The organism is uncultured Ramlibacter sp. (genome assembly GCF_936925435.1).
Lineage (GTDB): Bacteria > Pseudomonadota > Gammaproteobacteria > Burkholderiales > Burkholderiaceae_C > Ramlibacter.
Genome location: NZ_CAKZHQ010000005.1, coordinates 1 through 54,956, shown reverse-complemented (window position 1 = coordinate 54,956; position 54,956 = coordinate 1). Strand labels below are relative to the sequence as shown.

Genomic DNA, 54,956 nt, shown 5'->3' with positions numbered 1-54,956 from the left:
AGACAAAAGCGGCTTCTGGAAAGCCGTGCAGGAACAGCAGCACCGGCCGGCCCGGTTCGCCGCTGGCGCGGCAGCTCAGAGTGATGCCGTGGGGCAGGTTCTGCTGGAAGGTCTGGATCATGCGTCTGTGGCGAGGGCGTCCGGATGCGCCCACTTCCACATCAGCTGGGCGACGTCCTCGACCCCCTTTTTCTTCAGGGCCGAGAATAGTTTGACCTCGCCGCCGCCGGCATTGAGTCGCGCAATCGACAGCGCCTTCGTGCCTTCTTCGCGATTGAGCTTGTCGGATTTGGTCAGCAGGACCAGGAATTTCAGGCCGTCCTCCACCCGCGGCCGGATCACTTCCAGCAGGATTTCGTCCAGTTCGGTCAGGCCGTGGCGCGGATCGCACAGCAGGACGACCCCGGTCAGGCTCTCGCGCGTGACAAGGTAGTTAGCCATCACTTGCTGCCAGCGCAGCTTGTCCTGTTTGGGCACGGCGGCGTAGCCGTAGCCGGGCAGGTCGGCTAGCACGGCGTCTGTCACGCCCTGTTTGCCCAGGGAAAACAGGTTGATGCTCTGGGTGCGGCCTGGCGTCTTGGAGGCGAAAGCCAGGCGCTTTTGCTGCGTCAAGGTGTTGATGCAGGTCGATTTGCCGGCGTTGGAGCGGCCGACGAAGGCGATTTCCGGCACATCCAGGGTCGGCAAAAACTCCAGCGTCGGGGCGGTGGTGAGGAATTTGGCGGTGTGCATCCAGCCCATGGCGATGGCGGCTGGGGATTTGGCGGCGGCGGGGGATGCCGGCGTATGGGTCATTGCGTGCTGTCCAGTTGCGGGGTGACCCGGATGGGGCATTGTAGAATCTCAGGGTTTTGCGCCCCACGGTCCTTGCGCCCATTACCCGAATTCCAGATATGAAGTTGCTTGCTTCCCTGCTGACGGCAGCCATCCTGGCTCTGCCCGCCACCCTCTCGTTTGCCCAGCACGCTGCGCCGGCGTCCGCGCCCGCAGCTCCAGCAGCAGCCGCGCCCGCCGCAGCCAAGCCGGACCTGGTGCAGGGCGAGGCCAAGTTCACCGCGGTCTGCGCGGCCTGCCACGGCGCTGACGGCAACTCCGGCATCCCGGCCAACCCCAAGCTGGCGCAGCAGCACCCCGAATACCTGGTCAAGCAGCTGCAGGAGTTCAAGGCCGGCAAGCGCACCAACCCCATCATGCAGCCCTTCGCCGCCCAGCTGAGCGACGCCGACATGAAGAACATCGCGGCCTGGGTCACTTCCAAGAAGGCCAAGGCCGGCTTCGCCAAGGACAAGGAACTGGTCGCCCTGGGCGAGCGCATCTACCGCGGCGGCCTTGCCGACCGCCAGATCGCCGCCTGCGCCGGCTGCCACAGCCCCAACGGTGCCGGCCTGCCCTCGCAGTACCCGCGCCTGTCCGGCCAGCACGCCGACTACACGGCCGCCCAGCTGACCGCCTTCCGCGACGGCGGCCGCAAGAACAGCATGCAGATGGCCCAGGTGGCGACCAAGCTCAATGACCGCGAGATCAAGGCCGTGGCGGACTACATCGCCGGCCTGCGCTGAGACGGCCACTGAACCAACCGCCAACAAACAGACTCAACAAAAGGCGGGGCCTCGCAAGAGGGCCCGCCTTTTTTCCTTCAAGCAGATGACCGCCACCACCCAGGACCCACGCGCCAGGACCGGCTCGCACGCGCTGCGTTCGGCGGTGGAACTGCTGTCGTCGATGCGCTTCTCGATCTCGCTGCTCAGCGTGATCTGCATCGCCTCGGTGATCGGCACCGTGCTCAAGCAGGGCGAACCGGCGGTCAACTACGTCAACCAGTTCGGGCCGTTCTGGGCCCAGCTGTTCCTGGCGCTCAAGCTCAATGCGGTCTACAGCGCCTGGTGGTTCCTGCTGATCCTGGCCTTCCTGGTGACCAGCACCTCGCTGTGCATCGCCCGCAACACGCCCAAGATCGCCGCCGACCTCAAGGCCTACAAGGAAAACATCCGCGAGCAAAGCCTCAAGGCCTTCCACCACAAGGCGCACAACACGCTGGCTGAAACCCCCGAGGCGGCGGCGCAGCGCATCGGCAAGACGCTGGCCGGCGGCGGCTGGAAAGTGCGCCTGCAGCAGCGCGAGACGCCGGCCGGCAGCGGCTGGATGGTGGCGGCCAAGGCCGGCGCGGCCAACAAGATCGGCTACATCGCGGCCCACAGCGCCATCGTGCTGGTCTGCGTCGGCGGCCTGCTCGACGGCGACCTGATCGTGCGGGCGCAGATGCTGTTCAACGGCAAGACGCCCTACACCGGTGGCGGCATGATCGCCGACGTCAAGCCCGAGCACCGGCTGTCGGCCACCAACCCCACCTTCCGCGGCAACCTGCTGGTGGCCGAGGGCACGCAGTCGGGCACGGCCATCCTGAACCAGTCGGACGGCATCCTGCTGCAGGAGCTGCCGTTCTCGATCGAGCTCAAGAAGTTCATCGTCGAGTACTACTCCACCGGCATGCCCAAGCTGTTCGCCAGCGAGATCGTGATCCACGACCATGACAGCGGCGAGAAGATCCCGGCGCGGGTCGAGGTGAACCACCCGGCGCGGCATCGCGGCATCGAGATCTACCAGAGCAGCTTCGACGACGGCGGCTCCTCGGTGCGCCTGAAGGCCGTGCCCATGAACGGCAGCTCCAAGCCCTTCGAGATCGCCGGTGTCATCGGCAGCTCCTCGCAATTGAGCAAGGGCCAGGGCGACGGCGCCGAGAAGCTGACGCTGGAGTACACCGGCCTGCGCGTGATCAACGTCGAGAATTTCGGCGGCGGCCAGAGCGGCGACCAGGGCTCGGGCACCGACGTGCGCAAGGTCGACCTGCGCGAGTCGATCGACGCGCGCATGGGCGCTGCCAACAAGACCAGCAGCAAGAAAGAGCTGCGCAACGTCGGCCCCAGCATCACCTACAAGCTGCGCGACGGCGCGGGCCAGGCGCGCGAATTCCACAACTACATGCTGCCGGTGGACATGGGCGACGGCGCGCCGGTCTTCCTGATGGGCATCCGCGACACGCCGGCCGAGCAGTTCCGCTACCTGCGCGTGCCGGCCGACGACACGGGCAGCCTGGACGGGTTCCTGCGCCTGCACGCAGGCTTGCTCGATGCCGGCATGCGCGAGCAGGCGGTGCGCCGCTACGCGGCGCAGGCGACCGACCCGGCCCGGCCGGAGCTGGGCGCGCAGCTGGCCGCCTCGGCCGGCCGCGCGCTGGGCCTGTTTGCCGGCGCCGAGAACGGCGTGCCCGGCGTCAAGGCGGCTGGCGGCCTGCAGGCGATCTCCGAATTCATGGAAGCCAATGTGCCCGAGGCCGAGCGCGCGCGCGCCGGCGAGGTGCTGGTGCGCATCCTCAACGGCACGCTGTTCGAGCTGGCCCAACTGGTGCGGGCCAAGGCCGGCCAGGCGCCGCTGGCGCCCAGCGAGAGCACCCAGGGCTTCATGAACCAGGCCGTGCTGGCCCTGAGCGACCTGCACATCTACCCGGCGCCCATGGCTTTCCAGCTGCAGGACTTCACCCAGGTCCAGGCCAGCGTGTTCCAGGTGGCGCGCGCGCCCGGGCGCAACATTGTCTACCTGGGCTGCGCCTTGCTGATCCTGGGCGTTTTTGCCATGCTCTATGTGCGCGAGCGCCGGGTCTGGGTCTGGCTGGCTCCCGCCGGCGCGGGAAGCGAAGCCACGATGGCCCTGTCATGCAACCGACGCACCCTGGACGTTGACCGCGAGTTCGCGCTGCTGGAAGACAAACTCCTCGGAGCCACAAGCCAATGAATACCGCTACCACCACCCTGGACCTGCACGAGGGCTTCTTCGCCCGCCGCGGCTGGTTCGACTGGCTGTTCGCCCTGGCGGTCGTCGCCGGCGGCCTGTTTGCCTTCTCGCGCTACAGCGCCTACATGGACGTGTACGAAAAGGGCATCTTGCTGGGCGCAGTGCCGGCCGCCATCTGGATCGGCTGGTTCTGGAAGCCGCTGCGGGTGCTGATGCTGGTGGTGGCGGCGGTCTCGCTGCTGGCCGTCGCCTCCTACCAGGGCAGCCTGGAGCGGGCCGACCAGGTGTTCTGGCTCAAATACTTTCTGTCCAGCCAGTCGGCGATCCTGTGGATGAGCGTGTTGTTCTTCATGAGCACCGCCTTCTACTGGATCGGCATGTTCTCGCGCGGCCAGGCCTCGGCCATGGAAATGATCGGCTCGCGTCTGGCCTGGGTGGCTGTTGGCATGGCCTTGATCGGCACCATGGTGCGCTGGTACGAGAGCTACCTGATCGGTGCCGACGTCGGCCACATCCCGGTGAGCAATCTGTACGAGGTCTTCGTGCTGTTTTGCTGGCTCACGGCCAGCTTCTATCTGTACTTCGAAGACCGCTATGAAACGCGGGCGCTGGGCGCCTTCGTGATGCTGGTGGTCAGCGCCGCTGTCGGCTTCCTGCTCTGGTACACCGTGGTGCGCGAAGCCCATGAGATCCAGCCCCTGGTGCCGGCCCTCAAGAGCTGGTGGATGAAGCTGCATGTGCCGGCCAACTTCATCGGCTATGGCACCTTCGCCCTGTCGGCCATGGTGGCCTTCGCCTACCTGATCAAGCAGCAGGCGGGCGAGACGCGCTGGGTCAAGCTGGCGCCGCTGTGGCTGCTGGGCATCGTGCTGTGCTTCGAGCCAGTGGTGTTCCGCCAGGGTGTGTCGGGCGCCAGCAGCTACTGGGCCGTGTACTTCGGCATCTCGGCCCTGATCGTGGCGGGCATCCTGCTGGCACGCAAGCGCATCGCGCAGCGCCTGCCGTCCCTCGAGATCCTGGACGACGTGATGTACAAGTCCATCGCCGTGGGCTTCGCCTTCTTCACCATCGCCACCGTGCTGGGCGCGCTGTGGGCGGCCGAGGCCTGGGGCGGCTACTGGAGTTGGGACCCCAAGGAGACCTGGGCCCTGATCGTCTGGCTCAATTACGCGGCCTGGCTGCACATGCGGCTGATGAAGGGCCTGCGCGGCACGGTCTCGGCCTGGTGGGCCCTGGTCGGCCTGGCCGTGACCACCTTTGCCTTCCTGGGCGTGAACATGTTCCTGTCCGGGCTGCACAGTTACGGAACGTTGTAGCGCGGCTTGAATCCTTGTAAGGGTTGTCCGCGTAAACAGACCTAGGCCAGAACACAAGGAAAACAGCCATGCTGATCCAGACCCGCAACGACGGCTTCATCCACCCGGTCTCCAGCGAGATCACACTGCAGGCGGCCTACCAGGACCGCCGCGCCATGATCAAGCTGATGGCTGCCGGCGCTGCCGGCGCGGCCCTGGCCTCCTGGGCTGGCCGCCAAGCCCTGGCCCAGGCGGCCCGGCCCGGCAAGCTGGCAGCCCTGCCGGGCGCCAAGTCGGCGGTGTCCGGCACGATGACCATGGAGAAGGTCACAGAGTACAAGGATGCCAGCACGTACAACAACTTCTACGAGTTCGGCACCGACAAGGCCGACCCGGCCAAGAACGCCCACACCCTGAAGACCACACCGTGGACGGTGGAGGTCAGTGGCCTGGTCAAGAAGCCCGCCAAGTACCAGCTGGAAGACCTGCTCAAACTCAGCGCCCAGGAAGAGCGCATCTACCGCCTGCGCTGCGTCGAGGGCTGGTCCATGGTCATCCCCTGGGTGGGCTATTCCATGAGCAAGCTGATCGAGAAGGTCGAGCCGCTGGGCAACGCGAAGTACGTGGAGTTCATCACCCAGGCCGATCCCAAGACCATGCCTTTCGTCGGCTCGCGCGTGCTGGACTGGCCGTATGTGGAAGCCCTGCGCCTGGACGAGGCCATGCACCCGCTGACCCTGCTGAGCTTCGGCATGTACGGCGAGGTGCTGCCCAACCAGAACGGTGCGCCTGTGCGCCTGGTCGTGCCCTGGAAGTATGGTTTCAAGAGCGGCAAGTCCATCGTCGCCATCCGTTTCACCGACAAGGAACCCAAGACGGCCTGGAACAAGGCGGCCGCCAACGAATACGGCTTCTACAGCAACGTGAACCCGGAGGTCGACCACCCGCGCTGGTCGCAGGCCAGCGAGCGGCGCATCGGCGAGGATGGCCTGTTCGCCAAGAAGCGCAAGACCCTGATGTTCAACGGCTACGAGGCCCAGGTCGGCCAGCTCTACGCCGGCATGGATCTCAAGAAGAACTTCTGATGTCTTCGGCCAAGGGCTTGCTGCTGCACCCGGCGGCCAAGCCATTGGTGTTCATCGCCTGCCTGCTGCCCTTCGCATGGCTGGCCTATGGCGTGGCCGCCGCCGTGCTGTGGAACGCCGACACCCTGGGCGCCAACCCGGCCGAGCACCTGATCCGCGCCACAGGCGACTGGACGCTGCGCATGCTGTGCATCACATTGGCCATCACGCCCGTGCGCGTCGTCACTGGCACACCGGCGCTGGCGCGTTTTCGCCGCATGCTGGGCCTGTTCGTCTACTTCTATGTGCTGCTGCATCTTCTGAGCTACAGCTGGTTCGACATGGGTTTCGATCTGGCCGACATCGCCAAAGACATCGCCAAGCGGCCCTTCATCCTGGTTGGCTTCAGCGCCTTCGTGCTGCTGACGCCGCTGGCCGCGACCTCGTTCAATCGCGCTGTCAGGGCCCTGGGCGCCCGGCGCTGGCAGGCCCTGCACAAGCTGGTCTACCTGGTGGCCGGCCTGGCCCTGCTGCATTTCTTCTGGATGCGCTCGGGCAAGAACGACTTCAACGAGGTCTTCGTCTACGTCGCCATCCTGGCCGTTCTGCTGGGCTGGCGCCTGGCCCAGCGTTTGAAGAAGAAGCGCCGCTGGCCCCCGGTTGATGGACCTGATGCGCTATGAAATCCATAGCGCACGGGTGTTACTGCGGCAGCAGCTTCTCGCCGCGCATCTGGTCGGCCGCCGTTTCGCGCTCGCGGATCAGGTGGGCCTGCGCGCCATCGACCAGCACTTCGGCGGCGCGGCCACGGGTGTTGTAGTTGCTGGCCATGCTCATGCAGTAGGCCCCGGCCGACAACACGGCCAGCCGGTCGCCGGCCTGCACGCCCAGGGCGCGGTCGCGGCCGATCCAGTCACCGCTTTCGCACACCGGCCCGACCACGTCGTAGGTCTCGGCGGCGCTGTCCTTGCGCTGCAGCGGCACGATGGCGTGGTAGGCCTGGTACATGGCGGGCCGCGGCAGGTCGTTCATGGCGGCGTCGATGATGCAGAAGTTCTTCTGCTCGCCCGGCTTGAGGTAGAGCACCTCGGTCAGGCAGGCGCCGGCGTTGCCCACCAGGGAGCGGCCCGGCTCGATCATGAACTGGCGGTCGCCAAAACCGCGCGCGTCGAGCTTGGCAAACAGCTGGGCCCACAGCGCATCGGCCGCCGGCGGCTGGTCGCCGTTGTAGTTGATGCCCAGGCCGCCGCCGAAGTCGATGTGCTGCAGCGCGATGCCTGCGCCCTCGATCGCCTCGACCAGGTCGAGGATGCGGTCCATCGCGTCCAGATAGGGGGCGGTGTCGGTGATCTGCGAGCCGATATGGCAGTCGATGCCCACCACCTTCAGGCCCGGCAGGGCGGCGGCGCGCTGGTAGGTCGCGAGCGTGCGCTCATGGGCCACGCCGAACTTGTTGCCCTTCAGGCCGGTGGAGATGTAGGGATGGGTCTTGGGGTCGACGTTCGGATTGACGCGGATGCTGACGGCAGCGGTCTTGCCGGCGGCCGAGGCGACGGCGCTGAGCACCTCCAGCTCGGCTTCGCTCTCGACGTTGAAGCAGCCGATGCCCACCGCCAGTGCGCGCTGCATCTCGGCGCGGGTCTTGCCCACACCCGAGAAGATGATGTCCTGCGGCTGGGCGCCGGCGGTCAGCACCCGCTCGAGTTCGCCGCCCGAGACGATGTCGAAACCGCAGCCGGCACGCGCAAACACCTGCAGCACGCCCAGCGAGGAGTTGGCCTTCATGGCGTAGCAGATCTTCACCTTGCGGCCGGCGAAGCCGCGCTGGTAGGCCGCCAGAGCCTCCAGCATCGAAGCCTTGGAATAGACGAACAGCGGCGTTCCGTACTGCTGGGCCAGCGCGTCCAGGCGCACCTGTTCGGCGTGGAGGGCGTCGCCATGCCAGGCGAAATGGGGATGTCCGGGAAGCTGGTTCATGGGGTCCGCACCGGCGATGCGGTGCCCGTGGTGGAGGGCGCGGACGCCGGGGAGGCCGGTGCCGTGGCACCGGGCCGGACGGTTTCCGTCAGGGTGGCGCGGTCGGCGGCGGCAGGGGCGGTGGGCAGGAACAGCGGGCCCTTTTGCCCGCAAGCGCTGAGCGCAGCGAGCAGGGCTGCACCAAGTGCAAGGCGCCAGTGGGCGGCGCCTGGAATTCGCGAAACATTCAACATGGCGAAATTGTACTGAGGGCTCTTGCGCGCAGCGGATGTGCCAGGGCCATGCGGTATAACTGCCGCCAATGACCGATTCTGAATTCCTGGACCAGGCCGAGGCTCTGCTGCGCGCGATCGAGTCCTGTTGCGACCGCATCAACGATGAGACCGACGCCGATGTGGACAACCAGCGCGTGGGCGGCATGGTGACACTGAGCTTTGCCAATGGCAGCCAGATCATCGTCAACCTTCAAAAGCCCCTGCACGAGGTCTGGATGGCCGCCAAGGCCGGCGGTTTCCACTACAAGTTCGATGGCGCCGCCTGGCAGGACACCAAGGGCAACGGCGAGTTCTTCGCCAACCTCACGCGTTACGCCAGCGAGCAGGCCAGCCAGTCCCTGCAGTTCGCAGCCACCTGATCGCTGCGTCGGGCGTGGGGCCCTATTCAGTTCCTGAACAGGTCGAGGATGCTCTTGCGCTCCTCGGCCGGCGCCGCCGGCGCCCGGTTGGGCGGCAGGCCATCGGAATTTTGCAGGCTCTTGTCTTCCGGCACGCCCGGCGCGCTGGGCTCGCCGGGCGTCGTGCCCAGGCTGCCGACGCCGCCGCCGCGGGCGTATTCCTCGTAGAACCATTCACCGCCGACGTTGACCACGCCTTCGGGCGCGGAGGGCTCGCTCAGCGGCACGCCCTTGAGCGCGGTTTCCATGAAGTTGATCCACACCGGCAGTGACAGGCCGCCGCCGGTCTCGCGGTCGCCCAGCGACCGCGGTGCGTCATAGCCCATCCAGACGATGGCCACCAGGTTGGGCTGGAAGCCGTTGAACCAGGTGTCGATGGAGTCGTTGGTGGTGCCGGTCTTGCCGTACAGGTCGGTGCGCTTGAGGTCGCGCTGGGCGCGGGCCGCCGTGCCCGAGCGCGCCACCTCGTTGAGCAGGCGCTCCATGATGAAGGCGTTGCGCGCGTCGATCGCCCGCACCGACTCGTTGGGCAGCGGGGGCTGGCTTTCCACCAGCACCTTGCCCTTCTGGTCGGTGATCTTGGTGATCAGCCAGGGATTGACGCGGTAGCCGCCGTTGGCGAAGACCGCGTAGCCGGTGGCCATCTGCATGGGCGTGACCGAGCCGGCGCCCAGGGCCATGGTCAGGTAGGGCGGGTGCTTCTCGGCGTCGAAGCCGAAGCGGGCGATCCAGTCTTGCGCGTTCTGGGTGCCCACGGCCTGCAGCACGCGGATGGACACCATGTTCTTGGACTTGGCCAGCGCGTTGTGCAGCGGCATCGGGCCCTCGAACTTGCCGTCGTAGTTCTTCGGCTCCCAGGGCTGGCCGCCGGTGACGCCAGCATCGAAAAACAGCGGCGCGTCGTTGACGATGGTCGCGGGGGTGAAACCCTTTTCCAGCGCCGCCGAATAGATGAAGGGCTTGAAGCCCGACCCAGGCTGGCGCCAGGCCTGGGTCACATGGTTGAACTTGTTCTTGTTGAAGTCGAAGCCGCCGACCATGGCGGTGATGGCGCCGTCACGCGGGTCCAGAGCGACGAAAGCGCCCTCGACCTCGGGCAGCTGGGTGATCTCCCAGGTGTTCTTCGGTGTCCTGGCCACCCGGATCACCGCGCCGCGGCGGATCTTGATCTTGGGCGGGGCCTTGTCGGACAGGCCGGATTGCGCGGGCCGCAGGCCCTCGCCGGTGATTTCGAGCTGTTCGCTGTTCAGGCGCACGGCCAGGATGCGCTTGGGATTGGCTTCGAGCACCACGGCCGACATGACGTCGCCGTTGTCCGGGTGCTCCGCCAGGGCGTCGTCCACGGCCTCCTCGGCCTCCTTGGCGCCGGCCGGCAACTCGATGAACTCCTCCGGCCCGCGGTAGATCTGGCGGCGCTCATAGTCCATGATGCCCTTGCGCAGCGCCTTGTAGCCCGCGTCCTGCTGCACCGACTTGACGGTGGTGAAGACGTTCAGTCCGCGGGTGTAGGCCTCGTCACCGTACTGGGCGTAGACCAGCTGGCGCACGGTCTCGGCAACATACTCGGCGTGGATGCGGCTGGTGTTGGGCCCGGAACGCACATGCAGTTCCTCTTTTTTGGCGGTCTCGGCCTGGGCGGCGGTGATAAAGCCGTTGTCCTCCATGCGCTCGATGATGTAGAGCTGGCGCGTGCGGGCCCGGGTCGGGTTGATGATGGGGTTGAAGGCCGAGGGCGCCTTGGGCAGGCCGGCCAGCATGGCCGCCTCGGCGATGCTCAGGTCCTTCATGGGTTTGCCGAAGTAGGCCTCGGACGCGGCGGCAAAGCCGTAGGCGCGGTTGCCCAGGAAGATCTGGTTCATGTAGATCTCCAGGATCTGGTCCTTGGACAGCAGGTGTTCCAGCTTGAAGGTCAGCAGCACCTCATAGAGCTTGCGGGTGAAGGTCTTCTCGGACGACAGGTAGACATTGCGCGCCACCTGCATGGTGATGGTCGAGGCGCCCTGGCTCTTGACCCGTCCCAGGTTGGCCAGGGCCGCGCGCAGCATGCCGCGGTAGTCCACGCCGTTGTGCGAATAGAAGCGGGCGTCCTCGATGGCCAGCACCGCGTCCTTCATGACCTGGGGGATCTGGGCGATCGGGGTCAGGTTGCGCCGCTCCTCGCCGAATTCGCCGATCAGCACGCCGTCTGCAGAAAACACCCGCATCGGCAGCTTGGGCCGGTAATCGGACAGGTCGGAGATGTCGGGAAGATTGGGATAGGCCACGGCCAGGCCCACGCCCACAATGGTCAGGACAGCCAGCACTCCGGCCAGAGCCAGCCCGCCAGTCCACAACATGGCGCGCAGCAGGAAGCGCTGCCAGCCGGGGCGGCTTCCCCGCGCGGGGGTCTTGGACGTCTTGCCAGCATCGCCGGAGGAGGAATCAGTGGCCATATCAATCCGTGTAACGTCCTGAGGCCATTATAAAAATGGCATTCCGCCGCAAACGGCCGTTGCCGAAAAGAAACAAGCGTCCCGTGTGGAAGAGGTTGAAGCGACGGGCGGTGGCCTGGGCAGTATGGCAGGTCAGCGCGTCAGTTTTTGACAACGCTTGAGGGTCTCGAATTCGGAAAAATCCTTTGCTGACAAGGGTGTTACTGCTAGCATTGAAGTGAAACCTTAAGTTTGTTACGCCTTGAAATGTGGCGTTTCAGGAGACCGATTTGATCTCTTTGGGATCGTTGTTAAGCCGTCAACCGGCACCCCTGCTGGGGCTGGACATCAGTTCGTCCAGCGTCAAGCTGGTCGAACTGGGCCGTGACAAAGACGGCAACCTGGTCCTCGAACGCTGTGCGATCGAGCCGCTCGAGCGCGGCTGGATCACCGACGGCAACGTCGAAAAATTCGAGGAAGTGGCCGAGGCCATGCGGCGTGTCGTCAAGAAGAGCGGCACGCGCACCAAGAATGTGGCCATGGCGTTGCCGCCATCGGCGGTCATCACCAAGAAAATCATCCTGCCCGGGGGCATGACCGAGCAGGAGCTGGAGATCCAGGTCGAAACCGAGGCCAACCAGTACATCCCCTTTTCGCTGGACGAAGTGAGTCTGGACTTCTGCGTCATCGGTCCCAGCCCAACCTCGGCCGGCGATGTCGAAGTGCTGATCGCCGCGTCGCGCAAGGAAAAAGTGCAGGACCGCCAGGGCCTGGCCGAGGCCGCGGGGCTCAGGCCAGTCATCATCGACGTGGAATCCTATTCGTCGCGGCTGGCTGCCGGCCGGCTGATCCAGGCCCTGCCCAACCAGGGGCTGGACACCATGGTGGCGCTGTTCGAGGTGGGCGCGGTCACCACCAGCATGCAGGTCATCCGCAACGATGAAGTGCTGTACGACCGGGACCAGGCGTTCGGCGGCGCCCAGCTGACCCAGCTCATCGTGCGCCAGTACGGCTTTTCCGCCGAGGAGGCGGAGTCCAAGAAGCGCAGCGGCGACCTGCCAGAAGACTACGAGTCGGGCGTGCTCAAGCCCTTTGTGGAGAGCATGGCGCAGGAAGTGGCGCGTGCCCTGCAGTTTTTCTTCACCAGCACCCCACACAACCGGGTTGACCACATCCTGCTGGCGGGCGGCTCGGCCGCGCTGCCCGGCCTGAATGAGGCCGTAACGGCGCAGACCTCCTTTCCCTGCAGCCTGGCGGATCCTTTTGAGGGCATGCGCATCGGCGAGTCGGTCCGCGAGAAGAAGATGCGGCGCGAAGCCCCGTCCTACCTCACGTCCTGCGGCCTGGCGATGCGGAGGTTCCTGCAGTGATCCTGATCAACCTGCTGCCGCACCGTGAGGCGACGCGCAAGCGCAAGCGTGAGGCGTTTTACGCGACGCTGGGCTTTTCCGCCCTGATGGGCGGCGTGGTCGCCGGCGCCATTTTCCTGTGGTACACGGCCCAGATCGCCGACCAGCAAGGCAAGAACACCATACTGCAGACGGAGATCAAGCGGCTGGAAGGGCAGATCAAGGACATCGCGACGCTGCAGAGTGAAATCGCCGCTCTGCGGGCGCGCCAGCAGGCGGTGGAGGACCTGCAGGCTGATCGCAACATGCCGGTGCATCTGCTCAATGAGCTGGTGCGCCAGCTGCCCGACGGCGTCTACATCCAGAGCGTCAAGCAGGACAACCAGGTTGTGAGCATCCAGGGCGTGGCCCAGTCCAACGAGCGGGTGTCCGAACTGCTGCGCAACCTGGGCAATAACAGCCCCTGGCTGAGCCGTCCCGAGCTGGTCGAAATCGTTGCCGGGAACGTGACGCTCTCGCAGCGCGACCAGCGCAGGGTGGCGAACTTCCTGATCCGGGTGCGCCTGCTGCGCGCCAGCGAAGCACAGAAAGCGGCCGCGTCGGCCAGTGGCACCGTGCCGGCTGTGCCGGCGCCGGCTGCCTCCACTGCGGCAAAGACCTGACCTATGGCCACGCTGTCACTTCCCAAACTCAATTTCGCGCAGCTGCGCGAAAAAGTCCAGTCCCAGTTCCGGGGGCTCAATCCCAACGACCCGGCATCATGGCCGGTCATACCCAGACTCGCGCTGTGCCTGGCCTTGATGGCCGCCATCGTCGTCGCGCTCTGGTTCGTCTGGCTCAGCGGTTCGGCCGAAGAGCTGGAGGCAGAGCAGGCCAAGGAAGTCACCCTGCGCGAGGACTACAAGAAGAAGCTGGTGCAGGCGATCAACCTGGACGCGCTCAAGAAGCAGCGCGAGCAGGTCCAGCAATATGTGACGCAGCTGGAAAAGCAGTTGCCAAGCAAGGCCGAGATGGATGCCCTGCTGTCCGACATCAACCAGGCTGGCCTGGGCCGCAGCCTGTACTTCGACCTGTTCCGTCCCGGGCAGGTGGTGGTCAAGGAGTATTACGCCGAGCTGCCGATCTCCTTGCGTGTCACCGGCCGCTACCACGATGTCGGCGCTTTTGCTTCCGACATCGCCAACCTGTCGCGCATCGTTACGCTCAACAACCTGCAGGTCATGCCCGGCAAGGATGGGACCCTGGTGCTGGACGCCACGGCCAAGACCTTCCGCTATCTGGACAACGATGAAGTCGCGGCGCAGCGCAAGGCGGCAGCGCCGGGGAAGAAGAAATGACAGCGATCAAGGCCCTGGCCAGCATCGCGGCACTGGGATTCGTCCTGGCCGGTTGCGGCTCGTCCGAACAGGACGAACTCCAGCAGTGGATGGCGGAGGAGCGTGCCCAGACCAAGCCGCGTGTTCAGCCCATCCCCGAGCCCAAGAAATTCACGCCCCAGCCCTACACCGAACAGGCCGTCACGGACCCGTTCAGCAACCAGAAGCTGACGCAGGCGCTCAAGCGTGACTCCACCCAGGCGTCGTCGAACGCGGGGTTGATCGCACCCGAGTTGGCGCGGCGCAAGGAGCCGCTGGAGAGCTTTCCGCTCGATGCCATGGCCATGGTGGGCAGCCTGGCCAGGCAGGGGCAGCCGGTGGCGCTGGTGCGGGTCGACAACCTGCTCTACCAGGTGCGGCCGGGCAATTACCTGGGCCAGAACTACGGAAAGGTCACGAAGGTGGGGGAAACCCAAGTGGAATTGCGCGAAATTGTGCAGGATGCCGCTGGCGAGTGGATCGAACGGATGGCCACGCTGCAGCTGCAAGAGAGGTCAAAATGAACAAGCAAAAAATGATGGGCTGGCGGCGGGTGTTGGCATTCGTGGGTGCCATCGCCGCCTGCGGCCTGGCAATGCAGGCGCAGGCCCAGACGGTGGTGGAATCGGTCAGCAGCTCGATCCAGGGCGGCGCCGAGGTGGTGCGCATCGATTTTTCGCAGCCTCTCACGGCTGTGCCGGCGGGTTTCTCGATCCAGGCGCCAGCCCGGATCGCACTGGACATTCCGGGGGCCTCCAACGGGCTGGGCCGCTCCCAGGTCGAGATCAACCAGGGCAATCTGCGCTCGGTCAACGTGGTGCAGGCTGGTGAGCGTGCGCGTATCGTGCTCAACCTGAAGACCGCCACGGCGTACAAGGCACAGCTGCAAGGCAAATCGCTGCTGGTCCTGCTCGAGCCGGTGCCAGTGGCGGTCGCCCCGACCGCAGGCCAGCAGGCTTTCGCGGAGAACCGCAACCGTGACACCCTGCCGATCCGCGACCTGGATTTCCGGCGCGGCACTGACAGTGCCGGGCGCGTGATCGTCGATCTGCCGAACAACCAGGTGGGCGTGGACATCCGCCAGCAGGGCCAGACCCTGGTGGTCGAATTCCTCAAGTCCACGCTGCCCGAGGGGCTGCGCCGGCGGCTGGACGTGTCCGATTTCGGCACGCCGGTGCAGACGGTCACCACCTTCCAGGCCGGCGACCGCGTGCGCGTGGTCATCGAGCCCAAGGGTCCCTGGGAACACTCGGCCTACCAGAGCGACAACCAGTTCGTGGTCGAGGTGCGCCAACAGAAGGTCGACTCGGCCAAGCTCACGCAGGGGCCGGGATTCGCCGGCGAGAAGCTCTCGCTGAACTTCCAGAACATCGAGGTGCGGGCCCTGTTGCAGGTCATCGCTGACTTCACCAACTTCAACATCGTCACCTCGGATTCGGTGAGTGGCGCGGTGACGCTGCGCCTGAAGGACGTCCCCTGGGACCAGGCGCTGGACATCATCATGCAGGCCAAGGGGCTGGGCGTGCGCAAGACCGGCAATGTGCTGTGGATCGCGCCCAAGGACGAGATCGCCGCCAAGGAAAAGCTGGACCTGGAGTCGCGGGTGGCCATCCAGAGCATCGAACAGGTGCGCACCCAGGCTTTCCAGCTCAATTACGCCAAGGCGGCGGACGTGGCGGCGCAGATCGGCGCGGGCACCGGCCTTGCGCGCCTGATGAGCGCGCGCGGCAGCGCCATTGCCGAGAACCGCACCAACCAGCTGTTCGTGACCGACATCGGCTCCAAGCTGGAGCAGATCCAGGACCTGATCACCAAGCTCGACGTCGCAGTGCGCCAGGTGCTGATCGAAGCGCGCATCGTGGAAGCCTCCGACACCTTCGGCCGCTCGCTGGGTGTGCGACTGGGCGGTAGCGACCTGCGCGGCGTCCGTGGCGGCGATCCCGGCTACTCCGTGGGCAGCAACACCAACCGGCTCGCCTTGGGCGGCAGTTATGACGCTGTGTCAGGCACCACGCTGGAAAGCGACACCCAACTGACGACGACCAACACTTCGTTCATCAACTTGCCGGCGGTCGGCGTGGGCGGCTTCACGCCCTCCAGCTTCGCGATCTCGCTGTTCAGTTCTGCTGCCAACCGCTTCCTGAACCTGGAACTGTCGGCGCTGGAAGCCGACGGCCGCGGCAAGCTGGTGTCCAGCCCGCGCATCGTCACTGCGGACCAGACCAAGGCCTTGATCGAGCAGGGCACGGAGTTCCCCTACCAGCAGGCCACCTCCAGTGGTGCCACTGCGGTGTCGTTCCGCAAGGCAACGCTCAAGCTGGAGGTCACGCCCCAGATCACGCCCGAAGGCAACATCATCCTGGACCTGGATGTCAGCAAGGACAGCCGCGGCGAGACGACGGCGGCCGGCATTGCGATCAACACCAAGCACATCAAGACGCAGGTGCTGGTCGAGAACGGCGGCACCGTCGTGATCGGCGGCATCTTCGAGCTGACGGAAAATGAGAATGAGACCAAGGTGCCGATGCTCGGCGACCTGCCCTACATGGGCAACCTGTTCAAGAACAGGCAGCGTGTTTCCAACAAACAGGAAATGCTGATTTTCATCACGCCCAAGATGATTGCCGACCGCGGCGCGGCGCGTTGATGGACAGGCCATAGAGCCGGTTTGAAGTTGAAACCAGAATGGGAATGGAAACGAGGATGAACATGATTCGATACCTGGGAGCGATCCTCTTGGCGGTGCTGTTGACCGCTTGCGGTGGCGGCGGCGGAAGCCCCGGCGCCACGACGGGTGGCGGGGGCGATTCCTCCACTGGAGGGGGCACGCAGACCACGACAGTGGGTAGCTTGTCGATTGATGTCGTCAGTGGCGCAGGCGTGTCGACCAACTCGATCTCGGCAGTCGAGATCGCGCAGGCACGGGTTCTTCTCAAGGACGGTAAAGGAGCTCCGGTGCCGGGGGTCGTTGTGACCTTTAGTGAGGTTGGCGGTCCTTTGCTGGCATTCGCGCCGTTGTCGGCAACGGCCCTGACAGATAGCGGTGGCGCCGCAACGATCGAAGTACGCGCTGCAAGCACGTCGGGCGTCGGCGCGACAACCGTGGCTGCGTCATCCGCAATCGCGGGCACTACGCTGACCGCGCAAAAGGCTATTGCCATCTCCAGTGCGCCGAGTACCGGCACGCCGGTTGATCCTCAGACGCTGGCCAATGCGCTGAACTTCCTGGACGTCAATCCGGCGGATCGCTCGATTGTCTTGGCGGGTTCCGGTGGCAGCGGGCGATCGGAGTCTGCAACACTGCGTTTCCGGGTGGTCGACACCAACAACACCCCGGTGAAAGGCGTCAGGGTCGCCTTCACGGCAGCGCCCGCGAATGACGTGACTTTGAATATCCCCACTGCCACGAGCGATGCGGAAGGCGTTGTAGTTACCACAGTATCCTCAAAGACAGTCGCCACGGCTGTTGTGATTCGGGCGGCTGTAGCGAAGCCGAACGGAACGACCATCACCTCCCAATCGGATCAGTTGCTGGTGACGACGGGAGTTTCGACGCAGGCGGGTTTCGACCTCTCGGCGACCAAATACAACCTCAACAACCAGATCACGGGGGACAGCAGCGATATTACGGTGCGAATCGTCGATCGCAATGGCAATCCGGTGGCGGACGGCGTGCCGGTTGTTTTCACGAGCGACTACGGGCGCGTGGGATCCTCGTCGCGCGGTGGTTGCACGACAGTGAACGGGCAGTGCCTTGTGACCTTCATGGTGCAGGATCCGCGGCCTGCCGATGGCGTGCCCACGAGCGTGACAGGCTCGACCCGGTTGGCGGATGGCACCGCGATCAGCAGTGTCATCCAGCTCCAGTTGTCCAGCCCCGGCTTGTACGATCTCTTTACGGCATCGACAGGCGGCACGGCCATCACCGCGCTCAACCTGGGCTCGAGTTGCAAGGCAGGGGTATCTTTCTTTGTCGGCACGCCTGCGGGTTCTCCCGCTACGGCTGGAACGACGATTGGGGTGACCGCCATCACTTCGGGCGTGACGGCGAGCGTCAAGACGGGCTCTCCAATTGCAGACCAGCTGAGTAGGCCCGCCCGGCGGACGCTTGCAAGTATTGAAGTGGATGTCTCTGCTATCACCGGAGCGACTGCCTGCGATCCCGCCGGTGCCGGAACTCAAACCGCAACCGTTGAGGTGAAGTTCACGTCGGGAACCATCACCAAAACGCTCCCTCTGAACGTCACGTACAGATCGAGCTGACCGACGCCCGAATGGCAAACCCGTTTCATGATGTGTGCGGACTTGGGTTCCAATGCCAAAGGAGCATGAAGGCGGGCGGGCTGGACTGGTTGCGCTCGTCGGCCTGCCTGGCTCCGGTAAATCCACCGTCGGCCGCCAGCTGGGCCGGCGGCTGGGCTTGCCTTTCAACGATTCAGACCATGTGATCGAGCAGCGTATCGGCTGCTCGATCCGTGACTATTTCGACCGCGAGGGCGAACAGGCTTTCCGTGACGTCGAGGAAGCCGTGGTCCATGACCTGACGGCCGGGCCGGCCGGCGTGCTGGCCACCGGCGGCGGGGCCGTGCTGCGCGAGGCCAACCGCCTGCGATTGCGCGAAGCGGGCCATGTGGTCTACCTGCGCTCCGCACCGGACGAGATTTTCCGCCGCCTGCGCCACGACACGGCGCGGCCGCTGCTGCAGGTGGGCGATCCCCTGGAGCGGCTGCGCGCACTGCACGCGCAGCGTGATCCGCTGTACCGCGAGACTGCGCACTTCGTCATCGAGACCGGCCGCCCCTCTGTGGCCACCCTGGTCAACATGATCACCATGCAACTCGAATTGGCGGGGCTGCTACCGCTGCGCTGAAGCCGCCCGCTTGTGGCCCTTAAACTCGGGGCCATGTCCTTTGCGCCCGCGTCCACCGCCCTGCACCAGGTCCGCATCGACCTGGGTGACCGCAGCTATGCCATTGCCATCGGCAGCGGCCTGCTCGATGCGCCCGCCACCTGGCAGGCCATGCCGGCCGCGCAGACGGCGCTGATCGTCAGCAACACCACCGTCGCCCCCCTGTATGCGCAGCGCCTGGCGCAAGCCCTGGCCAGCCGCTACCGCCAGGTCCATCAGGTGGTCCTGCCCGATGGTGAGGTGCACAAGGAGTGGCAGACCCTGAACCTGGTGTTCGACGCGCTGCTGGCCAAGGGCTGCGACCGCAAGACCGTGCTCTATGCGCTGGGCGGCGGCGTGGTGGGCGACATGACCGGCTTCGCGGCCGCCTGCTACATGCGTGGCGTGCCCTTCGTGCAGGTGCCCACCACCTTGCTGGCCCAGGTCGACTCCTCGGTGGGCGGCAAGACGGCGATCAACCACCCCCTGGGCAAGAACATGGTGGGCGCCTTCTACCAGCCGCAGCTGGTGGTCTGCGACCTGGACACCCTGGCCACGCTGCCGGCACGCGAACTCAGCGCCGGCCTGGCCGAGATCATCAAGTACGGGCCGATCGCCGACCTGGACTTCCTGGACTGGATCGAGGCCAACATCGACGCGCTGCTGGCGCGCAAGGCCGGCGCGCTGGCCCATGCGGTGCGGCGCAGCTGCGAGATCAAGGCCTGGGTGGTGGGCCAGGACGAGCGCGAAGCCGGGCTGCGCGCCATTCTCAACTTCGGCCACACCTTCGGCCACGCCATCGAGTCGGGGCTGGGCTACGGCCAGTGGCTGCACGGCGAGGCGGTGGGCTGCGGCATGGTGATGGCCTTGCAGCTGTCGCAGCGGCTGGGCCTGGTCGATCCGGCCTTCGTGGCGCGCGTCACCGCGCTGATCGCGCGCGCTGGCCTGCCCATTACCGGGCCGAAGCTGGGCGCCGAGCGCTATCTCGAGCTGATGCGAGTGGACAAAAAGGCCGAGGCCGGCGAGATCCGCTTTGTCCTCATCGACGGACGGGGGAAAGCGTCCCTGCGCGCCGCGCCGGATGCGCTGGTGCGCGAAGTGCTCGCCCATTGCTGCCCTTGATTGCTATCGTATTGATAGCTTCTTGAGCGCCACACAACCGGGCCGCAGCCTGATTTGATTGCCAACAATGCGTCTGGCCCCCTACGCCTGTGATCCCGCCGCATCGCGCGGCCGCCGCCACCCCGAACAGTCGGCACCGACCCGCACCGACTACCAGCGCGACCGCGACCGCATCGTCCATTCCACCGCCTTCCGGCGCCTGGTCTACAAGACCCAGGTCTTCCTCAACCACGAAGGCGACCTGTTCCGCACCCGGCTGACCCATTCGCTGGAGGTGGCGCAGCTGGGCCGCTCCATCGCCCGCTCGCTGCGGCTGAGCGAGGACCTGGTCGAAGCCATTGCCCTGGCCCACGACCTGGGCCACACACCTTTCGGCCACGCCGGCCAGGATGCGCTCAACGATTGCATGGCGCAGCACGGTGGTTTCGAGCACAACCTGCAAAGCCTGCGGGTGGTGGACGAGCTGGAGGAGCGCTATCCGGATTTCGACGGCCTGAACCTGACCTTCGAGGCCCGCGAAGGCATTCTCAAACATTGTTCGCGGGCCAATGCGCAGCGCCTGGAAGCCGCCGAGCCGGGCGGGGTGGGGCGGCGCTTCCTGGAGCGCTCCCAGCCCAGCCTGGAAGCCCAGTTGTGCAACCTGGCCGACGAGATCGCCTACAACGCGCACGACATCGATGACGGCGTGCGCTCGGGCCTGATCACGCTGGAGCAGTTGCAGCAGGTCGAGCTCTTCGAGCAGTTCCGGGGCCAGGCCCTGGCCGAGCACCCGCAGTTGCAGGGCCGGCGCGTGCTGTACGAAACCATCCGCCGCATGCTCAGTGCCCAGGTCTACGACGTGATCGAGGCGACGGCCGCGGCCGTCCAGGCCTCCGGTGCGCAAACCGCCGACGCCGCACGCGCCGCCGGCCCGCTGGTGGCCTTCAGCGAGTCCATGCGCGAGCGTTCAACCCACCTCAAAAGCTTTCTGCTGCGCAACCTGTATCGCCATGGCCAGGTCATGCAGACCATGGACCAGGCCAAGCAGATCGTGCGCGAGCTGTTCGATGCCTATCTGGCCGAGCCGGCGCAGATGCAGGTGGGCTTTGCCGCGCGGGCCGAGCGGCCGCGCGCCGTGGCCGACTACATCGCCGGCATGACGGACCGCTTCGCCGCCCGCGAGCACGAGCGGCTGACTGGCCGCCGGCTGCTGGCCTGATGCGCCGCCTGGATCCCTCTTTGCTTGTCATCCTCGGCGGCGTCAGCGCCGCCCTGCACGTGGGCAAGTTGCCCCCGGCCTTGCCGGCCCTGCAGCAGGCGCTGGGCATCAGCCTGCTCGAGGCCGGCTTTCTGCTGTCCATGGTGCAACTGGCGGGGATGCTGCTGGGCCTGGCCGTGGGCCTTGCAGCCGACACCCTGGGCCTGCGCCGCACCATGGTGACGGGCCTGCTGCTGCTGTCGGCCGCCAGCGCGCTGGGCGGCTGGGCCCGTGACGCCAGCAGCCTGTTGGCGCTGCGTGCGGTCGAGGGCTTGGGCTTCCTGCTAGCGTCGATGCCGGCGCCCAGCCTGATCCGCCGGCTGGTCGCGCCCGAGCGCCTGAACGCGAGCCTGGGGCTGTGGGGCGCCTACATGCCCCTGGGCACGGCAGGCGCGCTGCTGGCCGGGCCCAGCCTGATTGCCTGGGCGGGATGGCCGGCCTGGTGGTGGCTGCTGGCCACGCAGTCGCTGGCGATGGCGGTGTGGCTACTGCTGGCCGTCCCGGCCGACGCCGCCGGCAGGCCGTTGGCGGCGCCGGCCGGCTGGCCGCAGCGTCTGCGCCAGACCCTGGCGGCGCGCGGTCCCTGGCTTGTCGCCCTGAGTTTTGCCGTCTATTCCGGCCAGTGGCTGGCCGTCATCGGCTTCCTGCCCTCGATCTATGCGCAGGCCGGACTGGCGGGGGCTGCGGCGGGTGCGGCCACGGCGCTGGCAGCGGCCGTCAACATCGTTGGCAACGTGGCCTCCGGCCGCCTGCTGCAGCGCGGTGTCGCGCCGCAGCACCTGCTGGGAGCGGGCTTCGCGGCGATGGGTCTGGGCGCCTGCCTGGCCTTTGCACCCGCTGGCCACTGGAACTCGTCGGTCGGTATCGCCGCGCAGTACGCTGGCGTGCTGCTGTTTTCCATGCTGGGCGGCATGATTCCCGGCACGTTGTTCTCGCTGGCCGTGCGGCTGGCTCCGGGGCCTCAGACCGTCTCGACCACCGTGGGCTGGATGCAGCAATGGTCGTCCATCGGCCAGTTCGCCGGGCCGCCCCTGGTGGCCTGGGCCGCCATCCTGGCCGGCGGCTGGCAGTGGAGCTGGCTGGTCACGGGCGCCTGCGCCCTGGCAGGTTTGGGACTGGCCGCCATGCTCGGCGCGTTGTTGCGCCGCGCGGAGCAGACCTAGAATCGGACCTGATCCGGAGCCGCAACTTGAGTTTCCTCAACCAGCTGAAATCCCAGGCCAACGCGCTGCAAAGCCGAGAAGGCCAGCAGCGTGCCGACCTCGAACAGCACACCGCCCAGACCGAGCAGGCATGCCGTTCCATCCTGCACTACCTGCAGGACCTGGCCCGCCAGCTCAAAGTGATCGCGCCGGCTGCACCGCACCTGACGCTGGACGGCAAGACTCCCTGGCCGGCGATGAAGCTGGTGGCCTTTCGTGTCGACGCTCGCAAGAAGATGCTCCGGGACAAGGAAGTGTTCGACTACATCGCCATGGGCTGGCAGATCGTGCCGCAGGTGGGGCAGCCGGCGGGCGGCAGCGTCAGCGTCAACTTTCCGCCCGACCTGGAGCGGGTGGAGTCGCGCCTGGCGCTGGGCGGCGTCAAGCACGAGCGCAAGGAACTGCGTCATCCCGAAAAAAACACTTTGCAGGCCCTGCGCTTCGACTACATCACCGAGAGCCGCGGCAATGTGACGGTCAAGCCGGAACACGACGAGGGCCTGCTGGCCTTCCGGTTGGTCAATCTCGAGGGCTTCGGGGTCGTCAACACCAGCTGGCCGGCCAGCCGGATCCACAGCGACACGCTGGACGAACTGGCCAAGCTGGTCGTGTCGCAGCCCAGCCGCTTTGTCTGAATCCATGGATGCCGCACAGTGCCAGCGCGTGATTGACGACACGCGTGGCTGGCTGGAGCGAGCTGTCATCGGCCTGAACCTCTGCCCGTTTGCCAAGGCCGTGCATGCCAAGGGCCAGATCCACTATGCGGTGAGCCAAGCCGGGTCGCCGGCAGAACTGCTCGACGACCTGGCGCTGGAGCTCGACGCGCTGGTCGCTGCCGACAGCGCGCAGCGCGACACCACGCTGCTGATGGCGCCGCAGTGCCTGCAGGATTTCCTGGACTTCAACGACCTGACCGTCCGGGCCGAGCGCCTGCTGGCGCGGCGTGGCCTGGAAGGCGAGGTCCAGCTGGCCAGCTTCCATCCGCACTACCAGTTTGCCGGCACGCCAGCGGACGACATCGGCAACTTCACGAACCGCGCGCCATACCCGACCCTGCATCTGCTGCGCGAAGCCAGCATCGACCGCGCCGTGCAGGCCTTTCCCCAGGCCGAGGCGATCTACGAAACCAACATTGAGACCTTGCGTGCTCTGGGCCCGCAGGGCTGGGCGGCGCTCAAGGTTGGCCCCACATGAAATCCACCGAACCCGACATCCGGCCCGGGCAGTCGACCGAACTGCTCAAGGAACTGCACATCCTGACGCGCGACGGCAAGATGAACCAGGACTCGCGCCGCAAGCTCAAGCAGGTCTACCACCTCTACCAGTTCATCGAGAAGCTGCTGCTGGAGATGCCGGCATCGGCCGATGGCCCGACGCTGGCCGACCATGGGGCGGGCAAGTCCTACCTGGGCTTCATCCTCCACGACCTGTACTTCAAACCACTGGGCAGGGGCCACATCTACGGCATCGAGACCCGGGGCGAATTGGTGCAGCGCTCGCGCGAACTTGCGCAGCGATTGGGCTTCGAGGGGATGTCGTTTCTGAACATCGCGGCCGCTGATGCAGCCGATGCGGAGGCCCTGCCCGAGCGCTTCGACGTGGTGACGGCCCTGCATGCGTGCGACACCGCGACCGATGACGCCATCGCTTTCGGCCTGCGCAAGCAGGCGCGCTGCATGGTGCTGGTTCCCTGTTGCCAGGCAGAAGTCGCCAGCTGCCTGCGCCAGGACAAGGCGCTGTCGCTGGCACGCACGCCGCTGGCGGAGCTGTGGCGCCATCCGCTGCACACGCGCGAAATGGGCAGTCAGCTGACCAATGTGCTGCGCTGCCTCTACCTGGAAGCGCAGGGTTACCAGGTGACGGTGACGGAGTTGGTAGGCTGGGAACACAGCATGAAGAATGAGCTGATCCTCGCCCGCCGCACCGGGCAAGCCAAGCGCAGCGCCGCCGAACGCCTGCGGGCGGTACTGGCCCAGTTTGGTCTGCAAGGCCTGGAGGCCCTGCGGTACCCGGGCCTGCCGGCCTAGTTTTGGGGCGGATCCTTCGCGCGCGTCTTGCTGACGGCGCTGAAGATGCCGATGCCAAGGATCACGAGCCCGCCGATCCCGATATAGAGCTGCGGCACGCCCGCAACCACGGCGGCCCAGACCAGACCGGCCATGAAGATGATGAAGCCAATCATGTAGAGCGCAAATGACATAGCGGACTCCGCTGTGGATGTGCCTGCATTGTTCGCAGCAGCGGCGCTCCGGCCCTGTCGTCCCTGATGACGACTTGGCGTCGGATAACTCCTAATTGGGGTCAGATTCCAATTTATGATGGCCTGGCCATGGCTCGCCTCCCACGTCTGACAGTTCCCGGCTACCCGCACCACATCATCCAGCGCGGCAACAACCGCCAACCGATCTTTGCGTCGACCGCGGATTACGAGATGCTGTTGTCGCTGCTGGACGAGCACGCGCGCGCGCAGAAGGTCGCGCTGCACGCCTATGTGCTGATGAGCAATCACTTCCACCTGCTGGCCACCCCCGAGACTGCGGAAGGCATTCCGCAAATGATGCAGGCGGTCGGTCGGCGCTATGTCCGTTATTTCAACCAGCGGCAGGCGCGCACGGGCACGCTCTGGGAAGGGCGCTACAAGTCGACGCTGCTCCAGGCCGAGCGCTACCTGCTGGCCTGCATGGCCTACATCGATCTCAATCCGGTGCGCGCAGGGATGGTGGCCGATCCGTCCGCTTACCCATGGTCCAGCCATGCCCATTACACCGGGCGTGTCACAGACAAACTGCTGACGCCGCATCCGCTGTACTGGGAGTTGGGCAACACGCCCTTTTCCAGGGACGCAGCCTATGCGGACCTGGTGCGTTCGGGCGTCAGTTCAGACCAGCAGCGCGCGCTCACCGAATCAGCCTTGCGGGGCTGGGCCTTGGGTGAGCCAGATTACGTGGCTGATTTGCAGAAGCGGACGGCGCGGCGCATCGTCAAAACCACGCCGGGACGGCCAGTTAAATCTGTCCCTAATTAATTCCGTATCTTTTTCATCGGGCATTAATTGGAATCTGACCCCATTTAATCTGCTTGGCATTGTTGTTGCAGTGCACTATGCTCCCAGTCCCGCGATTTAGAACAGGAGTGCGCCATGACGACGGCTGCCGAAATTTCCCATTTGCAAGAGCACGGCCTGTATTCGGGCAACAACGAGCATGACGCCTGCGGCGTCGGCTTTGTGGCCCACATCAAGGGCGAGAAAAGCCATGCCATCGTCCAGCAGGGTCTGAAGATCCTGGAAAACCTGGACCACCGCGGCGCGGTGGGCGCGGACAAGCTGATGGGCGACGGCGCTGGCATCCTGATCCAGTTGCCCGATGCCTTGTACCGCGAGGAAATGGCCAAGCAGGGCGTGACCCTGCCGCCGCCCGGCGAATACGGCGTGGGCATGATCTTCCTGCCTAAGGAGCATGCCTCCCGCCTGGCCTGCGAGCAGGAGATGGAGCGCGCCATCAAGGCCGAGGGCCAGGTGCTGCTGGGCTGGCGCGATGTACCGGTCAACCGCGACATGCCGATGTCGCCCACGGTGCGCAAGAAGGAACCCATCCTGCGCCAGATCTTCATCGGCCGCGGCGACGACGTCATCGTGCAGGACGCGCTGGAGCGCAAGCTGTACGTGATCCGCAAGACCGCCAGCGCCGCCATCCAGAACCTCAAGCTCAAGCACAGCAAGGAATACTACGTTCCCAGCATGTCCAGCCGCACCGTGGTCTACAAGGGCCTGCTGCTGGCCGACCAGGTGGGCACCTATTTCCTGGACTTGCAGGATGCGCGCTGCGTCTCGGCCCTGGGCCTGGTGCACCAGCGCTTTTCCACCAACACCTTCCCCGAGTGGCCGCTGGCCCACCCCTACCGCTATGTCGCCCACAACGGCGAGATCAATACGGTCAAGGGCAATTACAACTGGATGAAGGCGCGCGAAGGCGTGATGTCCTCGCCGGTGCTGGGCCCGGACCTGCAGAAGCTCTACCCCATCAGCTTCGCCGGCCAGTCCGACACCGCCACCTTCGACAACTGCCTGGAACTGCTGACGATGGCCGGCTATCCCATCAGCCAGGCCGTGATGATGATGATTCCCGAGCCCTGGGAGCAGCACACCACGATGGACGAGCGCCGCAAGGCCTTCTACGAATACCACGCCGCCATGCTCGAGCCCTGGGACGGCCCGGCCTCCATCGTCTTCACCGACGGCCGCCAGATTGGCGCCACGCTGGACCGCAACGGCCTGCGTCCTTCGCGTTACTGCATCACCGATGACGACCTGGTGATCATGGGTTCCGAGTCCGGTGTGTTGCCGGTGCCGGAGAACAAGATCGTGCGCAAGTGGCGCCTGCAGCCGGGCAAGATGTTCCTGATCGACCTGGAACAGGGCCGCATGATCGACGACGAGGAGCTCAAGTCCAACCTCGCCAACAGCAAGCCCTACAAGCAGTGGATCGAGAACCTGCGCATCAAGCTCGATGACTTGTCCGACACCTCGGGCAAGGCGCCCACCAGCGCGGTGGAACTGCTGGACCGCCAGCAGGCCTTCGGCTACACCCAGGAAGACATCAAGTTCCTGATGTCGCCCATGGCCCAGGCCGGCGAAGAAGGCATTGGCTCCATGGGCAACGACAGCCCGCTGGCCGTGCTCTCGTCCAAGGACAAGCCGCTGTACAACTACTTCAAGCAGTTGTTTGCCCAGGTGACCAACCCGCCGATCGACCCGATCCGCGAGGCCATCGTGATGTCGCTGGTGACCTTTGTCGGTCCCAAGCCCAACCTGCTGGACATCAACCAGGTCAATCCGCCGATGCGGCTGGAAGTGAGCCAGCCCATCCTCGACTTCGCCGACATGGCGAAGCTGCGCGACATCGAGAAGCACACGCAGAACAAGTTCCGCAGCTACACGCTGGACATCACCTACCCCCTGGCCTGGGGCCATGAGGGCGTGGAAGCCAAGCTGGCTTCGCTCAATGCCGAGGCGGTCGATGCCATCAAGAGCGGCAAGAACATCCTGATCATCAGCGACCGCGAAGTCGGCCCCGAGAAGGTCGCCATCCCGGCGCTGCTGGCACTGTCGTCCATCCACCAGCACCTGGTGCGCGAGGGCCTGCGCACCACGGCCGGCCTGGTGGTGGAAACCGGCACGGCACGCGAGGTACACCACTTCGGCGTGCTGGCCGGCTACGGCGCCGAGGCCGTCCATCCCTACCTGGCGATGGAAACCCTGCTGTCCATCCACAAGGACCTGCCGGGCGATCTGTCGGCCGACAAGGCCATCTACAACTACGTCAAGGCGATCGGCAAGGGCCTGTCCAAGATCATGTCCAAGATGGGCGTGAGCACGTACATGTCCTACTGCGGTGCCCAGCTGTTCGAGGCCATCGGCCTGAACACCGACACCATCGACAAGTACTTCACCGGCACCCCCAGCCGCATCGAAGGCATCGGCGTGTTCGAGATCGCCCAGGAAGCCATCCGCATGCACAAGGCGGCCTTCGGTGACGACCCGGTGCTGGAGAACATGCTCGACGCCGGCGGCGAATACGCCTGGCGCGTGCGCGGCGAAGAGCACATGTGGACGCCCGACGCCATTGCCAAGCTGCAGCACAGCACGCGCGCCAACAACTTCAACACCTACAAGGAATACGCGCAACTGATCAACGACCAGAGCCGCCGTCACATGACGTTGCGCGGCCTGTTCGAGTTCAGGGTCGATCCCGCCAAGGCCATTCCCATCGACGAGGTCGAGCCGGCCAAGGAGATCGTCAAGCGCTTCGCCACCGGCGCCATGTCGCTGGGCTCGATCTCCACCGAAGCCCACGCCACGCTGGCCATCGCCATGAACCGCATCGGCGGCAAGAGCAATACCGGCGAAGGCGGCGAGGACCCGGCGCGCTACCGCCAGGAGCTCAAGGGCATCCCGATCAAGCAGGGCCAGACCATGGCCCAGATCATCGGCAGCGATGTGGTCGAGGTCGACATCCCCATGCAGGCGGGCGACTCGCTGCGCTCCAAGATCAAGCAGGTCGCGTCCGGGCGCTTTGGCGTGACGGCGGAGTACCTGTCCTCGGCCGACCAGATCCAGATCAAGATGGCCCAGGGCGCCAAGCCGGGCGAGGGCGGCCAGTTGCCCGGCGGCAAGGTCTCCAAGTACATCGGCAAGCTGCGCTACTCGGTGCCGGGCGTCGGCCTGATCTCGCCGCCGCCGCACCACGACATCTATTCGATCGAGGATCTGGCCCAGCTGATCCACGACCTGAAGAACGTCGCGCCCCATGCTTCGATCAGCACCAAGCTGGTCAGCGAAATCGGCGTGGGCACCATCGCCGCCGGCGTCACCAAGTGCAAGAGCGACCACATCGTGATCGCCGGCCATGACGGCGGCACCGGCGCCTCGCCCTGGTCGTCGATCAAGCATGCCGGCTCGCCCTGGGAAATCGGCCTGGCCGAGACCCAGCAGACCCTGGTGCTCAACCGCCTGCGCGGCCGTGTGCGCGTGCAAGCCGACGGCCAGATGAAGACCGGCCGCGACGTCGCCATCGGCGCGCTGCTGGGGGCCGACGAGTTCGGCTTCGCCACCGCGCCGCTGGTGGTCGAGGGCTGCATCATGATGCGCAAGTGCCACCTGAACACCTGCCCGGTGGGCGTGGCCACGCAGGACCCGGTGCTGCGCAAGAAGTTCACCGGCAAGCCCGAGCACGTCGTCAACTTCTTCTTCTTCATCGCCGAGGAAGTGCGCCAAATCATGGCGCAGCTGGGCATCCGCACCTTCAACGAGCTGATCGGCCGCGCCGACCTGCTGGACATGAAGAAGGGTATCGAGCACTGGAAGGCCCGCGGCCTGGACTTTGGCCGCCTGTTCGCCCAGCCGCAGGTGCCTGCCGACGTGCCGCGCTACCACGTGGAAAACCAGGAGCACGGCCTGGAGAACAACCTGGACACCCGCCTGATCGAGAAGTCGCGCGCGGCCATCGACAAGGGCGAGAAGGTGCAGTTCATCGAGGTGGCGCGCAATGTCAACCGCACCGTCGGCGCCAAGCTGTCGGGCGCGGTGACCAAGGCCCATCCCGAAGGCCTGCCCGACGACAGCATCCGCATCCAGCTCGAAGGCACGGGCGGCCAGTCCTTCGGCGCCTTCCTGGCGCGCGGCATCACGCTGTACCTGATCGGCGACGCCAACGACTACACCGGCAAGGGCCTGTCCGGCGGCCGTATCGTCGTGCGGCCCAGCATCGACTTCCGCGGCGCGGCCACCGAGAACATCATCATCGGCAACACCGCGCTGTACGGCGCGACCACCGGCGAGGCCTTCTTCTCCGGCGTGGCCGGCGAGCGCTTCGCGGTGCGCCTGTCGGGCGCCACCGCAGTGGTCGAGGGCACGGGTGACCACGGCTGCGAGTACATGACGGGCGGCACGGCGGTGGTGCTGGGCAAGACCGGCCGCAACTTCGCCGCCGGCATGTCCGGCGGCATCGCCTACGTCTACGACGAGGACGGCAGCTTCGCCAGCCGCTGCAACACCTCCATGGTGTCGCTGGAGCAGGTCGGCACGGCCGCCGAGCAGAAGGGCGCCAAGACCCGTCTGCACAAGGACACGGCCGATGAGGTGCTGCTCAAGAAGCTGCTGGAGGAGCACAACCGCTGGACCGGCAGCAAGCGCGCGCGCGAACTGCTGGACAACTGGGCCACGGCGCGCGGCAAGTTCGTCAAGGTCTTCCCCAACGAATACAAGCGTGCGCTGGCGGAAATGTACGAGCGCGAGCTGGAGCAGGCCAGCGCCGGCACCAACGCCGAAGTTGCGATGAAGCACGAGCCCGTGGCGGCCAAGTAAGAAGAGGACGGGAAAAAATCATGGGAAAAATCACCGGCTTCATGGAGTACGAGCGCGTCGAGGAGGGCTACAAGCCCGTTCCCGAGCGCCTCAAGCACTACAAGGAATTCGTCATCGGCCTGGACGACGCGCAGGCCAAGGTGCAGGGCGCGCGCTGCATGGACTGCGGCACGCCGTTCTGCAACTCGGGCTGCCCGGTCAACAACATCATCCCGGACTTCAACGACCTGGTGTACCGGCAGGACTGGCAGAACGCGTTCGCGGTACTCGACTCCACCAACAACTTCCCCGAGTTCACCGGCCGCATCTGCCCGGCGCCCTGCGAGGCGGCCTGCACGCTCAACGTCAATGACGATGCGGTGGGCATCAAGTCGCTGGAGCACGCCATCATCGACCGCGCCTGGGAGCACGGCTGGGTCAAGGCCAGGCCGGCCAGGATCCGCACCGGCAAGAAGGTCGCCGTGGTCGGCTCCGGCCCGGCCGGCATGGCCGCCGCCCAGCAACTGGCTCGCGTCGGCCACGATGTGACCCTGTTCGAGAAGAACGACCGCATCGGCGGCCTGCTGCGCTACGGCATTCCCGACTTCAAGATGGAGAAGTCACACATCGACAAGCGCGCCGAGCAGATGAAGGCCGAGGGCGTGACCATCCGCACCGGCGTCATGATCGGCACCCTGCCCAAAGACTCCAAGGTCATCAACTGGGCCAAGGAAAGCATCACGCCCGAGCAGTTGCAAAAGGACTTCGACGCCGTGTTGCTGGCTGGCGGCGCCGAGCAGTCGCGCGACCTGCCTGTGCCCGGCCGCGACCTGGACGGCGTTCACTTCGCCATGGAATTCCTGCCGCAGCAAAACAAGGTCAACGCCGGCGACAAGCTCAAGGGCCAGCTGACGGCCTCCGGCAAGCACGTCATCGTGATCGGCGGCGGCGACACCGGCTCCGACTGCGTGGGCACCAGCAACCGCCACGGCGCCGCCAGCGTCACGCAGTTCGAGCTGATGCCCCAGCCGCCGGAAGAAGAAAACCGGCCCATGACCTGGCCCTACTGGCCGTACAAGCTGCGCACCAGTTCCAGCCATGAAGAAGGCTGTGAGCGCGCGTTCGCCATCGCCACCAAGGAGATCATTGGCGACGGCAAGAAGGTCACAGGCCTCAAGACCGTGCATGTGGAGTTCAAGGACGGCAAGTTCGTCGAGATCGCTGGAACGGAAAAGGAATACAAGGCCGACCTGGTGCTGCTGGCCATGGGCTTTGTCAGTCCGGTGGCATCCATCCTGGAAGGTTTTGGTGTCGACAAGGACGCCCGCGGCAACGCCAAGGCCACGACTGAATTCAGCAACGGCTACGCCACCAACGTGGCCAAGGTGTTCGCCGCCGGCGACATGCGGCGCGGCCAGTCCCTGGTGGTCTGGGCCATCCGCGAAGGCCGTCAGGCCGCGCGCTCGGTCGACGAATTCCTGATGGGATTCAGCGATCTGCCCCGCTGAAGCTTGCATCGCTCCTGATTCGATAGCAATCCAGGTCCATCTGGCGGGGGCTCTCGCCCGATTTTCCGGGTCAAAGGCTCTCCCCGAAGGGGGAGGGCCCGGCGGTGACTATGCCCTTATGATTTGGCCCGCATGATCCATCCCCCATCCAGCACGCTGGTCGAATGCCGCAGCCTGAGCTTCGGCTACGGCCAGCGTCGCATTCTTGACGACATCAGCTTCACCGTGCCGCGCGGCAAGGTCACGGCGTTGATGGGCGCTTCCGGCGGCGGCAAGACCACGGTGCTGCGGCTGATCGGCGGCCAGGTGCGCGCCCAGAGCGGCGAGATCCTGTTCGACGGCCGCGACGTCGGCCAGCTCGACCAGGCCGGCCTGTATGCGGCGCGCCGGCGCATGGGCATGCTGTTCCAGTTCGGCGCTCTGTTCACCGACATGAGCGTGTTCGACAACGTGGCCTTCCCGCTGCGCGAGCACACCGGCCTGGCCGAGGAACTGGTGCGCGACATCGTACTGATGAAGCTCAACGCCGTCGGCCTGCGCGGCGCGCGCGACCTGATGCCCAGCGAGATCTCCGGCGGCATGGCGCGGCGCGTGGCCCTGGCCCGGGCCATCGCACTGGACCCCGAGCTGATCATGTACGACGAGCCCTTTGCCGGCCTGGACCCGATCTCGCTGGGCACGGCGGCGCAGCTGATCCGGCGCCTGAACGACACCCTGGGTATCACCAGCATCGTGGTCTCGCACGACCTGGAAGAGACCTTCCGCATCGCCGACCAGGTGATCATCCTGGCCAATGGCCGCATCGCCGCCCAGGGCACGCCCCAGCAGGTGCAGCAGTCCGCCGATCCGCTGGTCCAGCAGTTCGTCAATGCCCAGGCCGACGGCCCGGTGCATTTCCATTACCCCGGTCCCAGCATCGCCCAGGATTTTGGCGCCGGGCTGGAGAAATGATGGCCCTGGCATGAGCTGGTACAACCCCTCCGACGTCGGCTTGGCCGTGCGCAGCAAGCTGGCCGACCTGGGCTACGGCGCGCGCCTGTTCGCGCGCCTGGTCCTGCTGTTCGGGCCCACGTTCAGGCGTTTCGGCCTGGTGCGCGACCAGGTGCATTTCCTGGGCAACTATTCGTTGGCCATCATCACGGTGTCCGGCCTGTTCGTGGGCTTTGTGCTGGGCCTGCAGGGCTACTACACGCTGCAGCGCTATGGCTCGTCCGAAGCGCTGGGCCTGCTGGTGGCGCTGAGTCTGGTGCGCGAGCTGGGCCCTGTGGTCACGGCCCTGCTGTTCGCCGGCCGTGCCGGTACCTCGCTGACCGCCGAAATCGGCCTGATGAAGGCGGGCGAGCAGCTCAGCGCCATGGAGATGATGGCGGTGGACCCGGTGCGCCGCATCCTGGCGCCGCGCTTCTGGGGCGGCGTCATCGCCATGCCCCTGCTGGCCGCCGTCTTCAGCGCCGTCGGCATCATGGGCGGCTATGTCGTCGGCGTGGTGCTGATCGGGGTCGACCCCGGTGCCTTCTGGAGCCAGATGCAGGGCGGCGTCGACGTCTGGCGCGACGTCGGCAACGGCGTGGTCAAGAGTTTCGTGTTCGGCGTGACGGTGAGCTTCGTTGCCCTGCTGCAGGGCTTCCAGGCCCATCCCACGCCCGAGGGCGTGTCGCGCGCCACCACCCGTACGGTGGTGGTGGCCTCACTGGCGGTGCTGGGTCTGGATTTCATCCTGACAGCCATGATGTTCAGCATTTGAGTAAGCTTGCGGGCCAGGCCTTGCCCTGGCCCTACTGACTGGAAACAAAGCGATGGAACGCAGCAAAAGTGATCTCTGGGTTGGCCTGTTCGTGCTGCTGGGCGCGGCCGCCATCCTGTTTCTGGCGCTGCAGTCGGCCAACCTGCTGGCGCTGAGCTTCCAGCCGACCTACCGCGTGGTGGCCAAGTTCGACAACATCGGCGGCCTCAAGCGCCAGGCCGCCGTCAAGAGCGCCGGCGTCGTGGTCGGCCGCGTGGAATCCATCACGTTCGACGATAAATCCTTCCAGGCGAGGGTCACGATGGCTCTGGAAACCCGCTATCTTTTCCCCAAGGACAGCGGATTGAAGATCCTGACCAGTGGCCTGTTGGGTGAGCAGTACATCGGCGTGGAAGCCGGAGCGGATGAAAAGGTCCTGGCGCAAGGCGATACCATCAGTTCCACCCAGTCCGCCGTTGTCCTCGAAAACCTGATTGGCCAGTTCCTCTACAACAAGGCGGCGGACGGCAGCAATGCCAACGCAGGAACGGCCCCCAAAAAATAATGACGACCCCACGATATTTCCTGTCTGCATCTGGCCGCAGCGGCCTTGTGGCCCTGGGCCTGGCCCTGCTGCTGGCGCTGGGCGGCTGCGCCAGCCGGCCCAACGCCCACCCGCTCGACCCGCTGGAGCCCTTCAACCGCGGCGTGATGCAGTTCAACGACAGCGTCGATGCGGTGTTCTTCAAGCCGGTGGCCACCGTCTACCGGGATGCGGTCCCGCCCCTGGCGCGCACCGGCGTGAGCAATTTCTTTGGCAACCTCAGCGACGGCTGGTCCTTCGTCAACAGCCTGCTGCAGTTCAAGTTCCAGAACGCGGCTGAGAACTGGATGCGCCTGAACGTCAACACCTTCTTTGGCCTGGGCGGCATCCTGGACATCGCCAGCGACCTGAACATCGAGCGCCATCGCGAGGACTTCGGCCAGACGTTGGGCCGCTGGGGCATGGACACCGGGCCCTACCTGGTGCTGCCGTTCTTCGGCCCGTCGACCGTGCGCGATAGCTTCGCGTTGTGGGTGGACATCCAGGCGGACCCGGTCCACTTCTTCACGCCGGTGGCGGCGCGCAATGTGATCTATGGCGTGCGCACGATCGACGCGCGCTCCAACCTGCTGCGCGCTAGCGCGGTGCTGGAAGAGGCGGCCCTGGACAAGTACAGCTTCACCCGCGACGCCTTCCTGCAAAGGCGCAGGGCCCAGATCTTCGATACCCAGGATGGCGAGCGCAATCCCGGTTCGCTGGCACCGGCCGCCCGCTAGGCTTGCAGACTGTTTCAAAGGCCGGCCCCGGGCCGGAACCCGGCGCCAGGCCGGCATTCCAACCGGGACACCGCGGGCTACGCCCGCACGAAAGGACATCGCAGTGAAAAGACGTTTTCTTGGCCAGCTGGCCATGGGCCTGATCGCCGCTTCCACACTGGCCATCGCGCCGCTGGCGCAGGCCGCCGACGAAGCGCCCGACGCCCTGATCAAGCGCTTGTCGGAAGAGACCCTGGGCGCGATCAAGGCCGACAAGACCATCAAGAGCGGCGACACCACCAGAATCATCGCCCTGGTCGACACCAAGGTCATGCCCAACGTCAACTTCCAGCGCATGACGGCATCGGCCGTCGGCCCGGCCTGGCGCCAGGCCACGCCGGAGCAGCAAAAGCGCCTGCAGGAGGAGTTCAAGCTCCTGCTGGTGCGCACCTATGCCGGCGCGCTGGCCCAGGTCGACGACCAGACCATCAACGTCAAGCCGCAACGCAGCGCGCCCGAGGACACCGAGGTGGTGGTGCGCACCGAGATCCGCGGCCGCGGCGACCCGATCCAGCTCGATTACCGTCTGGAGAAGACCCCGGGCCAGGGGGCGGGATGGAAGATCTACAACCTCAACGTGCTGGGCGTGTGGCTGGTCGAGACCTACCGCAACCAGTTCGCGCAGGAAATCAACGCCAAGGGCGTGGACGGCCTGATCGCCACCCTGAGCGCGCGCAACCAGTCCAACGCCAAGAAGAGCTAAACCCGGTTCCACCATGCTGGTTTTGCCCGCTGAACTGACCCATGCCCAGGCCACGGCCTGCAGCCGGATGCTGGCGCAGGCGGTGCGCTCGGAGGCCGGCTCGGCGGCGCTGGCCGATGCCTCGGCGCTGGCGCGTTTCGATTCCTCGGCTCTGGCGGTGCTGCTCGAATGCCGGCGCGAGGCACTGGCCCACGGCAAGAGCTTTGCCGTGGGCCATCTGCCGCCGCGCCTGCGTGAGCTGGCCGGCCTGTACGGCGTGGCCGAACTGTTGCCAGCAGGCGCATAGCCCGCGGCCGGCGCCGTCCTTGGCGACCGCCTAGAATTGCGGGCTCCCATGCCCGCGATTTCGTTCCAGTCTGTCTCCAAAAGCTTTGTTTCCGCACGCGGGCCTCTGCAGGCGCTCGATGGCGTCAGTTTCGACATCCAGCAAGGCGAGTTTTTCGGCCTGTTAGGCCCCAACGGCGCGGGCAAGACCACCCTGATCAGCATCCTGGCCGGCTTGGCACGCGCCAGCGCCGGCCGCGTCAGCGTGCTGGGGCACGACGTGCAGTCCGACTACGCCCAGGCCCGCAGCAAGCTGGGCGTGGTGCCGCAGGAACTGGTGTTCGACCCCTTTTTCAACGTGCGCGAGGCCCTGCGCTTCCAGTCCGGCTATTTCGGCGTGAAGAACAACGGCGACTGGATCGACGAACTGCTGCACAGCCTGGGCCTGGCCGACAAGGCCGGGGCCAACATGCGCCAGCTGTCCGGCGGCATGAAGCGGCGCGTGCTGGTAGCCCAGGCCCTGGTCCACAAGCCGCCGGTCATCGTGCTGGACGAGCCCACAGCCGGCGTCGACGTGGAACTGCGCCAGACCCTGTGGCAGTTCATCGCCCGCCTCAACAAGCAGGGCCACACCGTGCTGCTCACCACCCACTACCTGGAGGAGGCCGAGGCGCTGTGCAGCCGCATCGCCATGCTCAAGGCGGGCAAGGTGGTGGCGCTGGAGCGCACCAGCGAGCTGCTCAAGACGGCGTCGAGCAACGTGCTGCGCTTCAAGATAGACAGCGCCCTGCCTGCGCAGTTCGCCGACAAGGCCAGGGTGACGGGCCGCATCGTGCAGTTGCCGGCCCACGACGCCCACGAGATCGAGCAGTACCTGGCCATCATCCGCGAGGCCGGCCTGCGGGTGGAGGACGTGGAAATCCGCAAGGCCGACCTGGAGGACGTGTTCCTGGACGTGATGTCGGGCAAGAAAGAGGTCGCCGCGTGACGGGTTGGCAGACACTGCTTTACAAGGAAGTCTTGCGCTTCTGGAAGGTAGGCTTCCAGACCGTGGCGGCGCCGGTGCTCACGGCCATGCTCTACCTGCTGATCTTCGGCCACGTGCTGGAGGACCATGTGAAGGTCTACGGCACCGTCAGCTACACCGCCTTCCTGGTGCCCGGCCTGGTGATGATGAGCGTGCTGCAGAACGCCTTCGCCAACAGCTCCTCGTCCCTGGTGCAAAGCAAGATCATGGGCAGCCTGGTCTTCGTGCTGCTCACGCCGCTGTCGCACTGGAGCTGGTTCGTCGCCTATGTCGGCTCGTCCATCGTGCGCGGGCTGGCGGTGGGGGCGGGCGTGCTGGCCGTGACCTCCCTGTTCGTGCTGACGGTGCCGGCCGCGCCGCTGTGGGTGCTGCTGTTCGCCGTGCTGGGCGCCGGCATGCTCGGCGCCCTGGGCCTGATCGCCGGCCTGTGGGCCGAGAAGTTCGACCAGATGGCGGCCTTCCAGAACTTCGTCATCATGCCCATGACCTTCCTGTCGGGCGTGTTCTATTCCATCCATTCCCTGCCGGCGTTCTGGCAGGGCCTGAGCCATCTCAACCCGTTTTTCTACATGATCGACGGCTTCCGTTATGGCTTTTTCGGCGTCAGCGACGTCTCGCCCTGGCTCAGTCTGGCCATTGTCGGCGCTGCCTTCCTGGTGGTCAGCGCGGTGGCGGTCCATCTGCTGCGCATTGGGTACAAAATCCGGGGCTGAAACCCTGTCCGCTCCTATGACCGCTGAAGAACTCCAGTCCCTCATCGCCGCCGGCCTGGCCTGCGACCATCTTGAAGTCGATGGCGACGGCCGCCACTGGTCGGCCGTGATCGTCTCGGCCGAATTCGAGGGCAAGCGCCTGATCCAGCGCCACCAGCGCGTCTACGCCACCCTGGGTGCGAGAATGCAGACCGACGAGGTCCACGCCCTGTCGATGAAGACCCTGACGCCGGCCGAATGGGCGGCGTCCTCCCAATGATGGCCCGCCGCCCGGGCGTCCCAATCCACCAAGACTGAGCCGACAATGGACAAGCTATTGATTCGCGGGGGCCGCCAGCTCCACGGCGAAGTCCGGATTTCCGGCGCCAAGAACGCTGCCCTGCCCGAGCTGTGCGCCACCTTGCTCACGGCCGACGCCGTGACGCTGCAGAACGTGCCGCGCCTGCAGGACGTTGCCACCATGCTCAAGCTGATCCGCAACATGGGCGTGAGCGCCGAGCGCAGCGATGACGGCACGGTGACCATCGATTCGAGCAAGCTCAGCTCGCCCGAAGCGCCCTACGAGCTGGTCAAGACCATGCGCGCCTCGGTGCTGGCCCTGGGCCCCCTGCTGGCGCGCTTTGGCGAGGCCACGGTCTCGCTGCCCGGCGGCTGCGCCATCGGCTCGCGGCCGGTGGACCAGCACATCAAGGGCCTGCAGGCCATGGGCGCCGAGATCGTGGTGGAGCACGGCTACATGATCGCCAAGCTGCCCAAGGGCAGGGAGCGCCTGCGCGGCGCCAGCATCACCACCGACATGGTGACGGTGACGGGCACGGAGAACTTCCTGATGGCCGCCAGCCTGGCCGAGGGCGAGACCGTGCTGGAGAACGCCGCCCAGGAGCCGGAGATCAGCGATCTGGCCGAGATGTTGATCAAGATGGGCGCGAAGATCGAGGGCCACGGCAGCAGCCGCATCCGCATCCAGGGCGTCGAGAAGCTCCATGGCTGCACCCATCGCGTGGTGGCCGACCGCATCGAGGCCGGCACCTTCCTGTGCGCGGTGGCCGCCACCGGCGGCGACGTGGTGCTGCGCCATGGCCGCGCCGACCACCTGGAGGCCGTGATCGACAAGCTGCGCGAAGCCGGCGCCAGCGTGGCCGCGGTGGAGGACGGCATCCACCTGCATTCGCAGGGCCGCCTGATCGCTCAGAGCTTTCGTACCACCGAGTACCCGGGCTTTCCGACCGACATGCAGGCCCAGTTCATGGCCCTGAACGCCATCTCCGAGGGGCCGTCCAAGGTGACGGAGACCATCTTCGAGAATCGCTTCATGCACGTCAATGAACTGGTGCGCCTGGGCGCCAACATCCAGATCGACGGCAAGTTCGCCGTCATCGAAGGCGTGGACAAGCTCTCGGGCGCCGTCGTCATGGCGACCGACCTGCGCGCCTCGGCCAGCCTGGTGATCGCCGGCCTGGTTGCGCAAGGCGAAACCATCGTCGACCGCATCTACCACCTGGACCGCGGCTACGACCAGATGGAAAACAAGCTGCGCGCCATCGGCGCCGACATCGAGCGGATCCAATGATTACTCTTGCCTTGTCCAAGGGACGCATTTACGACGAGACCCTGCCCCTGCTCAAGGCGGCCGGCATCGAGGTGCTGGACGACCCGGAAAAATCGCGCAAGCTGATCCTGGCGACCAACCAGAGCGATGTGCAGGTGGTGATCGTGCGCGCCACCGACGTGCCCACCTATGTGGAATATGGCGGCGCCGACCTGGGCGTGACCGGCAAAGACACCTTGATCGAGCACGGCGGCCAGGCCTTGTACCAGCCTCTGGACCTGGGCATCGCCCGCTGCCGCGTCAGCGTGGCCGTGCGTGCCGACTTCGACTACGCCAGCGCCGTGCGCCAGGGCTCGCGCCTGAAGGTGGCGACCAAGTACGTGGCAATTGCGCGCGAGTTCTTCGCCGCCAAGGGCGTGCACGTGGACATGATCAAGCTGTACGGCAGCATGGAGCTCGCCCCGCTGACCGGCCTGGCCGACGCCATCGTCGACCTGGTGTCCACCGGCGGCACGCTCAAGGCCAACAACCTGGTCGAGGTCGAGCGCATCATGGACATCAGCGCCCGCCTGGTCGTCAACCAGGCCGCCCTCAAGCTCAAACAGGTGCCGATGCGCCGCCTGATCGACGCCTTCGCGGCCGCTACCCGCTAGACCCCATGGAACTGCAAGCCCGTCCCGCCCGCCTGTCCACCGCCGATGCCGGTTTCGAGGCCGCCTTCCAGGCCCGCCTGCACTGGTCGGCCGACACCGATGCGCAGGTCGAGCAGGCCGTCACCGACATCCTGGCCGCCGTGCAGCAGCGCGGCGACGCCGCCGTGCTGGAGTTCACCCAACGCTTCGATGCCCTGGAGGCGCCCTCGGTGGCCGCCCTGGAGCTGACCCAGGCCGAACTCAAGGCCGCTTTCGACGGCCTGCCTGTGGCCCAGCGCGAGGCCTTGCAGGCGGCCACGGCGCGGGTGCGCAGCTACCACGAGGCGCAGAAGAAAGCCAACGGCGAGAGCTGGAGCTACCGCGACGCCGACGGCACCCTGCTGGGCCAGAAGGTCACGCCGCTGGACCGCGTGGGCATCTACGTGCCCGGCGGCAAGGCCACCTATCCCTCGTCCGTGCTGATGAACGCCATCCCGGCCCACGTGGCCGGGGTCGCAGAAATCATCATGGTCGTGCCCACGCCGCGCGGCGAGAAGAACGCCATGGTGCTGGCCGCGGCCTACCTGGGCGGCGTGACCCGTGCTTTCACCATCGGTGGCGCCCAGGCCGTGGCCGCCCTGGCCTATGGCACGCAGACCATTCCCCGCGTCGACAAGATCACCGGCCCGGGCAACGCCTATGTGGCCAGCGCCAAGCGCCGCGTCTTCGGCCTGGTGGGCATCGACATGATTGCCGGGCCCAGTGAGATCCTGGTGCTGGCCGATGGCAGCACGCCGCCCGACTGGGTGGCCATGGACCTGTTTTCCCAGGCCGAGCACGACGAGCTGGCCCAAAGCATCCTGCTGTGCCCGGATGCGGCCTACATCGCCAAGGTGCAGTCCGAGATCGACCGTCTGCTCCCGCAGATGCCGCGCGCCGAGATCATCGCCAAGTCGCTCAATGGCCGCGGCGCCCTGATCCATACCGTCAGCATGGACGAGGCCTGCGCCATCAGCAACCGTATCGCGCCCGAGCACCTGGAGATCGCCAGCAATGAGCCCGAGCGCTGGGAGCCCCTGCTGCGCCACGCCGGCGCCATCTTCCTGGGCGGCTTCACCAGCGAGTCGCTGGGCGACTACTGCGCCGGCCCGAACCACGTCCTGCCCACCAGCAGCACGGCGCGTTTTTCCAGCCCGCTGGGGGTGTACGACTTCCAGAAACGCAGCAGCCTGATCCAGGTCAGCGAGGCCGGTGCCCAGGTGCTGGGCCCCATTGCCGCCACGCTGGCCTACGGTGAAGGCCTGCAAGCCCACGCCCGGGCCGCCGAAATGAGACTGAAGCCATGAGTGATTACTCAGCCCCCCTGGCGCCCCAGCTGGCCCGCCTGATCCGCCAGGACGTGCAAGGCATGCATGCCTATGCCGTGCAGGACTCGCGCGGCATGGTCAAGCTCGACGCCATGGAAAACCCGCACCGGCTCTCGCCGCAGTTGCAGGCCGCGCTGGGCCAGCGCCTGGGCGCTGTGGCCCTGAACCGCTACCCCGGCAGCCAGGTCGACGTGCTGCGCCACGCGCTGGCCGAGCATGCCGGCATGCCCGAGGGCTTCGACATCATGCTGGGCAACGGTTCGGACGAACTGATCTCGCTGGTGGCCATGGCCTGCGACGTGCCGGGCGCCTCCATCCTGGCGCCCCTGCCGGGCTTCGTCATGTACGCCATGAGCGCCGCGCTGCAGGGCCTGAAGTTCATCGGCGTGGACCTGACGCCGGACTTCGAGCTCGATGAGGAGGCCATGCTGGCGGCCATCGAGCAGCACCAGCCATCCATCGTCTACCTGGCCTATCCCAACAATCCCACGGCCAACCTGTGGGACGACGCGGTGATCGACCGCATCATCGCCGCCGCCCCCGGTCTGGTGATCTTCGACGAGGCCTACCAGCCGTTTTCCAGCCGCAGCTACATGGACCGCATCGCCGGCCAGCAGCACGTGCTGCTGATGCGCACCATGAGCAAGTTCGGCCTGGCCGGGGTGCGCATCGGCTACATGGTGGGCCCCAAGGCCCTGGTGGCCCAGATCGACAAGGTGCGCCCGCCCTACAACATCAGCGTGCTCAATTCCGAGGCGGCGCTGTTCGCCCTGGAGCATGCCGAGGTTTTTGCCGCCCAGGCGGCCGACCTGCGGGCCCAGCGCGCCGTGCTGCTGGAGCGGCTGGCCGCCATGGCCGGCGTCAAGGCCTGGCGCAGTGACGCCAACATGGTGCTGGCGCGGGTGCGGGATGCCCAAAAAGCCTTTGACGGCATGAAGGCGCACGGCGTGCTGGTCAAGAACGTTTCTAAAATGCACCCATTGCTGGCCAACTGCCTGCGCCTGACCGTCGGAACGGCCGACGAAAACGCGCAGATGCTGGCCGCCCTCCAAGCTAGCCTATGACCACCGAACGCACAGCAGAAGTCGCCCGCAACACCGCGGAAACCAAGATCACCGTGCGCGTCAATCTGGACGGCACGGGCCAGGCCAAGCTGGCCACCGGCATCGGCTTTTTCGACCACATGCTCGACCAGATTGCCCGCCACGGCCTGATCGACCTGGACATCCATGCCGATGGCGACCTGCACATCGACGGCCACCACACGGTGGAAGACGTGGGCATCACCCTGGGCCAGGCCGTGCACAAGGCGGTGGGTGAGAAGAAGGGCATCCGCCGCTACGGCCATGCTTACGTGCCGCTGGACGAGGCGCTGTCGCGGGTGGTGATCGACTTTTCAGGCCGGCCCGGCCTGGTCATGAACGTGCCCTTCAAGAGCGGCATGATCGGCGGCTTCGACAGCCAGTTGGCCCACGAGTTCTTCCAGGGCTTCGCCAACCACGCCTTCGTCACGCTGCACATCGACAACCTTCGTGGCGAGAATGCCCACCACCAGTGCGAAACCGTCTTCAAGGCCTTTGCCAGGGCGCTGCGCGCGGCACTGGAACTGGACCCGCGCTCGGCCGGCACCATTCCTTCCACCAAGGGCTCGCTCTGAGCCGTTTTGGGAGTGATATTGGCCTCCAGCTCCCGTCTTTTCTGCCTGAGTAGCTATGAAAACTGTAGCGGTTGTTGACTACGGCATGGGCAATCTGCGCTCGGTGGCGCAGGCCGTGCTGCATGTGGCCAGGGACAGTGGTTTCGAGGCGGTCATCACTTCGCGCCCGGAAGATGTGCGCGCTGCTGAGCGCGTGGTGCTGCCGGGGCAGGGTGCCATGCCCGACTGCATGCGCGAGCTGCGCGAGTCGGGCCTGCAGGAGTCGGTGCTTGAGGCGGCCGCTTCCAAGCCGCTGTTCGGCGTCTGCGTGGGCATGCAGATGCTGCTCGATCGCAGCGAGGAGGGGCCAACCCCCGGCCTGGGCCTGATCGGCGGCGAGGTCGTCAAGTTCGAGCTGGCCGGCCGGCTGCAGCCCGATGGCAGCCGCTACAAGGTGCCGCAGATGGGATGGAACCGGGTGCGCCAGGCGCAAGCCCATGCCATGTGGTCCGGCGTGCCGGACGACAGCTGGTTCTACTTCGTCCACAGCTTCTACGCCCGAACGTCAGATGCGCGCCACAGCGTGGGCGAGGCTGACTACGGCGGCCGCTTTACCGCCGCGATTGCACGCGATAATATTTTCGCCACCCAGTTCCACCCGGAAAAAAGTGCGGACCAGGGACTGGCGCTCTACCGAAACTTCCTGCACTGGACGCCCTGACCACCAAGGACACTGCCTCGCGGCACTGAACTGTCTGTCATCGTCCCGCATAGCACCATGCTTCTCATTCCCGCGATCGACCTCAAAGACGGCCACTGCGTGCGTCTCAAGCAAGGCGACATGGACCAGGCCACCACCTTCGGTGAGGATCCGGCCGCGATGGCCAGGTCCTGGCTGGCCAAGGGTGCGCGCCGCCTGCACCTGGTCGACCTCAATGGCGCCTTCGCCGGCAAGCCGCAGAACTTTGCCGCGATCAAATCGATCCTGAAGGCCGTGGGCGACGACATCCCGGTGCAGCTCGGTGGCGGCATCCGCGACCTGGACACCATCGAAAAGTACATCGACGGCGGCCTGCGCTACGTGATCATCGGCACGGCTGCGGTGAAGAACCCGGGCTTTCTCAAGGACGCCTGCACGGCTTTCGGCGGCCACATCATCGTCGGCCTGGATGCCAAGGACGGCAAGGTCGCCACCGACGGCTGGAGCAAGCTCACCGGCCACGAGGTGGTCGACCTGGCCCGCAAGTTCCAGGACTGGGGCGTCGAATCCATCATCTACACCGACATCGGCCGCGACGGCATGCTCTCGGGCATCAACATCGAGGCCACCGTCAAGCTGGCGCAATCGCTCACCATCCCGGTCATCGCCTCGGGCGGACTGTCCAACATGGCCGACATCGAGCAGTTGTGCGCGGTCGAGGGCGAGGGCATTGAAGGCGTGATCTGCGGCCGCGCCATCTATTCGGGTGACCTGGATTTCACCAAGGCCCAGGCCAAGGCCGACGAGCTGGGTGGCTGAGCAGGTCCTGTTCCAGGGCCAGCCGGCGCTGCGCCTGGCGATCGGTCCGCAGGACGCCATCCTGGTGGCGCTGCATGGCGGTCATCTGCTGTCCTGGACGGCGCGTGGCCAGGAGCGGCTCTACCTCAGCCCCAAGGCGATTTTTGACGGCCAGGCTGCCATCCGCGGCGGCGTGCCGGTCTGCTTGCCCCAGTTCAACGAGCGCGGTCCCCTGGGAGCCCGGGCCAAGCATGGCTTCGTGCGCAACCTGGCCTGGGCAACGGTGGCCGGCCCGGCGGGGCAGCTGGTGCTGCAACTGGCGGACTCTGAGGCCACGCGCGCCCTGTGGCCCCATGCCTTCCGTTGCGAGTTGCGCTTCATCCTGGGGGCCGGCTCCTTGCGGATCGAGCTGCTGGCCCACAACACAGGCGAGGCCGCCTTCGCCATGACCGGGGCCCTGCACAGCTACTTCGCCGTCGAGGCCATCGAAACGGCCCGCCTGCGCGGCCTGGACGGCGCGCTCTGCCTGGACACGGTGGCCGGCCATGCTGGCCGGCAAAGCGGCGACGTGCTGTTCGGCACCGAGGTCGACAACGTTTACGACGCCGTGCCCGGCGCCTTGGAGCTGCAGGGCGGAGCCTCGCCCTTGCGGCTCAGCCAGAGCCCCAGCTGGGGCCACACCGTGGTCTGGAACCCCGGCCCGGTCAAGGGTCCGGCCCTGGCCGACCTGCCCGCGGACGGTTGGCGCCGTTTTGTCTGCGTCGAGGCCGCCCAGGTGCTGTCGCCCGTGCAGGTGCCGTCTGGGGCACACTGGCAAGGCTGGCAGCAGTTCGACCTGCTGGCCTGAACGACGCCCCTCCTTCCTCTTATTTGCCATGCTTGCCAAACGCATCATTCCCTGCCTGGACGTCACCGGCGGCCGTGTCGTCAAGGGCGTCAACTTCGTCGAACTGCGCGATGCCGGCGACCCGGTGGAGATCGCCGCCCGCTACAACCTGCAGGGCGCCGACGAACTGACCTTCCTGGACATCACGGCCACCAGCGACGGCCGTGACCTGATCCTGCCCATCATCGAGGCCGTGGCCTCCCAGGTTTTCATCCCGCTGACCGTGGGCGGCGGGGTGCGCACCGTGGAAGACGTGCGCCGCCTGCTCAATGCCGGCGCCGACAAGACCAGTTTCAACTCCGCTGCCATCGCCAACCCGGATGTGATCAACGCCGCATCGGACAAGTACGGCGCCCAGTGCATCGTGGTGGCGATCGATGCCAAGCGCCGCAGCGCCGACGACGCCGCGAGCCGCGGCCCGGGCTGGGACGTCTACAGCCATGGCGGGCGCAAGAACACCGGCCTGGACGCCGTCCAGTGGGCGGCGGAGATGGCCCGCCGCGGCGCCGGCGAGATCCTGCTGACCAGCATGGACCGCGACGGAACCAAGTCCGGTTTCGACCTGGAGCTCACCCGCGCGGTCAGTGACGCGGTGGGCGTGCCGGTCATCGCCTCCGGCGGGGTCGGCAGCCTGGACGACCTGGCCAACGGCATCCAGCAGGGCGGCGCCGACGCGGTGCTGGCGGCCAGCATCTTCCATTACGGCGAGTTCACCGTCGGCCAGGCCAAGGCCCGCATGGCCGAGCGCGGCATTCCGGTGCGCCTGTAGCAGGCGTCGGCGGGAATCGCCGACAATCCAGGCATGGATTGGCTCAATGAAGTGAAGTGGGATGCCGGCGGCCTGGTCCCCGTCATCGCCCAGGAAGTCGGTACGAACGATGTGCTGATGTTCGCCTGGATGAACCGCGAGGCCCTGCAAAAGACCACCGAGCTTGGTCGCGCTGTCTATTTCAGCCGCTCGCGCGGCAAGCTGTGGTTCAAGGGCGAAGAGTCCGGCCATGTGCAGCTGGTCCATGAGGTCCGCATGGACTGCGACAACGACGTGCTGCTGCTGAAGGTGACCCAGCAGGGCCATGAACCCTCGATCGCCTGCCACACCGGCCGCCACAGCTGTTTTTTCAGCCTCTACAAGGATGGCGCCTGGCAGGCCGTGGAGCCGGTCTTGAAAGACCCGGAATCCATCTACAAATGAACGCAATGTCTTCCAACGATTCCCTGGCCCGCCTGGCGGCCATCATCGAAAGCCGCAAGCCGGCCAATGGCGGCGACCCGCAGGCCAGCTACGTGGCCCGCCTGCTGCACAAGGGCCCGGACGCCTTTCTCAAGAAGATCGGCGAGGAGGCGACCGAGACCGTGATGGCGGCCAAGGACGCCGACAATGGCGGTGACCGGCAAAAGCTGGTGGGCGAGGTGGCCGACCTGTGGTTCCACAGCATGATTGCGCTGGCGCATTACGGCCTTTCTCCGGCCGACGTGATCGCCGAGTTGGAACGCCGCGAAGGCACCAGCGGCATCGAGGAGAAGGCCCTGCGCAAGGCCCTGCTGCGCGAAGGGGAGCAGACGTGAGCGAAACCGACTTCGCCGCCTTTGAAGCCAAGACCTCCGGCGACCGCAGCGTCATGCATGTGCTGTACGGACTGCACACGCTGGCCTGGCCCAGCCTGGGTTCGCTGGCGGTGATCGCGCTGATCGTCAACTACATCAAGCGCGGCGACGAAGCCGACCCGCTCTACCTGCGCCACCACAGCTACCTGATCGCCACCTTCTGGTGGACCGTGTTGTGGCTGCTGCTGGCCTCGCCGCTGTACCTGCTGTTCATCCTCCCCGGCCTTGTTGCCCAGGGCATCGTCGGCCTGTGGTACCTGTACCGCTGCCTGCGCGGCTGGCTGCGCTTTGCCGACAACCGCCTGCCCTGACCTGACGCCATGAGCACGACCGACCCCAACTGCCTGTTCTGCAAGATCGTCGAAGGCAAGATCCCTTCGCGCAAGGTTTACGAGGACGAGGAGATCCTGGCCTTCCACGACATCCATCCGTGGGCGCCGGTGCACTTCCTCATGGTGCCCAAGGTTCACCTGCCGTCGCTGGCCCAGGCCGGTCCCGAGCACGCACCGCTGCTGGGCAGGATGATGGCGCTGGCCCCCAGGCTGGCCCTGGAGCAGGGCTGCCGGCCCTATCCCGAGGGCGGCCACCGGGTGGTGGTCAACACCGGTGCCGAGGGCGGCCAGGAGGTGCATCACCTGCACATCCACGTCATGGGCGGGCCGCGCCCCTGGCTCAAGGGCTGAGTCAAAGGCCTCAAAGGCCGGACCGTTGCCGGGGTCAGCCCGGGCGGGCCTCGTCCGCCGACTAGAATCCTCTCAAGTTCGTTAGGAGTAAACCATGGGTTCATTTTCCATCTGGCACTGGCTGATCGTGCTGCTGATCATCGTGCTGGTGTTCGGCACCAAGAAGCTCAAGAACATCGGGTCCGACCTGGGTGGCGCCGTCAAGGGCTTCAAGGACGGCGTGCGCGACGGCTCCACACCCGAAACACCGGTCCCGCCGGCTTCGGTGACTGCAGCCCAGCAGCCGGCCGACAAGACCACGATCGACGTGGAAGCGCGCAACAAGTCGTGATCCAGTGATCGATCTCGGCATTTCCAAGATGGCGCTGATCGGCGCCGTGGCGTTGATCGTCATCGGCCCCGAGAAGCTGCCGCGCGTGGCGCGCACGGTGGGCACCTTGCTGGGCAAGGCGCAGCGCTATGTGGCCGACGTCAAGGCCGAGGTCAACCGCTCGATGGAGCTGGACGAGCTCAAGAAGATGAAAGAGACGGTGGAAGGCGCGGCGCGCGACGTCGAGAGCACCATCCACAGCGGAGCGGCCGATTTCGAGAAGAGCTGGAGCGATGCCACGACGACGGCGCTGGCCGAGCCTCCTGGTGTTCCGGAGTACAAGCATCCCAAGAAAAAGTGGCGCATCAAGCAGGGCGCCACACCCAACTGGTACAAGGCCCGCAACGGCATTCGCACCAAGGCCTTGTCGGGCGCCGCGCGCGTGGCCCGCTATCGGCCGCAGAAATTCAACTGATGTCGGATCCCACCAAAGAAGACGAGCTCGCGGGCACGGAGCAGCCTTTCGTTGCCCACCTGGTGGAGCTGCGCGACCGGCTGATCAAGGCCACCATCGCCATCGCCATCGCCGCCGCCGTCCTGTTCCTCTATCCGGGCCCGGGCGCGCTGTACGACATCCTGGCCGCGCCGCTGATCGCCACCCTGCCCAAGGGCGCGACCCTGATCGCCACCTCGGTGATCTCGCCCTTCCTGGTGCCGCTGAAGATCCTGCTGATGGCGGCCTTCCTGATCGCGCTGCCGGTGGTGCTCTACCAGGCCTGGGCCTTCGTCGCACCGGGCCTGTATTCGCACGAGAAGAAGCTGGTGCTGCCGCTGGTGTTCTCCAGCACCGTGCTGTTCTTCGTCGGTGTGGGCTTTTGCTACTTTTTCGTCTTCGGCCAGGTGTTCGCCTTCATCCAGGGCTTCGCGCCCAAGAGCATCACCGCCGCGCCTGACATCGAGGCCTACCTGAGCTTCGTGCTCACCATGTTCATCGCCTTCGGCCTGGCCTTTGAAGTGCCCATCGTGGTGATCGTGCTGGCGCGCATGGGCATCGTCAGTATCGAGAAGCTCAAGGCCTTCCGCGCCTACTTCATCGTGCTGGCCTTCATCATCGCCGCCGTCATCACGCCGCCCGATGTGGTCTCGCAGCTGGCCCTGGCCATTCCCATGTGCATCCTCTACGAGGTCGGCATCTGGGCGGCGCAAATCTTCATCAAGCACACCAAGGCGCCTGAGGAGGGCGCGGCAGCGGCCGACTAGGGAATGCCGGCGCTGCAGCCGCCGGCTGGGGCGGCTCAGCGCGCCGGGGCCTGGCGCGCCACAGCCCTGGGCTTGGGCCGCACGCCCGGCGTCACGCTCAATTCCATCGCGTCGTCGCGGCGCAGCACCTGGAATTTCGCCGGCTCGGCCGGCTTCAAGGCGGCCACGCCGGCCAGCAGTTCGGACACGCTGGCCACCTGCTTGCCGGCGACCTGCAACACCACGTCGCCGGGCCGGATGCCGGCCTGCGCCGCCGGGCCGTTCTGCAGCACGCCGGTGATGAGCACGCCTTTCTTGGCCTTGACGCCGAAGGTTTCCATCAGCTCGGGCGAGAGCTCGGCCGGCTCGACGCCGATCCAGCCGCGGCGCACCACGCCGTCCTTGACGATGCCCTCGAGCACCATCTTGGCGGTGGACACGGGGATGGCGAAACCGATGCCCATGCTGCCACCCGAACGCGAGTAGATGGCGGTGTTGATGCCCATCAGCTGGCCGTTGACGTCCACCAGCGCGCCGCCGGAGTTGCCGGGGTTGATGGCGGCGTCGGTCTGGATGAAGTTCTCGAAGGTGTTGATGCCCAGCTGGTTGCGCCCCAGGGCGCTGACGATGCCGCTGGTGACCGTCTGGCCGACGCCGAAGGGGTTGCCGATGGCCAGCACCTGGTCGCCCACCTGCAGCGCGTCCGCATTGCCCAGAGTGATCACCGGCAGCCGCTCCAGCGCGATCTTCAGGATGGCCAGGTCGCTCTCGGGATCGGTCCCGATGACCTTGGCGCGGGCGCGCCGGCTGTCGTTGAGGACGACCTCGATCTCGTCGGCGCCCTCGACCACGTGGTTGTTGGTCAGGATGTAGCCGTCGGCGCTGATGATGACGCCGCTGCCCAGCCCGGCCTGCGGCTGGCCATTGCCCTGCTCGCCGAAAAAGAAGCGGAACCAGGGGTCGTTGGCGTGGGGGTGGCGTTCCGGCACGGTGCTGGTGTTGATGCTGACCACGGCGGCCGAGGCCCGCTGGGCCGCCAGGCGCAGGCTGCCGGCCGGTGTGGCCGTGGGGGCCGGCGCGGGCGACTCGATCAGGGGAACGCCGGTGCTCAGGCTCACGCTGGCCGGACGACGCACCCAGTCAGGTTTGAGGGTGGTGACCACGAACCAGGCCGCCAGCAAGACGGTGACGGCCTGGGAAAAGAACAGCCAGTAGCGACGCATGAACTCAGCCTCAAGGGAATTGCGCAAGTTTAGTCCGCTGGCCCCGATCACGGGGTGCCTGTGCCCGTGCAATCAGCGGCGCGCCGCCATCGGCCGGGTGGGCGGCAGGGACTGGAGCGCTGTTGCCCCATGCCGGTGCCGGCGCGGCCCGAGGTTGGCGTGCTCCACAGCCACCACCTCGCCGGTCGCCGGGTCCAGCATGGCAGCGCGTGAGCGCATGCTGCGTGCCGCCTGGGCCATCCTCTGCGCGTCGTGCAGGATGTCTTCGACCGGCGCCTGGCTGCGCTCCAGGTGCACCACGCCCACGCCGATGTCGGCGCGCACCTCGATGCGCTGGCCGTCCTGGGTGCTGATCTCGATCGGCCGGCGCAGGCTGCTGGCCACCCGCAGCCCCAACGTGCGCAGCCACGCCGGGGAATGGATGGTTTCGACCAGGGACACGAAGCAGCGGTCGTAGTAGCGGCCCACGGGGTTGACCACGCCGACCTGGCGCTGCATGCGGCTGGCGATGCAGATGAACAGCTCATTGACGCCGACCGTGCCGGCCTGCGCGGCAATGATGTCGATGTCGAAGACCAGCACCGCGATCACCGCGCCGTCACGCCGGGTGCGGCGCCGTCGGCGCTGCGCCTTGATCAGCTTGCGCACCAGGCTGATGCCGCTGTGCAGACGCGTGACCGGATCGAACTGGGAGGGTGGGGCGTCCTCGCGCCGTGTGCGCCACTCGTGGGCATCGCGGTGCCACAGGGCATAGCCGATCAGGCCATTGCCCAGCGCCGAACAGGCGGCGATGGCGGCATTGAGGCCGGAGCCGATGGCGGGCAGGCCCATGGCAATCGCATACAGGCCGCCGATGGCGCCCAGCACCAGGAGGCGGCCGGCCGCCATGGCCGGTGCCAGCGGATCGCCCATCAGCCAGGCCCTGACCGTCAGCCACAGGGCCAGGCAGGCGCCGAACAGGGACATGGCCGCCGCGGCGGGCAGTTGCTGGTCGCGCGGCAGGACCAGGCATGCCACGCCGAGCACGGGAAGCAGGACCGAATTGGCGCGCAGCAGGCTGGACATCAGGCGGTCGCGCTGGGAGGCACTGAGCCAGCTGCGGACCCAGTAGCTCGACAGGCCGGCGCTGAGTGGGCCGGCCAGCACCTGCAGGGCGCGCAGCCAGCCCGGACTGATGTCCGGCCACAGCGCCCGCAGCACGCCGCTGAGCACCAGCACGAAGAGGAAGATCACGACGTGGTAGATCACGCCTTGCCATTGCGAAGGGCTGGGACGCAGCGCCAGGCCCGCCAGCCGCACCAGGGCCAGGGCCGCGATGGACCCCAGAACCATGCTCCAGATCACCAGATCAAGCGCAGCCATCAGCTCCTCCCCGAAGCGATTTCATTATTGCAAGCCCAGCTGTGGCGTGCACACGGGCCCGGCCGGGGTTTGGCTGACAATCAGGGCTTTTTCCACGCTTTCCCGCCATGGTCCGCCAGCAAGAGCTTCTCCAGGCCTTTGACCGCCTGCTCCAGCCGGAGCGATTCAAGGACTATGGTCCCAATGGATTGCAGGTCGAGGGCAAACCGCAACTGCGCCGCATTGTGTCCGGCGTCACCGCGAGCAAGGCGCTGATCGAGGCGGCCATCGCCGTACAAGCCGATGCCATCTTTGTCCACCACGGCCTGTTCTGGCGCGGCCAGGACGGGCGCGTGACCGGCTGGATGAAGCAGCGGCTGGCGCTGCTGCTGGCGCATGACATCAATCTTTTTGCCTACCACCTGCCCCTGGATGCCCATCCCGAACTGGGCAATAACGCGCAGCTGGGCCTGCAGTTGGGGCTGGAAACGCTCTCGCGCTTTGGTGACCAGGACTTGGCCTGCCTGGGCCAGCGCAGCGATGGCGCGGCTTTCGCCGACGGGCAGGCCCTCCAGTCTCACCTTGAAAAAGTGCTGAACCGGCCTGTGGTCCCCGTCCATGGGTCCTCTAGTGCTATCAAAAAAATAGCATGGTGCACTGGCGGCGCGCAAGGCTATTTCGAGGACGCGATTGCCGCGGGCGCCCAGGCTTTCATCACCGGCGAGATCTCCGAGCCGCAGGCCCATTACGCGCGCGAATGCGGCGTGAGCTTTTTTGCTTGCGGCCACCATGCCACGGAGCGCTATGGCGCCCCAGCGGTGGCCGGGCACATCGCCGCCGGCCTGGGGCTGGAGCACCGCTTTATCGACATCGACAACCCGGCATGAGCGCAATTCCACCCTTGCTGGCGATCACGCTGGGCGACCCTGCCGGCATCGGCGGCGAAATCATCGTCAAGGCCTTCCGTGATGCACCGCAAGCCATGGGGGGCTGTTTCGTCGCCGGTGACCTGGCGCACCTGCGGCGCGCTGCCCAGGCCGTGGCCGGCGTACGAGGCCTGGCCTTGCCCATCGCACTGATCGAAAGCCCGGCGCAGGCCCGACAAGCACCGCCGCGCTGTGTGCCGCTGCTCCAGGTCGGCCCCGGCATGCCGTTGGTGCCCTGGGGCCAGATCAGCGCTGCTGCCGGCCGGATGGCGGCCGATGCGGTCCTGTGGGCAGCCCGTTCGGCGCTGCGTGGCGACATTGCCGGTCTGGTGACGGGGCCGTTGCACAAGGAGGCGCTGGCGGCCGCGGGAGTGGCCTTCCCCGGGCATACCGAGCTGCTGCAGGCCGAGGCAGCAGCGTTTGCCGGCAAGGCCGTGAAGGACGTTCCGGTGCGCATGATGCTGGCCAGCGACGAGTTGCGCACCGTGCTGGTCAGCATCCATCTCTCCTTACGCGACGCCATCGAGGCGGTGAGCCGCGACAGCGTGTTGGAGACCCTGCGCATCACCCATCGGGCCCTTGCCGCGACCCTGGGGCGGCCCCCGCGCATGGCGGTGGCAGGGCTCAATCCCCATGCCGGGGAGGGCGGATTGTTCGGCCGCGAAGAGATCGATGCCATCTTGCCGGCGGTGCAGGCGGCACTCGGCGAGGGCCTGGATGCGAGCGGTCCCTTCGCGCCCGACACAGTGTTCATGCGGGCGCGCACCGGCGAGTTCGACGTGGTGGTGGCGATGTACCACGACCAGGGGCTGATCCCGGTCAAGTACATGGGGGTGGACAAGGGCGTGAATGTCACGCTTGGCCTGCCCCTGGTGCGCACCAGTCCCGACCATGGCACGGCGTTTGATATCGCCGGCACCGGTCGGGCTGATCCGGCCAGCCTGATCGAGGCGGTCCGCGCCGCGCGCCGCCTCGCGCCGGCGGCTTAATCCGGCTTGCGCAGGCTGTCGCGGATTTCGCGCAGCAGGACAATGTCCTCAGGGGGAGCCGCCGGCGCCGCGGCAGGCCCCTCGGCTTGGCCGCGTTTGAGCTTGTTGATCTGGCGCACCATCAGGAAAATGATGAAGGCCAGGATGACGAAATTCAGCGCCACGGTGATGAAACTGCCCCAGGCGAAGACCGGCACGCCGGCCTTGGTCAATTCGGCCAGGGTCCGAGGCACCCCCGGCGGGATGGCCCCGAGCACCACGAACTTGTTGGAAAAGTCGAGCTCGCCGACGGCCAGGCTGACCAGCGGCATGATGATGTCCTTGACCAGCGAATCGACGATCTTGCTGAACGCCGCGCCGATGATCACCCCGACGGCCAGGTCGATCACGTTGCCCTTGACCGCGAATTCGCGAAACTCCTTCAGCATGCCCATGCTGGCCCTCCTTAGGTTGCAATGGCCCGCAGTATCGGCCGAAACCCGGGCGCCGGTCCCGGGAGGGCGTTGAACCGGCTCTGAGCGCTCCGCTACAATCGCGGGTTGACCCCAATTCCCCAAGCGACCCCCTTCGAGGACCCCCATGAGTGACACCCCAGTGGACGCCAGCAAACGGACGTGGCTGATCGCGTCTGGATGTGCTGGCGCAGTTGCGGCGCCCTTTGTCGCCACTCCTTTTGTCAGCAGCTTCCTGCCATCGGAACGCGCCAAGGCCGCGGGTGCCGCGGTGGAAGTCGACATTTCCGCCCTCAAGCCGGGCGAAAAGGTCACCGTCGAATGGCGCGGCAAGCCCGTCTGGATCGTGCGCCGCACTCCGGAGCAGCTGGCCGCGCTCAAGAAGGGCGAAAGCCAGCTGGCAGACCCCAATTCCGACCGCAAGGCCTTCCCCACGCCTGACTACGCCAAGAACGAGTTCCGCTCGATCAAGCCCGAAGTGTTCGTGGCGGTGGGCATCTGCTCGCACCTGGGCTGCTCGCCCTCGGACAAGTTCCAGCCCGGCGCCCAGCCCTCGCTGCCGGACGACTGGCAAGGCGGCTTCCTGTGCCCCTGCCACGGCTCGACCTTCGACATGGCCGGCCGCGTCTTCAAGAACAAGCCCGCGCCCGACAACCTCGAGGTGCCGCAGCACATGTATCTGTCGGATACGCGGCTGTTGATCGGCGAAGACAAGAAGGCTTGAGACCATGGCTGAATTCAAGGACATCTCCCCTAACGCCTCGGTGCTCGAAAAGACCACCAACTGGCTCGAGAACCGCTTCCCCTTCGCGTTCACGTTCTACAAGGACCACATGTCCGAGTACTACGCACCGAAGAACTTCAACTTCTGGTACTTCTTCGGCTCGCTGGCGATCCTGGTGCTGGTGATCCAGATCGTCACCGGCATCTTCCTGGTGATGCACTACAAGCCCGACGCGGCGCTGGCCTTCGCCTCGGTCGAGTACATCATGCGCGACGTGCCCTGGGGCTGGCTGATCCGCTACATGCACTCCACCGGCGCCAGCGCCTTCTTCATCGTGGTCTACCTGCACATGTTCCGCGGGCTGATGTATGGCAGCTACCGCAAGCCGCGTGAA

Annotated in this window: 58 protein-coding genes and 2 pseudogenes (1 of these 60 running past the window's edge); 51 read left to right on the top strand and 9 right to left on the bottom strand. The window is 66.3% G+C overall.

Annotated elements, in window-relative coordinates; all coding sequences use genetic code 11:
- Positions 1–121, bottom strand: partial view of an alpha/beta hydrolase gene (locus tag Q0632_RS05630; protein WP_298925504.1) — the beginning only. 782 nt of this gene lie to the left of the window's left edge; the window shows 121 of its 903 coding nt (coding positions 1–121); the start codon lies at positions 119–121; its stop codon lies off the left edge, out of view.
- Positions 118–795, bottom strand: coding sequence for a ribosome biogenesis GTP-binding protein YihA/YsxC (gene yihA / locus Q0632_RS05625; protein WP_298925502.1), 678 nt, complete (start codon positions 793–795; stop codon positions 118–120). Before yihA ends, Q0632_RS05630 begins: the two co-directional genes overlap by 4 nt.
- Positions 796–893: 98 nt before the next feature.
- Here yihA and Q0632_RS05620 point away from each other — a divergent pair, with 98 nt between their 5' ends.
- From Q0632_RS05620 to Q0632_RS05600, 5 genes are all read left to right on the top strand, one after another.
- Entirely contained in the window at positions 894–1,559 is a 666-nt protein-coding gene (locus tag Q0632_RS05620; RefSeq protein ID WP_298925500.1) for a c-type cytochrome, read from the top strand.
- An 85-nt stretch (positions 1,560–1,644) separates the two neighbouring features.
- Positions 1,645–3,789, top strand: a complete 2,145-nt coding sequence (locus Q0632_RS05615) for a cytochrome c biogenesis protein ResB (protein ID WP_298925498.1) — start codon at positions 1,645–1,647, stop codon at positions 3,787–3,789.
- Positions 3,786–5,105: a c-type cytochrome biogenesis protein CcsB gene (gene ccsB / locus Q0632_RS05610; RefSeq protein WP_298925496.1), complete on the top strand. Its 1,320-nt coding sequence runs from the start codon at positions 3,786–3,788 to the stop codon at positions 5,103–5,105. The genes Q0632_RS05615 and ccsB overlap by 4 nt, the downstream gene beginning before the upstream one ends.
- Positions 5,106–5,173: 68 nt before the next feature.
- Positions 5,174–6,169, top strand: a complete 996-nt coding sequence (gene msrP, locus Q0632_RS05605) for a protein-methionine-sulfoxide reductase catalytic subunit MsrP (RefSeq protein WP_298925492.1) — start codon at positions 5,174–5,176, stop codon at positions 6,167–6,169.
- Positions 6,169–6,831, top strand: a complete 663-nt coding sequence (locus tag Q0632_RS05600) for a sulfite oxidase heme-binding subunit YedZ (protein ID WP_298925488.1) — start codon at positions 6,169–6,171, stop codon at positions 6,829–6,831. Before msrP ends, Q0632_RS05600 begins: the two co-directional genes overlap by 1 nt.
- Before the next feature lie 19 nt (positions 6,832–6,850).
- Here Q0632_RS05600 and lysA read toward each other — a convergent pair whose 3' ends face one another.
- Both lysA and Q0632_RS05590 read right to left on the bottom strand, forming a co-directional pair.
- Entirely contained in the window at positions 6,851–8,125 is a 1,275-nt protein-coding gene (gene lysA, locus Q0632_RS05595) for a diaminopimelate decarboxylase (RefSeq protein ID WP_298925485.1), read from the bottom strand.
- Positions 8,122–8,358, bottom strand: a complete 237-nt coding sequence (locus tag Q0632_RS05590) for a lipoprotein (protein WP_298925482.1) — start codon at positions 8,356–8,358, stop codon at positions 8,122–8,124. Before Q0632_RS05590 ends, lysA begins: the two co-directional genes overlap by 4 nt.
- 68 nt (positions 8,359–8,426) lie before the next feature.
- Here Q0632_RS05590 and cyaY point away from each other — a divergent pair, with 68 nt between their 5' ends.
- The gene (gene cyaY / locus Q0632_RS05585) at positions 8,427–8,759 is read left to right on the top strand and encodes an iron donor protein CyaY (RefSeq protein ID WP_298925479.1); all 333 of its coding nucleotides are present in this window, start codon (positions 8,427–8,429) and stop codon (positions 8,757–8,759) included.
- Between the two features lie 26 nt (positions 8,760–8,785).
- On the opposite strand, the gene Q0632_RS05580 is transcribed toward cyaY, so the two are convergent.
- Positions 8,786–11,230 (bottom strand): penicillin-binding protein 1A, encoded by a 2,445-nt coding sequence (locus tag Q0632_RS05580; RefSeq protein ID WP_298925476.1) that lies wholly within the window; start codon positions 11,228–11,230, stop codon positions 8,786–8,788.
- 269 nt (positions 11,231–11,499) lie between these two features.
- Here Q0632_RS05580 and Q0632_RS05575 point away from each other — a divergent pair, with 269 nt between their 5' ends.
- The 13 genes from Q0632_RS05575 to Q0632_RS05515 all read left to right on the top strand — a co-directional run bounded on the left by Q0632_RS05575 (position 11,500) and on the right by Q0632_RS05515 (position 24,389).
- A complete protein-coding gene (locus Q0632_RS05575) occupies positions 11,500–12,579 on the top strand; it encodes a pilus assembly protein PilM (protein WP_298925473.1) in 1,080 nt (359 codons plus the stop codon).
- On the top strand, positions 12,576–13,220 hold the full coding sequence (locus Q0632_RS05570; RefSeq protein ID WP_298925470.1) for a PilN domain-containing protein: 645 nt from the start codon (positions 12,576–12,578) through the stop codon (positions 13,218–13,220). Before Q0632_RS05575 ends, Q0632_RS05570 begins: the two co-directional genes overlap by 4 nt.
- A 3-nt stretch (positions 13,221–13,223) precedes the next feature.
- Positions 13,224–13,895 (top strand): type 4a pilus biogenesis protein PilO, encoded by a 672-nt coding sequence (locus tag Q0632_RS05565; RefSeq protein ID WP_298925464.1) that lies wholly within the window; start codon positions 13,224–13,226, stop codon positions 13,893–13,895.
- The gene (locus Q0632_RS05560; RefSeq protein WP_298925461.1) at positions 13,892–14,437 is read left to right on the top strand and encodes a pilus assembly protein PilP; all 546 of its coding nucleotides are present in this window, start codon (positions 13,892–13,894) and stop codon (positions 14,435–14,437) included. The genes Q0632_RS05565 and Q0632_RS05560 overlap by 4 nt, the downstream gene beginning before the upstream one ends.
- Positions 14,434–16,560 (top strand): type IV pilus secretin PilQ, encoded by a 2,127-nt coding sequence (gene pilQ, locus Q0632_RS05555; RefSeq protein ID WP_298925458.1) that lies wholly within the window; start codon positions 14,434–14,436, stop codon positions 16,558–16,560. The genes Q0632_RS05560 and pilQ overlap by 4 nt, the downstream gene beginning before the upstream one ends.
- A 56-nt stretch (positions 16,561–16,616) precedes the next feature.
- The gene (locus tag Q0632_RS05550; RefSeq protein ID WP_298925456.1) at positions 16,617–18,176 is read left to right on the top strand and encodes a hypothetical protein; all 1,560 of its coding nucleotides are present in this window, start codon (positions 16,617–16,619) and stop codon (positions 18,174–18,176) included.
- A gap of 52 nt (positions 18,177–18,228) precedes the next feature.
- Positions 18,229–18,783, top strand: coding sequence for a shikimate kinase (locus tag Q0632_RS05545; RefSeq protein ID WP_298925454.1), 555 nt, complete (start codon positions 18,229–18,231; stop codon positions 18,781–18,783).
- Positions 18,784–18,816: 33 nt separating this feature from the next.
- Positions 18,817–19,923, top strand: coding sequence for a 3-dehydroquinate synthase (gene aroB, locus Q0632_RS05540; RefSeq protein ID WP_298925451.1), 1,107 nt, complete (start codon positions 18,817–18,819; stop codon positions 19,921–19,923).
- Between the two features lie 67 nt (positions 19,924–19,990).
- Positions 19,991–21,121 carry a deoxyguanosinetriphosphate triphosphohydrolase gene (locus Q0632_RS05535; RefSeq protein ID WP_298925449.1) on the top strand — a complete coding sequence of 377 codons (1,131 nt, stop codon included), beginning with the start codon at positions 19,991–19,993 and terminating at the stop codon, positions 21,119–21,121.
- Positions 21,121–22,323, top strand: coding sequence for a CynX/NimT family MFS transporter (locus tag Q0632_RS05530; protein WP_298925396.1), 1,203 nt, complete (start codon positions 21,121–21,123; stop codon positions 22,321–22,323). Before Q0632_RS05535 ends, Q0632_RS05530 begins: the two co-directional genes overlap by 1 nt.
- A 26-nt stretch (positions 22,324–22,349) precedes the next feature.
- Positions 22,350–22,997, top strand: coding sequence for a hypothetical protein (locus Q0632_RS05525; protein ID WP_298925393.1), 648 nt, complete (start codon positions 22,350–22,352; stop codon positions 22,995–22,997).
- 4 nt (positions 22,998–23,001) lie between these two features.
- A complete protein-coding gene (locus Q0632_RS05520; RefSeq protein ID WP_298925390.1) occupies positions 23,002–23,556 on the top strand; it encodes a DUF1415 domain-containing protein in 555 nt (184 codons plus the stop codon).
- Positions 23,553–24,389 (top strand): SAM-dependent methyltransferase, encoded by an 837-nt coding sequence (locus Q0632_RS05515; RefSeq protein ID WP_298925387.1) that lies wholly within the window; start codon positions 23,553–23,555, stop codon positions 24,387–24,389. The genes Q0632_RS05520 and Q0632_RS05515 overlap by 4 nt, the downstream gene beginning before the upstream one ends.
- On the opposite strand, the gene Q0632_RS05510 is transcribed toward Q0632_RS05515, so the two are convergent.
- A complete protein-coding gene (locus Q0632_RS05510) occupies positions 24,386–24,562 on the bottom strand; it encodes a hypothetical protein (protein WP_298925384.1) in 177 nt (58 codons plus the stop codon). The genes Q0632_RS05515 and Q0632_RS05510 overlap by 4 nt on opposite strands.
- Positions 24,563–24,691: 129 nt before the next feature.
- Here Q0632_RS05510 and Q0632_RS05505 point away from each other — a divergent pair, with 129 nt between their 5' ends.
- From Q0632_RS05505 to tatC, 28 genes and pseudogenes are all read left to right on the top strand, one after another.
- Positions 24,692–25,387 carry a transposase gene (locus Q0632_RS05505; RefSeq protein ID WP_298925381.1) on the top strand — a complete coding sequence of 232 codons (696 nt, stop codon included), beginning with the start codon at positions 24,692–24,694 and terminating at the stop codon, positions 25,385–25,387.
- 114 nt (positions 25,388–25,501) lie between these two features.
- Complete coding sequence (locus Q0632_RS05500; protein ID WP_298925378.1) at positions 25,502–30,226, top strand: glutamate synthase-related protein; 4,725 nt, start codon at positions 25,502–25,504, stop codon at positions 30,224–30,226.
- Positions 30,227–30,246: 20 nt separating this feature from the next.
- A complete protein-coding gene (locus tag Q0632_RS05495) occupies positions 30,247–31,713 on the top strand; it encodes a glutamate synthase subunit beta (RefSeq protein WP_298925375.1) in 1,467 nt (488 codons plus the stop codon).
- Between the two features lie 132 nt (positions 31,714–31,845).
- Positions 31,846–32,664, top strand: a complete 819-nt coding sequence (locus Q0632_RS05490; protein WP_298925373.1) for an ABC transporter ATP-binding protein — start codon at positions 31,846–31,848, stop codon at positions 32,662–32,664.
- Between the two features lie 10 nt (positions 32,665–32,674).
- Complete coding sequence (gene mlaE, locus Q0632_RS05485; protein WP_298925368.1) at positions 32,675–33,457, top strand: lipid asymmetry maintenance ABC transporter permease subunit MlaE; 783 nt, start codon at positions 32,675–32,677, stop codon at positions 33,455–33,457.
- A 52-nt stretch (positions 33,458–33,509) separates the two neighbouring features.
- Positions 33,510–34,001 (top strand): outer membrane lipid asymmetry maintenance protein MlaD, encoded by a 492-nt coding sequence (gene mlaD / locus Q0632_RS05480; RefSeq protein ID WP_298925365.1) that lies wholly within the window; start codon positions 33,510–33,512, stop codon positions 33,999–34,001.
- Positions 34,001–34,756 carry a VacJ family lipoprotein gene (locus Q0632_RS05475; RefSeq protein ID WP_298925364.1) on the top strand — a complete coding sequence of 252 codons (756 nt, stop codon included), beginning with the start codon at positions 34,001–34,003 and terminating at the stop codon, positions 34,754–34,756. Before mlaD ends, Q0632_RS05475 begins: the two co-directional genes overlap by 1 nt.
- A 133-nt stretch (positions 34,757–34,889) precedes the next feature.
- Complete coding sequence (locus Q0632_RS05470) at positions 34,890–35,498, top strand: phospholipid-binding protein MlaC (RefSeq protein WP_298926032.1); 609 nt, start codon at positions 34,890–34,892, stop codon at positions 35,496–35,498.
- Positions 35,499–35,508: 10 nt separating this feature from the next.
- A pseudogene (locus tag Q0632_RS05465) lies at positions 35,509–35,784 on the top strand (lipid asymmetry maintenance protein MlaB); the annotation flags it as partial.
- A gap of 48 nt (positions 35,785–35,832) precedes the next feature.
- Positions 35,833–36,750, top strand: a complete 918-nt coding sequence (locus Q0632_RS05460; RefSeq protein WP_298925360.1) for an ABC transporter ATP-binding protein — start codon at positions 35,833–35,835, stop codon at positions 36,748–36,750.
- Positions 36,747–37,502 (top strand): ABC transporter permease, encoded by a 756-nt coding sequence (locus Q0632_RS05455; RefSeq protein WP_298925358.1) that lies wholly within the window; start codon positions 36,747–36,749, stop codon positions 37,500–37,502. Before Q0632_RS05460 ends, Q0632_RS05455 begins: the two co-directional genes overlap by 4 nt.
- A 16-nt stretch (positions 37,503–37,518) precedes the next feature.
- On the top strand, positions 37,519–37,761 hold the full coding sequence (locus Q0632_RS05450; protein WP_298925356.1) for a BolA family protein: 243 nt from the start codon (positions 37,519–37,521) through the stop codon (positions 37,759–37,761).
- Positions 37,762–37,806: 45 nt separating this feature from the next.
- Positions 37,807–39,072, top strand: a complete 1,266-nt coding sequence (gene murA / locus Q0632_RS05445) for a UDP-N-acetylglucosamine 1-carboxyvinyltransferase (RefSeq protein ID WP_298925354.1) — start codon at positions 37,807–37,809, stop codon at positions 39,070–39,072.
- A complete protein-coding gene (gene hisG / locus Q0632_RS05440) occupies positions 39,069–39,704 on the top strand; it encodes an ATP phosphoribosyltransferase (RefSeq protein ID WP_298925352.1) in 636 nt (211 codons plus the stop codon). Before murA ends, hisG begins: the two co-directional genes overlap by 4 nt.
- A gap of 5 nt (positions 39,705–39,709) precedes the next feature.
- Entirely contained in the window at positions 39,710–41,029 is a 1,320-nt protein-coding gene (gene hisD / locus Q0632_RS05435) for a histidinol dehydrogenase (RefSeq protein ID WP_298925350.1), read from the top strand.
- Positions 41,026–42,114: a histidinol-phosphate transaminase gene (hisC, locus tag Q0632_RS05430; RefSeq protein WP_298925348.1), complete on the top strand. Its 1,089-nt coding sequence runs from the start codon at positions 41,026–41,028 to the stop codon at positions 42,112–42,114. The genes hisD and hisC overlap by 4 nt, the downstream gene beginning before the upstream one ends.
- A complete protein-coding gene (hisB, locus tag Q0632_RS05425) occupies positions 42,111–42,707 on the top strand; it encodes an imidazoleglycerol-phosphate dehydratase HisB (RefSeq protein WP_298925346.1) in 597 nt (198 codons plus the stop codon). Before hisC ends, hisB begins: the two co-directional genes overlap by 4 nt.
- A gap of 55 nt (positions 42,708–42,762) precedes the next feature.
- Positions 42,763–43,407 (top strand): imidazole glycerol phosphate synthase subunit HisH, encoded by a 645-nt coding sequence (gene hisH / locus Q0632_RS05420; RefSeq protein ID WP_298925344.1) that lies wholly within the window; start codon positions 42,763–42,765, stop codon positions 43,405–43,407.
- A 57-nt stretch (positions 43,408–43,464) separates the two neighbouring features.
- Positions 43,465–44,205 (top strand): 1-(5-phosphoribosyl)-5-[(5-phosphoribosylamino)methylideneamino]imidazole-4-carboxamide isomerase, encoded by a 741-nt coding sequence (gene hisA, locus Q0632_RS05415; protein ID WP_298925342.1) that lies wholly within the window; start codon positions 43,465–43,467, stop codon positions 44,203–44,205.
- On the top strand, positions 44,198–45,031 hold the full coding sequence (locus tag Q0632_RS05410) for a D-hexose-6-phosphate mutarotase (protein WP_298925340.1): 834 nt from the start codon (positions 44,198–44,200) through the stop codon (positions 45,029–45,031). Before hisA ends, Q0632_RS05410 begins: the two co-directional genes overlap by 8 nt.
- Before the next feature lie 28 nt (positions 45,032–45,059).
- Positions 45,060–45,839: an imidazole glycerol phosphate synthase subunit HisF gene (gene hisF / locus Q0632_RS05405; protein WP_298925338.1), complete on the top strand. Its 780-nt coding sequence runs from the start codon at positions 45,060–45,062 to the stop codon at positions 45,837–45,839.
- Between the two features lie 33 nt (positions 45,840–45,872).
- Positions 45,873–46,262 (top strand): phosphoribosyl-AMP cyclohydrolase, encoded by a 390-nt coding sequence (gene hisI / locus Q0632_RS05400; RefSeq protein WP_298925335.1) that lies wholly within the window; start codon positions 45,873–45,875, stop codon positions 46,260–46,262.
- Positions 46,263–46,267: 5 nt separating this feature from the next.
- On the top strand, positions 46,268–46,636 hold the full coding sequence (locus Q0632_RS05395; protein ID WP_298925332.1) for a phosphoribosyl-ATP diphosphatase: 369 nt from the start codon (positions 46,268–46,270) through the stop codon (positions 46,634–46,636).
- Complete coding sequence (locus tag Q0632_RS05390) at positions 46,633–46,986, top strand: hypothetical protein (RefSeq protein ID WP_298925329.1); 354 nt, start codon at positions 46,633–46,635, stop codon at positions 46,984–46,986. Before Q0632_RS05395 ends, Q0632_RS05390 begins: the two co-directional genes overlap by 4 nt.
- A gap of 9 nt (positions 46,987–46,995) precedes the next feature.
- A complete protein-coding gene (locus Q0632_RS05385) occupies positions 46,996–47,358 on the top strand; it encodes a histidine triad nucleotide-binding protein (RefSeq protein ID WP_298925326.1) in 363 nt (120 codons plus the stop codon).
- 94 nt (positions 47,359–47,452) lie between these two features.
- Positions 47,453–47,689, top strand: coding sequence for a Sec-independent protein translocase subunit TatA (gene tatA, locus Q0632_RS05380; RefSeq protein WP_298925323.1), 237 nt, complete (start codon positions 47,453–47,455; stop codon positions 47,687–47,689).
- Positions 47,690–47,693: 4 nt separating this feature from the next.
- Complete coding sequence (tatB, locus tag Q0632_RS05375; RefSeq protein ID WP_298925320.1) at positions 47,694–48,143, top strand: Sec-independent protein translocase protein TatB; 450 nt, start codon at positions 47,694–47,696, stop codon at positions 48,141–48,143.
- On the top strand, positions 48,140–48,928 hold the full coding sequence (gene tatC, locus Q0632_RS05370; protein ID WP_298926029.1) for a twin-arginine translocase subunit TatC: 789 nt from the start codon (positions 48,140–48,142) through the stop codon (positions 48,926–48,928). Before tatB ends, tatC begins: the two co-directional genes overlap by 4 nt.
- A gap of 35 nt (positions 48,929–48,963) precedes the next feature.
- Here tatC and Q0632_RS05365 read toward each other — a convergent pair whose 3' ends face one another.
- Positions 48,964–50,130 carry a trypsin-like peptidase domain-containing protein gene (locus tag Q0632_RS05365; RefSeq protein ID WP_298925317.1) on the bottom strand — a complete coding sequence of 389 codons (1,167 nt, stop codon included), beginning with the start codon at positions 50,128–50,130 and terminating at the stop codon, positions 48,964–48,966.
- 72 nt (positions 50,131–50,202) lie between these two features.
- Positions 50,203–51,492, bottom strand: coding sequence for a 7TM-DISM domain-containing protein (locus Q0632_RS05360; RefSeq protein ID WP_298925314.1), 1,290 nt, complete (start codon positions 51,490–51,492; stop codon positions 50,203–50,205).
- Positions 51,493–51,599: 107 nt separating this feature from the next.
- Here Q0632_RS05360 and Q0632_RS05355 point away from each other — a divergent pair, with 107 nt between their 5' ends.
- On the top strand, positions 51,600–52,358 hold the full coding sequence (locus tag Q0632_RS05355; protein WP_298925311.1) for a Nif3-like dinuclear metal center hexameric protein: 759 nt from the start codon (positions 51,600–51,602) through the stop codon (positions 52,356–52,358).
- Positions 52,355–53,386, top strand: a complete 1,032-nt coding sequence (gene pdxA, locus Q0632_RS05350) for a 4-hydroxythreonine-4-phosphate dehydrogenase PdxA (protein ID WP_298925307.1) — start codon at positions 52,355–52,357, stop codon at positions 53,384–53,386. Before Q0632_RS05355 ends, pdxA begins: the two co-directional genes overlap by 4 nt.
- Here pdxA and mscL read toward each other — a convergent pair.
- A complete protein-coding gene (gene mscL, locus Q0632_RS05345) occupies positions 53,383–53,820 on the bottom strand; it encodes a large conductance mechanosensitive channel protein MscL (protein WP_298925304.1) in 438 nt (145 codons plus the stop codon). The two genes, pdxA and mscL, sit on opposite strands and share 4 nt — an antisense overlap.
- Positions 53,821–53,965: 145 nt before the next feature.
- Here mscL and petA point away from each other — a divergent pair, with 145 nt between their 5' ends.
- Together petA and Q0632_RS05335 are read left to right on the top strand one after the other, a co-directional pair.
- Positions 53,966–54,562, top strand: coding sequence for a ubiquinol-cytochrome c reductase iron-sulfur subunit (petA, locus tag Q0632_RS05340; protein WP_298925301.1), 597 nt, complete (start codon positions 53,966–53,968; stop codon positions 54,560–54,562).
- 4 nt (positions 54,563–54,566) lie between these two features.
- Positions 54,567–54,956 (top strand): annotated as a pseudogene (locus Q0632_RS05335) (cytochrome bc complex cytochrome b subunit); the annotation flags it as partial.

Excerpts from the sequence above, each read along its gene's own strand:
- yihA (WP_298925502.1), bottom strand. The coding sequence starts at position 795 with ATGACCCATACGCCGGCATCCCCCGCCGCCGCCAAATCCCCAGCCGCC.
- Q0632_RS05620 (WP_298925500.1), top strand. The coding sequence starts at position 894 with ATGAAGTTGCTTGCTTCCCTGCTGACGGCAGCCATCCTGGCTCTGCCC.
- Q0632_RS05615 (WP_298925498.1), top strand. The coding sequence starts at position 1,645 with ATGACCGCCACCACCCAGGACCCACGCGCCAGGACCGGCTCGCACGCG.
- ccsB (WP_298925496.1), top strand. The coding sequence starts at position 3,786 with ATGAATACCGCTACCACCACCCTGGACCTGCACGAGGGCTTCTTCGCC.
- msrP (WP_298925492.1), top strand. The coding sequence starts at position 5,174 with ATGCTGATCCAGACCCGCAACGACGGCTTCATCCACCCGGTCTCCAGC.
- Q0632_RS05600 (WP_298925488.1), top strand. The coding sequence starts at position 6,169 with ATGTCTTCGGCCAAGGGCTTGCTGCTGCACCCGGCGGCCAAGCCATTG.
- lysA (WP_298925485.1), bottom strand. The coding sequence starts at position 8,125 with ATGAACCAGCTTCCCGGACATCCCCATTTCGCCTGGCATGGCGACGCC.
- Q0632_RS05590 (WP_298925482.1), bottom strand. The coding sequence starts at position 8,358 with ATGTTGAATGTTTCGCGAATTCCAGGCGCCGCCCACTGGCGCCTTGCA.
- cyaY (WP_298925479.1), top strand. The coding sequence starts at position 8,427 with ATGACCGATTCTGAATTCCTGGACCAGGCCGAGGCTCTGCTGCGCGCG.
- Q0632_RS05580 (WP_298925476.1), bottom strand. The coding sequence starts at position 11,230 with ATGGCCACTGATTCCTCCTCCGGCGATGCTGGCAAGACGTCCAAGACC.
- Q0632_RS05565 (WP_298925464.1), top strand. The coding sequence starts at position 13,224 with ATGGCCACGCTGTCACTTCCCAAACTCAATTTCGCGCAGCTGCGCGAA.
- Q0632_RS05560 (WP_298925461.1), top strand. The coding sequence starts at position 13,892 with ATGACAGCGATCAAGGCCCTGGCCAGCATCGCGGCACTGGGATTCGTC.
- pilQ (WP_298925458.1), top strand. The coding sequence starts at position 14,434 with ATGAACAAGCAAAAAATGATGGGCTGGCGGCGGGTGTTGGCATTCGTG.
- Q0632_RS05550 (WP_298925456.1), top strand. The coding sequence starts at position 16,617 with ATGAACATGATTCGATACCTGGGAGCGATCCTCTTGGCGGTGCTGTTG.
- Q0632_RS05545 (WP_298925454.1), top strand. The coding sequence starts at position 18,229 with ATGCCAAAGGAGCATGAAGGCGGGCGGGCTGGACTGGTTGCGCTCGTC.
- aroB (WP_298925451.1), top strand. The coding sequence starts at position 18,817 with ATGTCCTTTGCGCCCGCGTCCACCGCCCTGCACCAGGTCCGCATCGAC.
- Q0632_RS05535 (WP_298925449.1), top strand. The coding sequence starts at position 19,991 with ATGCGTCTGGCCCCCTACGCCTGTGATCCCGCCGCATCGCGCGGCCGC.
- Q0632_RS05530 (WP_298925396.1), top strand. The coding sequence starts at position 21,121 with ATGCGCCGCCTGGATCCCTCTTTGCTTGTCATCCTCGGCGGCGTCAGC.
- Q0632_RS05520 (WP_298925390.1), top strand. The coding sequence starts at position 23,002 with ATGGATGCCGCACAGTGCCAGCGCGTGATTGACGACACGCGTGGCTGG.
- Q0632_RS05515 (WP_298925387.1), top strand. The coding sequence starts at position 23,553 with ATGAAATCCACCGAACCCGACATCCGGCCCGGGCAGTCGACCGAACTG.
- Q0632_RS05510 (WP_298925384.1), bottom strand. The coding sequence starts at position 24,562 with ATGTCATTTGCGCTCTACATGATTGGCTTCATCATCTTCATGGCCGGT.
- Q0632_RS05505 (WP_298925381.1), top strand. The coding sequence starts at position 24,692 with ATGGCTCGCCTCCCACGTCTGACAGTTCCCGGCTACCCGCACCACATC.
- Q0632_RS05500 (WP_298925378.1), top strand. The coding sequence starts at position 25,502 with ATGACGACGGCTGCCGAAATTTCCCATTTGCAAGAGCACGGCCTGTAT.
- Q0632_RS05495 (WP_298925375.1), top strand. The coding sequence starts at position 30,247 with ATGGGAAAAATCACCGGCTTCATGGAGTACGAGCGCGTCGAGGAGGGC.
- Q0632_RS05490 (WP_298925373.1), top strand. The coding sequence starts at position 31,846 with ATGATCCATCCCCCATCCAGCACGCTGGTCGAATGCCGCAGCCTGAGC.
- mlaE (WP_298925368.1), top strand. The coding sequence starts at position 32,675 with ATGAGCTGGTACAACCCCTCCGACGTCGGCTTGGCCGTGCGCAGCAAG.
- mlaD (WP_298925365.1), top strand. The coding sequence starts at position 33,510 with ATGGAACGCAGCAAAAGTGATCTCTGGGTTGGCCTGTTCGTGCTGCTG.
- Q0632_RS05475 (WP_298925364.1), top strand. The coding sequence starts at position 34,001 with ATGACGACCCCACGATATTTCCTGTCTGCATCTGGCCGCAGCGGCCTT.
- Q0632_RS05470 (WP_298926032.1), top strand. The coding sequence starts at position 34,890 with ATGGGCCTGATCGCCGCTTCCACACTGGCCATCGCGCCGCTGGCGCAG.
- Q0632_RS05460 (WP_298925360.1), top strand. The coding sequence starts at position 35,833 with ATGCCCGCGATTTCGTTCCAGTCTGTCTCCAAAAGCTTTGTTTCCGCA.
- Q0632_RS05450 (WP_298925356.1), top strand. The coding sequence starts at position 37,519 with ATGACCGCTGAAGAACTCCAGTCCCTCATCGCCGCCGGCCTGGCCTGC.
- murA (WP_298925354.1), top strand. The coding sequence starts at position 37,807 with ATGGACAAGCTATTGATTCGCGGGGGCCGCCAGCTCCACGGCGAAGTC.
- hisG (WP_298925352.1), top strand. The coding sequence starts at position 39,069 with ATGATTACTCTTGCCTTGTCCAAGGGACGCATTTACGACGAGACCCTG.
- hisD (WP_298925350.1), top strand. The coding sequence starts at position 39,710 with ATGGAACTGCAAGCCCGTCCCGCCCGCCTGTCCACCGCCGATGCCGGT.
- hisC (WP_298925348.1), top strand. The coding sequence starts at position 41,026 with ATGAGTGATTACTCAGCCCCCCTGGCGCCCCAGCTGGCCCGCCTGATC.
- hisB (WP_298925346.1), top strand. The coding sequence starts at position 42,111 with ATGACCACCGAACGCACAGCAGAAGTCGCCCGCAACACCGCGGAAACC.
- hisH (WP_298925344.1), top strand. The coding sequence starts at position 42,763 with ATGAAAACTGTAGCGGTTGTTGACTACGGCATGGGCAATCTGCGCTCG.
- hisA (WP_298925342.1), top strand. The coding sequence starts at position 43,465 with ATGCTTCTCATTCCCGCGATCGACCTCAAAGACGGCCACTGCGTGCGT.
- hisF (WP_298925338.1), top strand. The coding sequence starts at position 45,060 with ATGCTTGCCAAACGCATCATTCCCTGCCTGGACGTCACCGGCGGCCGT.
- hisI (WP_298925335.1), top strand. The coding sequence starts at position 45,873 with ATGGATTGGCTCAATGAAGTGAAGTGGGATGCCGGCGGCCTGGTCCCC.
- Q0632_RS05395 (WP_298925332.1), top strand. The coding sequence starts at position 46,268 with ATGTCTTCCAACGATTCCCTGGCCCGCCTGGCGGCCATCATCGAAAGC.
- Q0632_RS05385 (WP_298925326.1), top strand. The coding sequence starts at position 46,996 with ATGAGCACGACCGACCCCAACTGCCTGTTCTGCAAGATCGTCGAAGGC.
- tatA (WP_298925323.1), top strand. The coding sequence starts at position 47,453 with ATGGGTTCATTTTCCATCTGGCACTGGCTGATCGTGCTGCTGATCATC.
- Q0632_RS05365 (WP_298925317.1), bottom strand. The coding sequence starts at position 50,130 with ATGCGTCGCTACTGGCTGTTCTTTTCCCAGGCCGTCACCGTCTTGCTG.
- Q0632_RS05360 (WP_298925314.1), bottom strand. The coding sequence starts at position 51,492 with ATGGCTGCGCTTGATCTGGTGATCTGGAGCATGGTTCTGGGGTCCATC.
- Q0632_RS05355 (WP_298925311.1), top strand. The coding sequence starts at position 51,600 with ATGGTCCGCCAGCAAGAGCTTCTCCAGGCCTTTGACCGCCTGCTCCAG.
- pdxA (WP_298925307.1), top strand. The coding sequence starts at position 52,355 with ATGAGCGCAATTCCACCCTTGCTGGCGATCACGCTGGGCGACCCTGCC.
- mscL (WP_298925304.1), bottom strand. The coding sequence starts at position 53,820 with ATGGGCATGCTGAAGGAGTTTCGCGAATTCGCGGTCAAGGGCAACGTG.
- petA (WP_298925301.1), top strand. The coding sequence starts at position 53,966 with ATGAGTGACACCCCAGTGGACGCCAGCAAACGGACGTGGCTGATCGCG.